General features: G+C 42.7%; 80 protein-coding genes and 1 pseudogene (2 of these 81 only partly in view). 9 read left to right on the top strand and 72 right to left on the bottom strand.

Translation table 11 applies throughout. From position 1 onward, the window contains the following. The 42 genes and pseudogenes from A6049_RS07805 to A6049_RS34545 form a co-directional block, all read right to left on the bottom strand. A protein-coding gene (locus tag A6049_RS07805) for a GNAT family N-acetyltransferase (protein ID WP_063564112.1) crosses the window boundary here: on the bottom strand, positions 1–175 show its start. 392 nt of this gene lie to the left of the window's left edge; the window shows 175 of its 567 coding nt (coding positions 1–175); the start codon lies at positions 173–175; its stop codon lies off the left edge, out of view. Between the two features lie 257 nt (positions 176–432). Then, entirely contained in the window at positions 433–855 is a 423-nt protein-coding gene (locus A6049_RS07800; RefSeq protein ID WP_145921908.1) for a hypothetical protein, read from the bottom strand. A gap of 202 nt (positions 856–1,057) precedes the next feature. Further along, the gene (locus A6049_RS07795) at positions 1,058–1,834 is read right to left on the bottom strand and encodes a hypothetical protein (RefSeq protein ID WP_063564110.1); all 777 of its coding nucleotides are present in this window, start codon (positions 1,832–1,834) and stop codon (positions 1,058–1,060) included. A gap of 109 nt (positions 1,835–1,943) precedes the next feature. Further along, a complete protein-coding gene (locus A6049_RS33590) occupies positions 1,944–2,099 on the bottom strand; it encodes a hypothetical protein (RefSeq protein ID WP_162842428.1) in 156 nt (51 codons plus the stop codon). A gap of 224 nt (positions 2,100–2,323) precedes the next feature. Further along, entirely contained in the window at positions 2,324–2,656 is a 333-nt protein-coding gene (locus A6049_RS07790; RefSeq protein ID WP_063564109.1) for an HIT domain-containing protein, read from the bottom strand. A 20-nt stretch (positions 2,657–2,676) separates the two neighbouring features. Then, the gene (locus tag A6049_RS07785) at positions 2,677–3,126 is read right to left on the bottom strand and encodes an NUDIX hydrolase (RefSeq protein WP_063564108.1); all 450 of its coding nucleotides are present in this window, start codon (positions 3,124–3,126) and stop codon (positions 2,677–2,679) included. 46 nt (positions 3,127–3,172) lie between these two features. After that, positions 3,173–3,769 carry an HD domain-containing protein gene (locus A6049_RS07780; protein WP_063564107.1) on the bottom strand — a complete coding sequence of 199 codons (597 nt, stop codon included), beginning with the start codon at positions 3,767–3,769 and terminating at the stop codon, positions 3,173–3,175. Between the two features lie 35 nt (positions 3,770–3,804). Then, on the bottom strand, positions 3,805–4,656 hold the full coding sequence (locus A6049_RS07775; protein WP_063564106.1) for a GNAT family N-acetyltransferase: 852 nt from the start codon (positions 4,654–4,656) through the stop codon (positions 3,805–3,807). Further along, positions 4,656–5,453, bottom strand: coding sequence for an inositol monophosphatase family protein (locus tag A6049_RS07770; protein ID WP_063564320.1), 798 nt, complete (start codon positions 5,451–5,453; stop codon positions 4,656–4,658). The genes A6049_RS07775 and A6049_RS07770 overlap by 1 nt, the downstream gene beginning before the upstream one ends. 64 nt (positions 5,454–5,517) lie before the next feature. After that, positions 5,518–5,973: a GNAT family N-acetyltransferase gene (locus tag A6049_RS07765; RefSeq protein ID WP_063564105.1), complete on the bottom strand. Its 456-nt coding sequence runs from the start codon at positions 5,971–5,973 to the stop codon at positions 5,518–5,520. Between the two features lie 15 nt (positions 5,974–5,988). Then, positions 5,989–6,426 carry a cytidine deaminase gene (locus A6049_RS07760; protein WP_063564104.1) on the bottom strand — a complete coding sequence of 146 codons (438 nt, stop codon included), beginning with the start codon at positions 6,424–6,426 and terminating at the stop codon, positions 5,989–5,991. A gap of 86 nt (positions 6,427–6,512) precedes the next feature. Continuing rightward, positions 6,513–7,304, bottom strand: coding sequence for an aminoglycoside adenylyltransferase domain-containing protein (locus A6049_RS07755; protein ID WP_063564103.1), 792 nt, complete (start codon positions 7,302–7,304; stop codon positions 6,513–6,515). Between the two features lie 26 nt (positions 7,305–7,330). Then, positions 7,331–8,224, bottom strand: coding sequence for a PhzF family phenazine biosynthesis protein (locus A6049_RS07750; protein ID WP_063564102.1), 894 nt, complete (start codon positions 8,222–8,224; stop codon positions 7,331–7,333). An 18-nt stretch (positions 8,225–8,242) separates the two neighbouring features. After that, the gene (locus A6049_RS07745; protein WP_063564101.1) at positions 8,243–8,881 is read right to left on the bottom strand and encodes a Type 1 glutamine amidotransferase-like domain-containing protein; all 639 of its coding nucleotides are present in this window, start codon (positions 8,879–8,881) and stop codon (positions 8,243–8,245) included. Positions 8,882–8,914: 33 nt separating this feature from the next. Beyond that, complete coding sequence (locus A6049_RS07740) at positions 8,915–9,292, bottom strand: MerR family transcriptional regulator (protein ID WP_063564100.1); 378 nt, start codon at positions 9,290–9,292, stop codon at positions 8,915–8,917. Then, complete coding sequence (locus A6049_RS07735; protein ID WP_063564099.1) at positions 9,289–9,801, bottom strand: nucleoside deaminase; 513 nt, start codon at positions 9,799–9,801, stop codon at positions 9,289–9,291. Before A6049_RS07735 ends, A6049_RS07740 begins: the two co-directional genes overlap by 4 nt. A gap of 104 nt (positions 9,802–9,905) precedes the next feature. Beyond that, complete coding sequence (locus A6049_RS07730) at positions 9,906–10,472, bottom strand: histidine phosphatase family protein (RefSeq protein WP_063564098.1); 567 nt, start codon at positions 10,470–10,472, stop codon at positions 9,906–9,908. A 103-nt stretch (positions 10,473–10,575) separates the two neighbouring features. Continuing rightward, entirely contained in the window at positions 10,576–10,761 is a 186-nt protein-coding gene (locus A6049_RS07725) for a hypothetical protein (RefSeq protein ID WP_063564097.1), read from the bottom strand. 15 nt (positions 10,762–10,776) lie between these two features. Beyond that, the gene (locus A6049_RS33970; RefSeq protein WP_240321347.1) at positions 10,777–10,971 is read right to left on the bottom strand and encodes a hypothetical protein; all 195 of its coding nucleotides are present in this window, start codon (positions 10,969–10,971) and stop codon (positions 10,777–10,779) included. A gap of 93 nt (positions 10,972–11,064) precedes the next feature. Continuing rightward, the gene (locus A6049_RS07720) at positions 11,065–11,676 is read right to left on the bottom strand and encodes an adenylyl-sulfate kinase (protein WP_240321346.1); all 612 of its coding nucleotides are present in this window, start codon (positions 11,674–11,676) and stop codon (positions 11,065–11,067) included. A gap of 38 nt (positions 11,677–11,714) precedes the next feature. Continuing rightward, positions 11,715–12,227 (bottom strand): hypothetical protein, encoded by a 513-nt coding sequence (locus tag A6049_RS07715; protein WP_063564096.1) that lies wholly within the window; start codon positions 12,225–12,227, stop codon positions 11,715–11,717. Continuing rightward, positions 12,224–12,907 carry an HAD family hydrolase gene (locus A6049_RS07710; protein ID WP_063564095.1) on the bottom strand — a complete coding sequence of 228 codons (684 nt, stop codon included), beginning with the start codon at positions 12,905–12,907 and terminating at the stop codon, positions 12,224–12,226. The genes A6049_RS07715 and A6049_RS07710 overlap by 4 nt, the downstream gene beginning before the upstream one ends. Positions 12,908–13,151: 244 nt before the next feature. Continuing rightward, positions 13,152–13,487: a hypothetical protein gene (locus tag A6049_RS07705; RefSeq protein ID WP_063564094.1), complete on the bottom strand. Its 336-nt coding sequence runs from the start codon at positions 13,485–13,487 to the stop codon at positions 13,152–13,154. Further along, positions 13,477–13,887: a hypothetical protein gene (locus A6049_RS07700; protein ID WP_063564093.1), complete on the bottom strand. Its 411-nt coding sequence runs from the start codon at positions 13,885–13,887 to the stop codon at positions 13,477–13,479. Before A6049_RS07700 ends, A6049_RS07705 begins: the two co-directional genes overlap by 11 nt. A 47-nt stretch (positions 13,888–13,934) precedes the next feature. Then, positions 13,935–14,291, bottom strand: a complete 357-nt coding sequence (locus tag A6049_RS07695) for an immunity protein Imm33 domain-containing protein (RefSeq protein ID WP_240321345.1) — start codon at positions 14,289–14,291, stop codon at positions 13,935–13,937. A 32-nt stretch (positions 14,292–14,323) separates the two neighbouring features. Then, a complete protein-coding gene (locus tag A6049_RS07690; RefSeq protein ID WP_063564091.1) occupies positions 14,324–14,725 on the bottom strand; it encodes a hypothetical protein in 402 nt (133 codons plus the stop codon). Between the two features lie 227 nt (positions 14,726–14,952). Beyond that, a complete protein-coding gene (locus A6049_RS07685) occupies positions 14,953–15,336 on the bottom strand; it encodes a hypothetical protein (RefSeq protein ID WP_063564090.1) in 384 nt (127 codons plus the stop codon). A 32-nt stretch (positions 15,337–15,368) separates the two neighbouring features. Next, a complete protein-coding gene (locus tag A6049_RS07680; RefSeq protein WP_063564089.1) occupies positions 15,369–15,881 on the bottom strand; it encodes a hypothetical protein in 513 nt (170 codons plus the stop codon). 56 nt (positions 15,882–15,937) lie between these two features. After that, the gene (locus A6049_RS07675) at positions 15,938–16,441 is read right to left on the bottom strand and encodes a DUF4188 domain-containing protein (RefSeq protein WP_063564088.1); all 504 of its coding nucleotides are present in this window, start codon (positions 16,439–16,441) and stop codon (positions 15,938–15,940) included. Between the two features lie 40 nt (positions 16,442–16,481). Next, complete coding sequence (locus tag A6049_RS07670; protein WP_063564087.1) at positions 16,482–16,964, bottom strand: GNAT family N-acetyltransferase; 483 nt, start codon at positions 16,962–16,964, stop codon at positions 16,482–16,484. Further along, positions 16,965–17,579 carry a zinc dependent phospholipase C family protein gene (locus A6049_RS07665; protein ID WP_063564086.1) on the bottom strand — a complete coding sequence of 205 codons (615 nt, stop codon included), beginning with the start codon at positions 17,577–17,579 and terminating at the stop codon, positions 16,965–16,967. A 38-nt stretch (positions 17,580–17,617) separates the two neighbouring features. Next, positions 17,618–18,142, bottom strand: a complete 525-nt coding sequence (locus A6049_RS07660) for a hypothetical protein (protein WP_063564085.1) — start codon at positions 18,140–18,142, stop codon at positions 17,618–17,620. 82 nt (positions 18,143–18,224) lie between these two features. Next, entirely contained in the window at positions 18,225–18,530 is a 306-nt protein-coding gene (locus A6049_RS07655; RefSeq protein ID WP_063564084.1) for a hypothetical protein, read from the bottom strand. A gap of 88 nt (positions 18,531–18,618) precedes the next feature. Then, complete coding sequence (locus A6049_RS07650) at positions 18,619–19,101, bottom strand: hypothetical protein (protein WP_063564083.1); 483 nt, start codon at positions 19,099–19,101, stop codon at positions 18,619–18,621. A gap of 210 nt (positions 19,102–19,311) precedes the next feature. Next, complete coding sequence (locus A6049_RS07645; RefSeq protein WP_063564082.1) at positions 19,312–19,827, bottom strand: GNAT family N-acetyltransferase; 516 nt, start codon at positions 19,825–19,827, stop codon at positions 19,312–19,314. Positions 19,828–20,031: 204 nt separating this feature from the next. Continuing rightward, positions 20,032–20,520 carry a cysteine hydrolase family protein gene (locus A6049_RS07640; protein WP_063564081.1) on the bottom strand — a complete coding sequence of 163 codons (489 nt, stop codon included), beginning with the start codon at positions 20,518–20,520 and terminating at the stop codon, positions 20,032–20,034. After that, positions 20,517–21,002, bottom strand: a complete 486-nt coding sequence (locus A6049_RS07635; protein WP_063564080.1) for a DinB family protein — start codon at positions 21,000–21,002, stop codon at positions 20,517–20,519. The genes A6049_RS07640 and A6049_RS07635 overlap by 4 nt, the downstream gene beginning before the upstream one ends. Beyond that, positions 20,999–22,003: a translation factor GTPase family protein gene (locus A6049_RS07630; protein ID WP_063564079.1), complete on the bottom strand. Its 1,005-nt coding sequence runs from the start codon at positions 22,001–22,003 to the stop codon at positions 20,999–21,001. Before A6049_RS07630 ends, A6049_RS07635 begins: the two co-directional genes overlap by 4 nt. Before the next feature lie 16 nt (positions 22,004–22,019). Next, positions 22,020–22,733 carry an AAA family ATPase gene (locus A6049_RS07625; protein WP_063564078.1) on the bottom strand — a complete coding sequence of 238 codons (714 nt, stop codon included), beginning with the start codon at positions 22,731–22,733 and terminating at the stop codon, positions 22,020–22,022. 39 nt (positions 22,734–22,772) lie between these two features. Then, a complete protein-coding gene (locus A6049_RS07620) occupies positions 22,773–23,099 on the bottom strand; it encodes a DUF962 domain-containing protein (RefSeq protein WP_063564077.1) in 327 nt (108 codons plus the stop codon). A gap of 20 nt (positions 23,100–23,119) precedes the next feature. Then, positions 23,120–23,548, bottom strand: coding sequence for a VOC family protein (locus A6049_RS07615; RefSeq protein ID WP_063564076.1), 429 nt, complete (start codon positions 23,546–23,548; stop codon positions 23,120–23,122). 116 nt (positions 23,549–23,664) lie between these two features. Then, positions 23,665–23,820: pseudogene (locus A6049_RS34545) on the bottom strand (IS1380 family transposase); the annotation flags it as partial. 278 nt (positions 23,821–24,098) lie between these two features. On the opposite strand from A6049_RS34545, the gene A6049_RS07610 reads away from it, so the two are divergent. From A6049_RS07610 to A6049_RS07600, 3 genes are read left to right on the top strand one after another with little or no spacing between them, the layout of a single operon-like run. Then, entirely contained in the window at positions 24,099–24,983 is an 885-nt protein-coding gene (locus A6049_RS07610; protein WP_240321344.1) for a PRD domain-containing protein, read from the top strand. Further along, positions 24,980–25,486, top strand: coding sequence for a PTS sugar transporter subunit IIA (locus A6049_RS07605; RefSeq protein WP_063564075.1), 507 nt, complete (start codon positions 24,980–24,982; stop codon positions 25,484–25,486). The genes A6049_RS07610 and A6049_RS07605 overlap by 4 nt, the downstream gene beginning before the upstream one ends. 30 nt (positions 25,487–25,516) lie before the next feature. Next, on the top strand, positions 25,517–26,974 hold the full coding sequence (locus A6049_RS07600; RefSeq protein ID WP_063564074.1) for a PTS transporter subunit EIIC: 1,458 nt from the start codon (positions 25,517–25,519) through the stop codon (positions 26,972–26,974). 142 nt (positions 26,975–27,116) lie between these two features. Here A6049_RS07600 and A6049_RS33965 read toward each other — a convergent pair whose 3' ends face one another. The 8 genes from A6049_RS33965 to A6049_RS07565 all read right to left on the bottom strand — a co-directional run bounded on the left by A6049_RS33965 (position 27,117) and on the right by A6049_RS07565 (position 32,702). After that, positions 27,117–27,605, bottom strand: coding sequence for a GtrA family protein (locus A6049_RS33965; RefSeq protein WP_240321343.1), 489 nt, complete (start codon positions 27,603–27,605; stop codon positions 27,117–27,119). Between the two features lie 12 nt (positions 27,606–27,617). Further along, positions 27,618–28,130, bottom strand: coding sequence for a glycosyltransferase family 2 protein (locus tag A6049_RS33960; RefSeq protein ID WP_240321342.1), 513 nt, complete (start codon positions 28,128–28,130; stop codon positions 27,618–27,620). Positions 28,131–28,132: 2 nt separating this feature from the next. Next, positions 28,133–29,119 (bottom strand): phosphodiester glycosidase family protein, encoded by a 987-nt coding sequence (locus A6049_RS07590; protein WP_063564073.1) that lies wholly within the window; start codon positions 29,117–29,119, stop codon positions 28,133–28,135. Positions 29,120–29,323: 204 nt separating this feature from the next. Next, complete coding sequence (locus A6049_RS07585; RefSeq protein ID WP_063564072.1) at positions 29,324–30,292, bottom strand: radical SAM protein; 969 nt, start codon at positions 30,290–30,292, stop codon at positions 29,324–29,326. A 126-nt stretch (positions 30,293–30,418) separates the two neighbouring features. Further along, positions 30,419–31,048 carry a hypothetical protein gene (locus tag A6049_RS07580; protein ID WP_063564071.1) on the bottom strand — a complete coding sequence of 210 codons (630 nt, stop codon included), beginning with the start codon at positions 31,046–31,048 and terminating at the stop codon, positions 30,419–30,421. Positions 31,049–31,077: 29 nt separating this feature from the next. After that, the gene (locus A6049_RS07575) at positions 31,078–31,647 is read right to left on the bottom strand and encodes a GNAT family N-acetyltransferase (RefSeq protein ID WP_063564070.1); all 570 of its coding nucleotides are present in this window, start codon (positions 31,645–31,647) and stop codon (positions 31,078–31,080) included. 68 nt (positions 31,648–31,715) lie between these two features. After that, the gene (locus A6049_RS07570; RefSeq protein WP_063564069.1) at positions 31,716–32,024 is read right to left on the bottom strand and encodes a hypothetical protein; all 309 of its coding nucleotides are present in this window, start codon (positions 32,022–32,024) and stop codon (positions 31,716–31,718) included. Between the two features lie 21 nt (positions 32,025–32,045). Continuing rightward, positions 32,046–32,702: a pyridoxine/pyridoxamine 5'-phosphate oxidase gene (locus A6049_RS07565; RefSeq protein ID WP_063564068.1), complete on the bottom strand. Its 657-nt coding sequence runs from the start codon at positions 32,700–32,702 to the stop codon at positions 32,046–32,048. 279 nt (positions 32,703–32,981) lie between these two features. Here A6049_RS07565 and A6049_RS07560 point away from each other — a divergent pair, with 279 nt between their 5' ends. Continuing rightward, positions 32,982–33,428 (top strand): GNAT family N-acetyltransferase, encoded by a 447-nt coding sequence (locus tag A6049_RS07560; RefSeq protein ID WP_095206008.1) that lies wholly within the window; start codon positions 32,982–32,984, stop codon positions 33,426–33,428. 100 nt (positions 33,429–33,528) lie between these two features. Here A6049_RS07560 and A6049_RS07555 read toward each other — a convergent pair whose 3' ends face one another. The 13 genes from A6049_RS07555 to A6049_RS07495 all read right to left on the bottom strand — a co-directional run bounded on the left by A6049_RS07555 (position 33,529) and on the right by A6049_RS07495 (position 43,706). Then, positions 33,529–34,143: a histidine phosphatase family protein gene (locus tag A6049_RS07555; RefSeq protein WP_063564067.1), complete on the bottom strand. Its 615-nt coding sequence runs from the start codon at positions 34,141–34,143 to the stop codon at positions 33,529–33,531. A gap of 79 nt (positions 34,144–34,222) precedes the next feature. Further along, positions 34,223–34,729, bottom strand: a complete 507-nt coding sequence (locus tag A6049_RS07550) for a DUF2569 domain-containing protein (RefSeq protein WP_063564066.1) — start codon at positions 34,727–34,729, stop codon at positions 34,223–34,225. A 148-nt stretch (positions 34,730–34,877) separates the two neighbouring features. Next, positions 34,878–35,171: an RNA polymerase alpha subunit C-terminal domain-containing protein gene (locus A6049_RS07545; RefSeq protein WP_063564065.1), complete on the bottom strand. Its 294-nt coding sequence runs from the start codon at positions 35,169–35,171 to the stop codon at positions 34,878–34,880. Positions 35,172–35,213: 42 nt separating this feature from the next. Beyond that, a complete protein-coding gene (locus A6049_RS07540) occupies positions 35,214–36,221 on the bottom strand; it encodes an aminoglycoside phosphotransferase family protein (RefSeq protein ID WP_063564064.1) in 1,008 nt (335 codons plus the stop codon). 82 nt (positions 36,222–36,303) lie between these two features. Continuing rightward, a complete protein-coding gene (locus A6049_RS07535; protein WP_095206006.1) occupies positions 36,304–36,822 on the bottom strand; it encodes a GNAT family N-acetyltransferase in 519 nt (172 codons plus the stop codon). Positions 36,823–36,877: 55 nt separating this feature from the next. Then, complete coding sequence (locus tag A6049_RS07530; RefSeq protein WP_063564063.1) at positions 36,878–37,381, bottom strand: GNAT family N-acetyltransferase; 504 nt, start codon at positions 37,379–37,381, stop codon at positions 36,878–36,880. A gap of 17 nt (positions 37,382–37,398) precedes the next feature. Next, on the bottom strand, positions 37,399–38,433 hold the full coding sequence (locus A6049_RS07525) for an alpha/beta fold hydrolase (RefSeq protein WP_063564062.1): 1,035 nt from the start codon (positions 38,431–38,433) through the stop codon (positions 37,399–37,401). An 81-nt stretch (positions 38,434–38,514) separates the two neighbouring features. Then, on the bottom strand, positions 38,515–39,021 hold the full coding sequence (locus tag A6049_RS07520) for a DUF4275 family protein (protein WP_240321341.1): 507 nt from the start codon (positions 39,019–39,021) through the stop codon (positions 38,515–38,517). 58 nt (positions 39,022–39,079) lie between these two features. Continuing rightward, on the bottom strand, positions 39,080–39,622 hold the full coding sequence (locus tag A6049_RS07515; RefSeq protein ID WP_063564061.1) for an NUDIX hydrolase: 543 nt from the start codon (positions 39,620–39,622) through the stop codon (positions 39,080–39,082). Positions 39,623–39,790: 168 nt separating this feature from the next. After that, on the bottom strand, positions 39,791–40,468 hold the full coding sequence (locus A6049_RS07510) for an ABC transporter ATP-binding protein (RefSeq protein ID WP_063564060.1): 678 nt from the start codon (positions 40,466–40,468) through the stop codon (positions 39,791–39,793). Beyond that, positions 40,465–41,589: an ABC transporter permease gene (locus A6049_RS07505; protein WP_063564059.1), complete on the bottom strand. Its 1,125-nt coding sequence runs from the start codon at positions 41,587–41,589 to the stop codon at positions 40,465–40,467. The genes A6049_RS07510 and A6049_RS07505 overlap by 4 nt, the downstream gene beginning before the upstream one ends. Positions 41,590–41,655: 66 nt before the next feature. Further along, complete coding sequence (locus tag A6049_RS07500) at positions 41,656–43,032, bottom strand: sensor histidine kinase (protein WP_063564058.1); 1,377 nt, start codon at positions 43,030–43,032, stop codon at positions 41,656–41,658. Continuing rightward, positions 43,029–43,706: a response regulator transcription factor gene (locus tag A6049_RS07495; protein ID WP_063564057.1), complete on the bottom strand. Its 678-nt coding sequence runs from the start codon at positions 43,704–43,706 to the stop codon at positions 43,029–43,031. Before A6049_RS07495 ends, A6049_RS07500 begins: the two co-directional genes overlap by 4 nt. A 304-nt stretch (positions 43,707–44,010) precedes the next feature. Here A6049_RS07495 and A6049_RS07490 point away from each other — a divergent pair, with 304 nt between their 5' ends. After that, positions 44,011–44,979, top strand: a complete 969-nt coding sequence (locus A6049_RS07490) for a cation diffusion facilitator family transporter (protein WP_063564056.1) — start codon at positions 44,011–44,013, stop codon at positions 44,977–44,979. 303 nt (positions 44,980–45,282) lie between these two features. Here the strand turns inward: A6049_RS07490 and A6049_RS07485 are convergent, their stop codons facing one another. Together A6049_RS07485 and A6049_RS07480 are read right to left on the bottom strand one after the other, a co-directional pair. After that, positions 45,283–45,699 (bottom strand): hypothetical protein, encoded by a 417-nt coding sequence (locus tag A6049_RS07485; RefSeq protein WP_063564055.1) that lies wholly within the window; start codon positions 45,697–45,699, stop codon positions 45,283–45,285. A gap of 66 nt (positions 45,700–45,765) precedes the next feature. Beyond that, on the bottom strand, positions 45,766–45,978 hold the full coding sequence (locus A6049_RS07480; RefSeq protein WP_063564054.1) for a hypothetical protein: 213 nt from the start codon (positions 45,976–45,978) through the stop codon (positions 45,766–45,768). 143 nt (positions 45,979–46,121) lie between these two features. Here A6049_RS07480 and A6049_RS07475 point away from each other — a divergent pair, with 143 nt between their 5' ends. Continuing rightward, positions 46,122–46,550, top strand: a complete 429-nt coding sequence (locus A6049_RS07475; RefSeq protein ID WP_063564053.1) for a hypothetical protein — start codon at positions 46,122–46,124, stop codon at positions 46,548–46,550. Between the two features lie 112 nt (positions 46,551–46,662). Here the strand turns inward: A6049_RS07475 and A6049_RS07470 are convergent, their stop codons facing one another. The 4 genes from A6049_RS07470 to A6049_RS07450 form a co-directional block, all read right to left on the bottom strand. After that, entirely contained in the window at positions 46,663–46,950 is a 288-nt protein-coding gene (locus tag A6049_RS07470) for an SHOCT domain-containing protein (protein ID WP_063564052.1), read from the bottom strand. A 12-nt stretch (positions 46,951–46,962) separates the two neighbouring features. Next, positions 46,963–47,340: a hypothetical protein gene (locus A6049_RS07465; protein WP_063564051.1), complete on the bottom strand. Its 378-nt coding sequence runs from the start codon at positions 47,338–47,340 to the stop codon at positions 46,963–46,965. Between the two features lie 42 nt (positions 47,341–47,382). Continuing rightward, positions 47,383–48,246, bottom strand: a complete 864-nt coding sequence (locus tag A6049_RS07460; RefSeq protein ID WP_063564050.1) for an imm11 family protein — start codon at positions 48,244–48,246, stop codon at positions 47,383–47,385. A gap of 355 nt (positions 48,247–48,601) precedes the next feature. Beyond that, positions 48,602–49,012 (bottom strand): NUDIX domain-containing protein, encoded by a 411-nt coding sequence (locus A6049_RS07450; RefSeq protein WP_063564048.1) that lies wholly within the window; start codon positions 49,010–49,012, stop codon positions 48,602–48,604. A 224-nt stretch (positions 49,013–49,236) separates the two neighbouring features. Here A6049_RS07450 and A6049_RS07445 point away from each other — a divergent pair, with 224 nt between their 5' ends. Both A6049_RS07445 and A6049_RS07440 read left to right on the top strand, forming a co-directional pair. Beyond that, positions 49,237–49,746, top strand: coding sequence for an RNA polymerase sigma factor (locus A6049_RS07445; RefSeq protein WP_063564047.1), 510 nt, complete (start codon positions 49,237–49,239; stop codon positions 49,744–49,746). A gap of 2 nt (positions 49,747–49,748) precedes the next feature. Continuing rightward, positions 49,749–50,801, top strand: a complete 1,053-nt coding sequence (locus tag A6049_RS07440; protein WP_090808398.1) for an anti sigma factor C-terminal domain-containing protein — start codon at positions 49,749–49,751, stop codon at positions 50,799–50,801. A gap of 165 nt (positions 50,802–50,966) precedes the next feature. Here the strand turns inward: A6049_RS07440 and A6049_RS07435 are convergent, their stop codons facing one another. Then, positions 50,967–51,830, bottom strand: a complete 864-nt coding sequence (locus tag A6049_RS07435; protein WP_063564046.1) for a DUF4085 family protein — start codon at positions 51,828–51,830, stop codon at positions 50,967–50,969. Positions 51,831–52,476: 646 nt separating this feature from the next. Continuing rightward, positions 52,477–52,794: a winged helix-turn-helix transcriptional regulator gene (locus A6049_RS07425; protein WP_176854745.1), complete on the bottom strand. Its 318-nt coding sequence runs from the start codon at positions 52,792–52,794 to the stop codon at positions 52,477–52,479. A gap of 316 nt (positions 52,795–53,110) precedes the next feature. On the opposite strand from A6049_RS07425, the gene A6049_RS07420 reads away from it, so the two are divergent. Next, positions 53,111–53,698: an NAD(P)H oxidoreductase gene (locus tag A6049_RS07420; RefSeq protein ID WP_063564043.1), complete on the top strand. Its 588-nt coding sequence runs from the start codon at positions 53,111–53,113 to the stop codon at positions 53,696–53,698. A 293-nt stretch (positions 53,699–53,991) separates the two neighbouring features. On the opposite strand, the gene A6049_RS07415 is transcribed toward A6049_RS07420, so the two are convergent. Beyond that, on the bottom strand, positions 53,992–54,181 hold the 3' end of the coding sequence (locus tag A6049_RS07415) for a hypothetical protein (RefSeq protein ID WP_063564042.1). The gene runs 392 nt beyond the window's last position; 190 of the gene's 582 nt are visible here — the last part of the coding sequence; its start codon lies off the right edge, out of view — the gene reads right to left on this strand; the stop codon is at positions 53,992–53,994.

Below are 54,181 nucleotides of genomic sequence, written 5' to 3'. Positions count from 1 at the left end.
GATGCAAAGCGAAGTGAAGCATCGCTTTTTTGTGTTCAATTTCATCACGTATGTCTTCGTGTAGGGAACCCAGCCCTTCCTGTGTGAATGCATTCGTTATGGATGTCTCAAATACCCGCCAGGCACTCTCCATATCCGATGATGTTAAAGGTTGAATGGTAATCAGGTGACTCATATGACCGTCTCTCCGTTTCAATAGATATATAAATTAAACCAAAGAATATTTACACTTGCCACTCCGATGACAGAACAACCTTCCGATCGCTGTTATCCCCAGATTTTTTTGATTCCTATTTTCAAAGGGTAAAATCCGGGGAGAAAGGCGAAGCTGATGCTTCTTTAGGTTTTTTCTGTCCTCTCCGTTATCGTGTAATTTTTTGTTGAATTTATATAGTAAACTGACTTACCGAAGGTAACCTGTAATCTTCTGTGTCAGTCCGTATGACTCTGGATCAGTTTCCTCACTCGGTTTGCATCCTCTATGGGTACGCTGTATCCTACGTGAGTATCCTCATGGTTAACCAGAAGGGCTGACTGCTTGGGATCTTTGCCTATGGAAAAATCATACTTCGTTAAGGACCCATCTGCATCTGTTAAGATCATCTTGTACTCCGCGCTATAATCAAGACTTCCCGATATACGCTCCGCTTTGTTTATAGCCTCGATTACGATTCCAATCTCAACAGGATCTTCAATTTTGACATCCTCGCACGCTTCAGTTATGAAGTTTGGGTTGCATGTTAATGTAATGAGCGAAGGTAGAGCTTCTTTCGGATTAGAATTAGTTCCAATTGGATGGTTGCACCCTGCAAGGAGCACCGCGAAGAGAACTAAGAGAATCCCTGCTTTTTTCATTAGCATATATACCTCCCGGCTAAACTAAACACATAGTACTCACTCTCTAAGCAATCATCTGTATCTAGCTCTAGATGCTTATGCTGACATGCTGCAGCTCGGTGTCCCATCCTTGGAGCAGGACTTTTAAACGCTGTGCAGTATCGGCCACGAAAGCACTTATCTTTACGTCCGTAATGAATTTGGGAACTATACCCGGTGTTCAACCCTGCACTCGCTCTGTTTGTATCCTCACAAATAACTGCTCCAAATCCGTATGAAGATCCGGCTGTTCGTTAACGAGCAGGCTTATGTATTCCGACCCGCATTCATAGAAAACAAGACGATTAAACGGGGCTGAGTCCCCCATATGATTGATTTCCAGTCCAAATTTCTCCCGTATTCGATTCTCCAGATAGCGCGCGTAACCTTCGTTCCATTCCAGCCAGTTGAAGTACTCCCCTTGTTCTTCACTCAAAGAGCTGAACAGGGCCACTCTCGCCTCTTTCACTTGCAAGAGATCCTTACTCTTCAAGGCTGACAGCAACGAAGTGATCCGCTGGACAACCATCTCATTGTCATAAGGAAACTCATAATCCAGTTCCCATGTTACACGTTTGATTTGCTCCATCTTACGTTTGATCTCAAGACGGTTACCCATGTCGGTATACTGCTCATATACGTAACAATGGACAAACTCATGAAAGAGATAGACTTTCTGCTCAAAATTTTGGAACGCCGCATCCGTCACCACTGCGCACATCCGCCCACCCATGTGGTGCACCGGAAATGCTGCAAGGCATCCTTCGGGAATGTTCAGGTCATCTGGGACGGTTTTCACCCATTCATATTGCTGCGTCTTGGACGAATAATCATAGATATATAATAAAGTTTCAAATGCCACAACCACGGGATAATAGTCTGCGAATAAAGGATGTATACTGACCAAATCTTTTTGAAGCTCCTGCAATTCGTTGATTTGCTCTAAAAAAGTATCCATGTCATTTACCCTCTCTTTAGTTGAATGATGAGTTAATCATATCAATAGAGCAACAATAAAACACTGAGAGAAAAATGATAATTCTATTGTTGAGTGAGATTTCTACAGCTTAGAACCGTTCTCCTCGTTTCTCATATAGATAAATGTCCAACGCCTGAATCCCGAGTTTAGCAAGTTTGATAAATAAAATGAGGGCATATACACCCAAACCGAATAACACCAAGTTAAATAAAACTGCGAATGTTGAAATGAATGAAAAGCTCATCACAATTCCTCCTTTTTTATCAACGTACTGAATTCATAATTCATATGATCATCATGATTGATAAATAGTTCAATTTATTAATTCACCAAACTATTTTAGCATATTTTACCTCCATTTACTTTCTCCAATCAAATTCCTCATTCTTGATAGAGTGAATTCTAATCATTAAATTCAAAAAGTCTTCCCCCGAACATCCGGCAGGAAGACTCTACTTAAGACTTATTTTATTGGATACGTTCACCGCTTACCACATGCCAGTGTTGATGCTTCGAATCCTGGTAAGTGCCCAGGTTGGTTACGATTTTGGAAGAACCCGTCTGGACAACCATGTCCGCAGCAACCTTTTTGATAACCCGCATGATCTCCAGTAATAGTTCATCATTATTAGCTTCTTCCTGTGAAATGAACGATTGGATATGGATCTTTGGAATAACAACAATATGATGCTTGTAGTATGGTCGGGTATGATGATAAGCCAGCACCTTGTCTGTTTCCATGACGATATTTACTTTGATATTACCACTAAGCACTTCATCACAATAAAAATCCTGTGTCATATACGATCTCCTTTCACTACTTAGTTAATATATCCCGCTTTTTTCAGCACATATTCCGTGAACGGATTAATCTCTAGGATGGGCATACTCAGATCAAAATAACGCAGTTCCAGTCCTTCATCATCCATGACCGTTGGTTCGCCCTGAATTTCTGTAGCTTCATAGACTGCCATGACATTATACACTTCATCTCCATGCGGATACTTGTAATACATGTCCTGACCAGAGAAAACGGTAATGAGTTTATATGCACCCGCTCTCAGTCCGGCTTCCTCATATAATTCACGGGCAGCAGCTTCCTCCAAAGATTCTCCCGGTTCCAATGATCCGCCAAGGGTTCCCCAATCCAGGCTATCTGTACGTCTTTGCAACAGCAGATGGCCCTGCTCATTGAAGACCAACACACATGAACCAGCCATGATTAGAGGGCGTGAACCCACCAGCTTTCTCAACTCCATGATATATCCCATAAAGATTTTCCCCCGTCTGTAATCAGATAAGTTCAACAACGTGTCTCTAAGACTTGGATTTAGTCAAGATTCCCTTGTCTACGGAATTTTGGATAATCTGCTGTGCGTACGTCCACAATGTTTTGGAACCGTCCTCAATCTCACGATTTCTATTTAACACCTGTTCACTTGTAATATTGTATTTCTGCCACGTATCTCCCTCATTCTGATGATTGTGGATCAACGGCTGCAACCGATCCATCGACGAGGCAAACTGCGCTTCGTTGGTCTCCTTTGCCTCAAACTCCAGCCATAGGTTCAACAGTTCTTGGGCCTGTTCCTCAGGTAAAATCCCAAATAGTCGATGCGCAGCCTTGATCTCTCGGTCATATTTATCCGCATGTCCTACCGTATCGTAGGCAAATGTATCTCCGGCATCGATCTCAACGAGGTCATGAACGAGAAGCATCTTAATGACTTTGAGAATATCCACCTCCTTGTTGGAGTGACTCTGCAAAATCAGGGCCATCATTGCCAGTTGCCAGGAATGCTCCGCATCATTTTCAAGTCTGTCGCCATGGATGATTCTCGTTTTTCGTTCAATCGTTTTCAGCTTATCAATCTCAATAAGAAATTGAATCTGACTCTGTAATGATTCGTTCATTTAAGTCTCCTTTCAGCATTTTTTTCCAAACCCTATCAAGAGAGATTGTACCAGTAAACTCTGTAATCAAAGTTCAGAGACATACCCACACCCTCTGCCAAACGTATTGAACCTGCATTATCTGGGGAACAGTCCCAATACGGATGAATACCTTTAATCCTGCATTCTTCTACAAATGCTCGCGCTACCCGTGCACCGTAATTCCTTCTCTTGTAGGCTTCGATAGTTTCAATATCAATTGCATGCCACTGATCTGATATAAACGCCGAAAAGCAAACACTCGCGATATCCTCGCCTTGTACTGCAATGTATCCAAAGCCATGTTCCAAGAACTCATCCATGTTATCCCAAAAGCGTGAGACTTTGTCCTTCAGAAAAGATAGATTGTTGAACTTCCCAGCTTTCAGTAATGCCTCGTCTAATTCAAGAAGCCTGACCACCTCATTCTGAGAAGCATACCCTTCATGACTACCCGGATGACGTAGATGTTCAGTCATTCCTTGGTCTGAATCCAATGTGAATACATGCTGAATATCGCTATAGAGCTCTTTATTCGCGGCCATATGATGAAGCACATCTTCCCAGCTTTCATCCGCCACACCTACCTCGACTGTGTGGATATTTAATCTTAATAACTCAGGTTCTATGTGTTCTTTCATGAACTCTTCCAATTCGTTCAGGAAGGATTCACTTCGAGCGTCTCCGATCAACTGAAAACCGTTTTGTCCCTTCACCCAAATTAACGCTGCTGTGATATTCGATGCATCATCAACGTAGATTCGGCCAGGATTCAACCCAGTTACCACGGCCTTCACCTCAATATTGCTGTTCAAGTCCGCGAAGTGCCTTACCTTATAGAATTCATGCTTATTAAGCTCGCTAATCATCAGTTCATTCCCTCCCGAACGACACTCAGGAAATACTCACGATGATCCGGATGACAGGCAATCAGATATGGCTCTGAATTCATGCCTTCAAAGGGAACCCCTTCAAAATCCATAACAATGGCACCTGCTTCTTTCGCCATTAATATACCTGAATACAGATCGTCTCCTTCCGAATTGTAGAGCACAATACCGTCAATATCCCCCTTAGCTAACATGCACCACTGTAAGGTTGGAGCCCATAATCGCATCATTCGTTTGAAACGAACATCGAGATGTTGACGTAGCCGTACAGCCTTCTCCTCATTTTGCACCTGATGCCCCTGAATCCAGCCAATGGTCCCTTTATGAATATGCTCTTTCTTTTGGACTTTCATGGGGTTTAGATTACAACTTGCCCCATTCCCACGTGATGCCACAAACAAACGATCCACCAGAGGTTCGTAAATAACCCCGAAAACGGGTTCTGAACGATACATTAAAGTAATGGAAACGGAAAATATCGGTAGGCCAATGGCAAAGTTGTTTGTTCCGTCTAATGGATCAATCATCCACAGCCAGTCACTCTTCTGTCCGTTATGCCCCCGCTCTTCACTATGGATCTCATGATCGGGAAAACTTATACTAATTTCATCACATATTATCCGCTCTGCTTCATGATCTACTTCAGTAACTACGTCGCCAAAGTTGCCCTTCTCCTCTGCGCAGGTAATCTTATCAAAATGATCTTTGGCAACTTTTCCGGCTCTTCGAATGACTCTCTCCGCAATCTCTTGGGCTAAATGAATGGTTTGTTCGATGACCATCACTCCGTTCGGTTACTGGATCCGTATTTCCCTTTTTCTTTGTTATTAAAACTTTCCTTTATATGCATATTTCATAGATCCGAGTCTCTTCATCATCGAGCAAATATCCTTTACCTAGATACGCCCAGTTATTTTTTTCATAATAGTCCGTCAAATCCGTACATAAATACAGCTTGTCGTAGCCCTTCGTCTTTACCTCGTTAATCGCATGATTCTGTAGTTGCCCACCCAGGTTCTTGCCTCGGTATTCTGGATCAACATGAAGGCACGCAAACCAAGGGAACAGATCCTGCCGGCTATTCAAATCACTTCGTAACAGAGCATATCCTCCAACAATCCTGTCGCCATCCAACAGTACATAAAATCGGGGCACATCACTCTCGGTTTCCACGGAACGCTCTATGCAATCCCGGTAAAAATGATAGCTCGATTCCGAGCCCCACTGCTTCCAAAAATATTGTACAGCTGCCTGCAGCATGTCCGGCTTTTGCCGAATATCAACTATCTCAAACATCACAATCTACCTCCCTTATTGTGTTCTTGTATATTTTTGTGGTAATAGCTGCCCAATCGTTGTTTTAGAATAACCCTCTTCTCCCTGCAAAATGACCTGTGTGTCCTTCCCATAATCACTAATCAGTTCTCTGCAAATACCACAAGGAGATACCACATCTAACTGGATTTCCGTGCCGTTCGGTGCATCATTGGGATCAACTTCGGGATGTCTTACGGCCACGATCGTTTCGAATTCATGTTCCCCTTCCGAAATGGCTTTACCAATGGCAATGGCTTCCGCACATACCGAGGCACGACCGATATAGGCTTCCAGATGTACCGCCGTAAATATTTTTCCAGATCGAGTTCGTACTGCTGCCCCAACGTGATGCTTGCCCTCCTGATACAAACGCGAAATTACGTTCTTTGCTGCTTCAATCAGTTCCAGATCCTCTGTCGTTATGGTCATCATGATGTCTCCTTTTATTAATAGATCCTTTATTGTGCGGTATCGCACCTACCTTTTAAGCTTTGCTTTGCTCTGCTCAAACCTGTCCTTCATCGCTTTCCACGTCCATGCTCCAAACCAGACTCCGCCAAACCTTTTATTTCATCCAACATGTACTTCGCATAATCCAGAAGTAAATCATCACTTAGATTCACGCTCTCCAGCTCTCCGTTATATTTTGCTAGACATTGTGAGATGACTTCTTTGTACTTCGGTAAAATATGAATGAGTGCCCACTCGCCTGCTTCTCGCTTGGAGTATATAACCGACTCTTTCACATACAATAGAACCCGTGATAGGTTCAAAACATAGTAGACAGGATTCTCCGTTATTTCTTCCATAGCTGAACCAACATCAGATGTAATAGAGGCCAACATATATTCACGTTTTACGGGCTGGAATAACTCCTTAATCGGTTTGCCGACAAGCACAATTCCACGGTCAACAATAACGGCCAGGTGTGCTACCAGATCTGGATCTTCGTATCCACCGCAAAGATATTGATCATCATTTCTATACTTTTCCCGGTGATACCCCGAGTAATGAAACTCAAATGGAGTCGGAAACGTCAGTTTAGCAACCGTAGACTCCAAAACAATACTAAGTTCAAATCCTGTGACAATGTGCATTTCATCTTCGGTGTGCATCAATCTCTTCGCAATCCTTCGATAGGTATCAGCAGACAGCTGCTCCCGGCATACCACCAGAATATCGATATCGCTTTGATTAGGAAGAAAGCACCCCATAGCCATGGACCCGTGCAAATAAATTCCTACCAAAGAGTCCGAACATTCTTCTTGTAACAAATGAGAAACTGTATGTAATACCGCCTGTTCATCCACCTAAACCCTCTCCTTCATTTACGTTGTTACGTATTCAACTCCACTTTCATTTCTTCCACAAAAACAGCCGTGCCTCGTATTCTGACATCCATGTCCTGTCCATTTCTGACCACACTGACATGAACTTTCCCATCTCTGCCAATCTCATGCCCTTGCTCCACAACAAAATGAGTCTGATCCATTCCAGAATTCATATACTCCAAATAATAGGCACCCATCACACCGGAAGCTGTTCCCGTAACCGGATCCTCCGTAGTTCCCGAAAAGGGCGAGGAAAAATGTCTGGCATGCATTAGCGCATCTGAATCGCGGGTTTCCAAAGCAAATGGATGCAGAGAAGCTTTCGGATTTTCATCTAATATCTCAGGAAATAGAGAAGAATCCGGTTTCATTTGTTGGAAAGAAGTCTGTTTGCGAATCGGTATCAACAAAGTCCAGGTGCCTGTACTTCCATAAACTATAGGTGTGGATAGATCAATATCATCCGTGGTTAGATTAATGGATTTTGCCAGCTTCTCTATGTCACCTTGGAATGGCATGAAACGGGGTTGATCCTGCTTCATCTCAATGTTGATCGTATCGCCATCCTGCTGGAACTGAATCGGCAATATGCCTACATTAGTCTCAATGGTAATCGACTGCTTATCCTCCAGTAGCCCTCTAGTCTTTAACCCATACATGGATGCCATTGTTGCATGCCCACACAGATTAATCTCATGACCCGGTGTGAAATATCGTAATCTAACGTCTGCTACCTCGGAACTTATCACGAAGACCGTTTCATTAAAGCCAACTTTATGCGCAATCTGTTGCATCACTTCCTCACTGAGCGAATCGGCATGAAAGACGACTCCAGCCGGATTTCCTTTACCAGGAACCGTCGAAAAAGCATCATAATGATATACAGTGATTTCATTCATTGTAAACCCACCTTATTTTCAGTTTATACAACGTACATCGCCATAGGACTCTACCACTTCACCATCGATAACGATCCCGCCACCATCTTTGCAAGCATAGATTGTTGTAGAGTTGTCTCGCGCGTAATCTCTTAATGAATCCAAAGCTTCTTCCGTTCCATCCCAGTGCGGTGAAAATTCAAAATCAACGAGCGCCAGAGCCTGCTTGTCCATTAATCCAACATGGTTCTCGTCTGCATGTTTACCATATCCGGCCATTTCAATCGTTGGTGTAGTTAGAATACTACCCGCGCTAACTCCAATCAGAATGCCGCCCTTGTTCACATAGGAACGCAACAATCCCATTGCATTTCTCTTCTGCAATAAACTTAGAAAATAAAATGTATTCCCTCCAGATAAATGAATCGCGTCGGTTTCAAAAATCGTATTAAATCTGTTTTCCTCGTATTCTAGGTCTAGATCATAATAATCAATTGATTTGATACCCAGTTCATTATAGTAACGTCTCGTATGCTCGAAATATTTCCGTTCCGGGTCGGAACACGAAGGTACATAACCAATGGAAGGCTGGTCAGAGTTGAACAAGCTCAATATCCTCTGATTTAGTTCGTGGTTAGATTCGAAATATAAGTCACTTAACAAGACCAACTTGGTCATTTGAATTTCTCCCTTTCTTAATCTCCAGATTACTTAATACATCTGTCCATTAATATATCTTCTATGACTTGAAGATGCGTCCTGAGCCCACAATTCCAACTCGATTCTACTAACCAAAAATTGATCTTGAACCTTGATGAAAGGAAACATTTTTCCTTCAAAGAAACCGGATGCCGAGAAACTTCCTTGTTCGGCCTTAATAATGTCCATCACCTGTTCTTTAGTCATACTCAGATACTCCGCCGTTTCTTGGATCGTCATTAATGTTTTATTATTGTTAGGCACATCCTGTTCAACTGCCTGAGTCGATTCACTAGCTCTCCCCTGATTTGATAGCAACAGGCAGCCAACTATGAACGATATTCCCAAAATGACACTGGCTAGTAAAATGGAGATCGGAATGGATTTCATTGTTTGGGAGTCTCCCACTCTGTATTAAGCATACCTCTACCAATATTCCATTGGGCAAACAATGCTCGCTGTCTATTTTCCAAATCAAGATATGGTGCTGCAATACAGGAAAGTGTGTCGAACTGATGGATAAAATGAGGGCCCTCCTTAAAACGTCTAAGCCCGCCATACCCTTCATCATCCGCAGCCCATACGATCTTTTTGATCCCCGACATTAATATAGTGCCTGAACACATGGGACAAGGTTCACAGGTGGAGTAGAGGGTCAGGTCATTCTTCGTGTATCGCTTCTTACTTACATCCAGCAAATGTTGCCCTGCCTGACGGATAGCATCGACTTCAGCGTGTGCGGTGGGATCACATTCAGAGAAGACTCGGTTTCTTCCTTTACTCACGACATCCCCATCCGCATCCACAATTATCGCTCCAATCGGATAGGTTCCTTCTATTAGCGCCTGATCTGCCTCTTCCAGAGCCAAAACTAAATATTCATAATCCGATAATCTCACGGAAAATCCCCCTTAGTGTAGTTATTGACCGCTTACAAAATAAAGTCTTGGTTCTTCAAACTATTCCGAGAAAAGGGTTCATGTCCAATGTCCCCTCTTCTCTATTACAGATCTCTAATCGTGTAATGACCCGACTCACCGAGAAAATCACTTCGGGTTAACCCCTGCTCTCCAAGAAAAGCTCTATAATTTGTTATCGTACCATCATGTGAAATGATAAAAGTTCTTCCGCTCTGCTCTCTGCACCATTGAATTAGCTGTCCAGCATAAGCCTCAAATAGATGTTCTTCCGTTCGATTAATCCCATCCAACCAGCAATCAAGTTCAAAATCAAGAATTCGCAGCCCCGTATACTGAGCATTTAATTCGTCTTTCGAATAGATTTGATCACAGCGCAGAACGGGGAACTCCGGATTTTGAGGAAACATTCTAGGGCCAACGAGAGGACAGACTGTCAGTTTATCGCTTGAGGTTAAGAGGAATGCCGTTTCTATCGTTCGTTTCGTAGGACTCACCAAAACGAGGTCTTCCGGTAAAATTTTAATCTGCTTTCGCAATTCAGTTGCCTGCCTCTTTCCTTGTTCAGTAAGTCCCGGATGCAACTGGTTTAGCTGATAAGGATAATGAAGCAAATGTTTAGCGTGACCATGACGAATAAATATGAGATCCATAAGCTCCTCCAATTTCTGAACGTAATGCTTAAGACTATCTATGTCACGCTGAGTACTCCAGATCCTTTTTTAAAGCACCGGATAGACCCGCCTTATCTTAGGTTTATTTTGCCGACCAGCCAGAGGACAACCCCTCCACAAATCCATTAACAAACGATGGAATAAAAAGTACAATCAACAAAGTTAAACTCACTATGCCCCATCTGATCAATGGTTTGCGTTTGCTCCTTACACCTACGATGAATAATATAGCGGTGATGACGATTAGTGTTGCCTCCAGAAATAACATAAAAATAAACCTCCGTTATGTATTGTATTGCCGTGCTAAGAAATCTTGTACTTGTACTTTAGTATCCCAAAGTGAAACTTTCAGGATCTTCTCCAGTTCCTCCTGACAAGCAGCGCGGTTATATTCCGAATTGTCCAGCCAGTGTTTGTCCATCTTCAGTAACTGATAAATTTCGGTCTCCAACTCTTTTCTTGCCTGAAGAACCTTCACCGTGCCTTCAACACCATGATATCCTTTCGCGAGTCCCCATCCTTGATTTGTGTAGTATTGTATGAATCCTTCTGACCATTCCTTGGGTCTTTCCTAGATTGCCTTGTCAAAGGTATGTGCAAGATCCTGCTGATGTACATAAATTAATAGCGGATTTAATGGTTGAACGATGCGCTCCAATTCCAAAACATATTGCACGTTTTCTTCTCTGGATTGATTGTATTTCACCATACCTATGGTCAGTGGATTTTGAATGAAACAACATTCGAATATGGTGATGGAATCATCATCCGCACTTATCACGCTTTCGGTAAAACTCCGCCATTTTTCGGTGATCAGCTTCACATTTTGTTCAAAAGGTAGTTCGTAAATATCTTTGCTAAATATCTCCTGCACCACATGATCGGGGAAATCCACTCCGAATTCCTCTTTCATTTTGCGATACGGAATCAGGAAACCATCCTGATAGGCTGTTGCTCTGCTCTCCAATATATGTTTACACGTCTCCTGAGCATCCACCAAAGATCTGAACTCTTCCGCAGAATAAAAGGCCACACCATCATAATCAGCAGGGTGATCCAGATTCCCTTCCTGGATGAGTTGCACCTTTTTGCCTTGCTCAGTCAGAATCTCGGAAACCATCTTGGCAATCGTCGACTTTCCTGAACCCGGTAATCCCTCAATAAGTATCAATTGTTTTGTCATGATTTCATCACCCTTAACTTCTTTTCATTCAGTCGTTGTTAATCGATGTCTGCAAAGATCCACTTCGCAGCATCGCCATCCGCTTTCTTTTTCCAAAACACCATGCTAGGGCCGAACTCTTCCCCGTTCTCTCTTAATTCAGTAACCATCACAAGTGCCTCATAGAGCTTCTTTTGCTCTCGAATCTTGATCTTGCTCATAGAGATCACCTTGCGAACTTTTGAAACTGGCATGCCTGAGACTGGCGATTGTGGATCAAAAAGGCTCATATAGCCCTCCTCATCCTCTTCCCATATATAACGCATGCGCACGTTCATCAGTTTGACGATTTCCAGTTCATCACCTGTATACTTCGTTTCATCTAGGTAAACAGGAGGGATGCCTTTGTCTTTTTTGGGTGCTTCTGCTTCATCGTCCTTCTGCTCGATTGCTTCATCAGTAACGCTTTCCGTCACTGAAATCGTTGGTTTCTGCACAGCTTCATGGGTTGTTTTATCCTGACAGGCGATTAAGAACAGAAATAATAACGACAACACGGTTAACTTTTTCATATCCAAGCCTCCAACATATGCACATGCACAACTTCGCCAAGATCTTTGCACTCATAATCCGGTGTAATCTGTTGCGGTTTGAGTTTTCCTTTTCGATTCAACCAGATAGCCTTAATTCCTGCATTTTGCGCTCCTTGTACATCACTTACCAGAGAATCGCCTATATGGATCACCTCATCTCGCTGCAAACCATACCTGTTGATCGCTTCATCAAACATCTCTGACCTTGGTTTATAAGATCGAACATCCTCACTGGTAATCACTCCGGCCACTTCAATGTTATGTGCCTTCATTGCAGCTTTCACGTCATCCGTATCGATATTGGACAGGATATATACTGGAATTTTAAGAGAATGAAAGAAGGGAATTGAATCAGCAAATATGCCAGGGTTACGCCAATGTGCCAACTGTTCCTGATTAAGCGACTCAGCTTGCAGATCCGATTTGAAATGGAGAAGCGTTTCTGCCAGAGATTGCACATTCAGCATTCTTTGCGTGGTAAACTGGCTGCCGTGGCTTGCATAAAACAATGTTGAAAAAGCCTTCCACCAGTAAGCACCGATCTCATCCGTTGTACATTCCACCTGCGCTGTCGCTTGAACTTGTTTATAAATCACAGGAAGAATGTCATCATCTTCATGAACAACTGTCCCATAGAAATCAAGGAAAATGGCTTTCATTCTATTCCTCCCACTGGAATAATCTCAATTCCCAAAAAACTTCCTATGTATGTTAAATTTTCTCTGTAGGTACATCATAACCCATAATGTGGAATTTGCGAATGAACCAAATAACGTAATCCGCCCCCTCCTTACGAATTCTGCTCAACACAAAAACCACGCTGCTCTGCATGCTTGCACCATACAAAAGCGTGGTATATCGATAAATTCTTTACAACTTCCAACATCATAGAACTTAAACCAACTATCTTTCAAAGAACATGTTCATTACACCAATGGCTTTAATGTTGATCTCATTACCCTCAGCATCCATAAAAGTCTCATTATACGTAGTAAAGATTCCCACATGCTGTATATGTCCGCTTCTGAAATTAAGACTTCTTTCCTGGCCATTCGTGATCTGTGTATACGTCGTTTCATTGATGTCGTAGGAGACATGTATACCATGCTCGCTTTCCAGCCATGTATAGAAATCTGTTCTGGATGGATTGGTAATAATCATAATGACAACTAAAATGACAAGACTCATAACTAGTATTTTACGGATCATGTTGGGTTTATAACCAAATCTATTCTTCAACTTTCTCATTCCCCATCTTTGTTATCAATTCAACCTTTTTAGCCAATACCCATCCACTTAATCCATATAATGATGTAATGACAAAGTACAGATATTCCCCCTCGAGCAACTTGGTTTCCAGTTCTTCATCAGTTTCATACATGATAGGCCAGCCCTGACCTTTCCCTTTCTTCAACAAATCGCGATTGTAACTAATAAAATAATCCAAACCAATGTCGTCAATATCGAAGATAATGCTGCCTTGCAACGGTGTATCAAATGAATGTGCCATTACATCCGAGAAAAGGATATCCGTATCATCATGCAATTCAGGATAATGCGAACGGGTACGCATCCTAATCTTCTCATTCTCCAAATCGACTTCGTAACTTAATATGATGTTATCATGCACACTTGGCATTGTATGACTCCTTTCAAAGTTCCATTTTAACTCATTGGTTGCTCTGCTTATGATCTGTTAAGCAACTGTTCGTCAAACCATACATCCTCATAATCTTCTGCAATCACAAACCGCCATCCCGGCGCAAGTCCGAGGTACTTCTTAATTTTTGGGTCCCAGTCATCGATGTGTGTTACATGTAAAGGTACAAAAAAATCATCTGTATCCGAGTATTTTTCTGCCCCAATATACCAACCGGTTGTATCTCCCTCGGGCTGAATACGCATTCCGTGGATCGGTTCCAACTTCTCTTTGACGTTCCAGGCGATTCCAATCTTATGGTGCAGTTCGCTGGTTACATAGTCTGCGCTATATTTCTGGCACATCTGAATCTGTTCCTGGATGGAAGCAGCATTTGTCATCATTGATCATCTCATTTCTCACATGTTGTATATGACTAAGGTAGTTCATAATATTTTTTATAGGTAGAGACCCACTCCTCTTTGGAAAAATCAACAAAATCATATGGCTCACACTGTCTAAGATAATTCAACTGCTCTCCCGCTGAGTCCTCGAGATTCTGCTCCAGATAAGTCACTGTCTTCTCATAACCGGCACCACACAGAAGCTGCACATCAATATAACTGCCCGTATCCTGATTCTTGCGTTTTGCCTGCCAGATCAGCCCAGTGTCCTCTACACTTCCTATGCAGAATAACATAATACATAAGGTTTTGAGATACTCATGATCCACTGCTTCTTGATTCTCAATCTCTTGCTGCAACAACTCTCTGATTTGCTCCCTATGTCTGGTATCTGGATCTAAACCGTACAACTCCAAGATCTCTTCTTCGTTCATTTTAGTACCCCTTGCCTACTTCAGAATATTGTTTAATTCTTCCGCTTTTTTCCTGCTATCCATTCTAGCATAGAAATAGAATTGAATTGTGTGAAGTACTTGTTATGTTAGAAGAATTTCGAATTAACACAGACTAGTTTCGCCTTCAAAAAGTATGAAAAAAGAACTACTCCATGAAGAGTAGCTCTCCTATTGACCTTTACCCATACCTGCTGCTAAAGATCAAATCATCGATCCGTTATCAGCCATGTCTTTGCCTCTTCAGGATCAGCATAAAATGATACAGATTGCCCCAACTCCAGGCTCTTCAATCTTCTTTTCAATTTCCAACGATCCATCCCTGATAGTCCTACAAATGAGAGCTTATCCACATGATCTTTGAGATTATTTATGTTGCAGATTAACTGATCCAAGACTCCTTTGGTAATCTTCGTCTCATACATATCCACCCAAACCTTGAGCTTTTTATTGATCCCTAAGATGAAAGCCTCTTCTTGTCTCATCACATCGAAAAGCTTATCTTGGTCCTTATGCTTGCTGCCATATTTCAGACAATGGATTTCTCCACCTTTATAATAATAAGGAAAAATAGATCCACCTGGAGATTTCATGAAATGATCACTCCTTATATTTTGAGATTACTTTAGGCGTTGATCTCCGTAATCTCCAGATACATCTCCTGATTTTGCCGAATTATTTCATTCATGTGTAAAATAGCTTCCTGAGCCGCGGCTCGATATTTAACGTATAGTTCTTCCGTTCTTTGCAGCAGGATCGGGTCTTTTTCCAAATCCGTGGGCAGAACCTCACGCCACGTGTCTCCATCTTTATTTTCATCTGTAATCAAACGCTCAATGTCGTCCAGGAGAGTTACCATTTCATTTTGGTTAAAATAGCGCATCCCGTTTTTAATTCCATTCCAGCTCTTCATGTCGATAATGTTGTACGCCGAAAACCAATAAAACTCCGCCAAGCTCTTGGTATGGTTATGATAGGAATAGAACAAAAATATCGCTTGTTGTCCTTCATGTAATTGCCGATATACCTCTACCTTTGCTGCAACATCTTTACCACGAACGGAGATCAACATCGGTTGGACACATAGCCAGCTAAGCTGCTCAGAACCCAAATCTTCTAGTTTGACATTAACTTTCAATAACATGCTCCTCTCTACTTGCGATGATTGTACATTCGAACTTCACTAATCATATGTTAAGGATTCTTTGGTGTTTCTACTGCCGGATCACTCTCTCCACCCATTCTACGTCTGGACGTTTCTTTCCTGCCTGTCGCCGGAACATGGTTAGACACTTTAGCCAATCCGAATTTGGGCATATTTGCATATATGGTCTCATATGAACCGGATTGAGCTTTGTACGTTTCATGATAAATCCCCACGCTTCCATCCGATCCAACGGAACTGTTAAATCGTTTCCAAGCCTCCAAGTGCAGGCCACCGCGTGCGTATTTCTCCAATTCATCATAAGATCTCCAATATTGCAGCAGAGTCACTCCACGCCAGCTCATAAAAAATTCCGTCCCCAGAAACCCGGTATCTGGGTTCATATACAGTTCTTTGATCATCGGGCCCATGGATTTAAAAACAGGTAACCACTTATGTATGGCCCACAAGCGATTAACTCTCATTCCAATAATAAAAACAACAAACTCGCCTTCGATCTCAGCTGAATATCTTCCCTTGTGTATGTTTGCCACATTACTCCTCCTTTTCATCCTGTTTGCCGTACTTCATCCCCTACACCATTCTATATTGCAAAATTAGTTGAAGACCATTGATGCCCATTTTCCGCTCGCCCATATCCAGAAAACCTGCTTTTAGATACAGCTTTTGTGCTGCAATATTCCCCTCGTTCACAGCTAAAATAATTTCATCGACCTTCGGATCAAGCTGCTTAACCAGTGTAGGAAGTTCCCTCATCGCAGCCAGTGCATACCCGTTCCCCTGATGTTCCAACGTAATGGATAAAGCACGTACCAGTATTGTACGGGAAGTATCTCTTTCCTCTACGTATTCAGAATTTTTATGTAATATGAAGAAACCAACTGTAGTCTCATCATTTAAAATCACTACCGGATATTTGTTCGGATTATGGAAGGCTTCCTCAATTACATTCACAGGCATTGCAGTAAATTGAACCTGTTCATCACTTAATGAAAAATTAGCCAAGTCTTGATCGTACTTTTCATTATATGGGGTGAGTCTAATCCGTTTTTTCATTTAGAATACCTCCCACTTTGCAAACAATTGTCTAAGTCTTTGGGCCGTTGTTTGTATAAACTCTTCTATAGCTTCCATAGATAAAATGTTCAAATCATCTAAGGGCTCATTTTCAAAGTTATTCAAAAAGTCTACTTTTTCTTTTCTATACTGATACACCTCTTGCTCCAGCAATCCACCTAAGTCAAACGCTTGACCTGCTTCCAGCTTATTCAATAAATCCTGGCCATCAGACCCTCTTCTCAAAATCATAAATTCCAGCTTCGTAACATCCTGCGTATAAATACTTCGTCCACTCGGATGAACTTCATATGCAGGATAAATCTCGAAAGTCCATACACGATCCGTATATACATGGGCGATGTACCCGAACAAATATTGCATGAACTTAGGCTCACTCTGCGCACGTTTCTTGTTTGAATTGAAAAATGCCCTGAGCTCTTCGTCTGTTGCGAAACGTCCTGCCTCTGGCATGAGATGAGTTTTTGCCTTTTCGGCTCTTTCATTCGTTCTAACATGAATGGAGTCAGGGGCAAGACTTCCCACTATAAATTCAGGGGTTGGATCAGATAATAATTCCGATGCGATTGCAAAATGAACCATAGGCCAAGGCATAATAATCCTCCTAAATATAATAAACTCAGGGATTTACATTATAAAGAATTGCAGATGATACATCCAAAACATGATAAATACACCGAATGCTGATTACACATTGGATAGCCCTCTGGGATCGTTGGCACCTCGTCACCTTCATAAGGTGTTATCCATTCGAGGTAATTTTGAGAATTTACATGTTTTTGCTCAAAACTTTCAATCATTTGATAGAAATGCTGAAATGTGATGTTGCTCCATTTCACACTGGGCTCATAATTCAAAACAGCCCATCCCGTTTTATGTATCGCCCCTTCGACTGTCTTTAACAAGAATTGTTTCATAGGATAAAAATCTTCTTCTGTCCATGGCATTTCATCCATATTAAACCCAACGTTCCCACGGCCTACACAATTTTGGTCGTGTTGCGCAAGCCAAATGATAAATTCTTTTTCTCGATCAATTGTTGCAGTCTGCGACCCACTTAGAACTAAAAGTTCGAAAAAAATTTGAGTGGAGGTGTTTGTCATTCTTAATGATTCTACAGAATCCGCAATCGAATCAGGCACTGAAAACTGGTTCATAGGACTCTCCTTTACTCTTCCATATGCCAAAGATGATGGGTTACTACTGCAACTTAAATGTATGACTTAAGGGATTCATATTTTAATCATCTGAATTTTGAATCAACTGATTAAATATTTCTTTATACTGTGTCGACTCAGGAAATTTCTCATTAATAAACTTTATTCTACTCCAGAAGTCATCTTCATAAATTGAATTTGTACCCTCAGCAATTGATAATGCAAGATTGTGAAAAGCGTTTGTCATATAAAATATGAGCAAACCATTTCTTTTGGTATCCTCGACATCTTCAATTGAGGAATATGCTAACTTGGATGCAATCACACGTATATCTAAAAACGCTTGGTATATTAATGTTTGGTATGCTGAAATTTTGTTCTGTTCCATTTCTCCCCTCTTTACTCGTCTCTTTTCAAATGGTTCACTTCTCCTTATAGTCAGAAGCTATGTTCCATATGAAAACCACTTTAATGGATCAAATACCAAAATGCAAAATGCATTTCCCATTTACCTCAGCATCTTTTGCCATATTCGCAAGCTTATTTAATTCGTTTATCAATTCAACTCTGTTATACATGAGTTTCTCATAATAGCCCCTCTGTTCATTTCCATCAAAACAATAATCTCCTGTAAGATTGATCTGATCAGGAGCAAGGTTGAATACATCAATCCATGCGCGAATTAGTTGATGAAACTTCGACAAAGCATCTTTTTCTTCAATAACCGTTATCCCATAGTTGTTCAGTCCACTACATCTTTTACAGGTAGATGGGTTCCATGTATTCAGCCAGTTAAGAGAATCATGAATGTATGCAATGAACTCATCTTCCAAGTCAGCATGTTCCTCTGCCATTAGTCCACTTTTATGTATAACTCCATGAGCATCCCATGAGTAGGAGGTGTAGATAGATTCATTGATTTCCGACTTATTTTCAATAACAAAATTATGAATAGGCATGCTTCCGAACCCCCGTTTTCTCTCGTGGTCCCCTTTTCATTCATCATAACCCATGTATTGGTAAATACGAAGTTATTATATAAGCTCAGAATGATCTACTTTCAACTCCTTTTGGGCTAGACAAAACATAAAAAAGATCCTGTCAGACTCCCAAAGTAGGGAGGAGACAGAACCTTCTTGAACATGGAAAGAGTTAGATTGAAATAGTGACTACTCCGTTCTTGCACGTACAAAGGTTTGAGACAGAATCCGATGGCTGCCAGCGATGTTTTCAATTTCAATGCTATACTCAGACTCTACATATTCAATGTGATGTTGTTCATAATATTTTCTCCAGAATGAAACAGCCGATTGGTTATTAGCCAATTGCTCCACTTTGAATCTGCCCTGAAATTGTGCAAACACCAGATCAACCGCTTGAGCCGCCAATCCTTGTCCACGATACTTTTTGACCAGAAACAGTTCTTGAACTGTAAAGTCGATATCCTCATCTACATAAGGAGGAGAGCAAACCAGCAAAAATCCGATTACCATTCCATCATAATGGATAAAAAACGGATGTAATTCCGCCCGTTCCAGATAGAGATAGGTATTCGTTGGATCGAATTTCCCCTCTTCTAGCAAATCCTCCCCCGAGAATTCGGAAAGATCATACAGATAAAGGTTGTATAAGTTTAAAAATAATTCTTTCTGACTTTTATCGATTCTGGTGATCTGTACATTCATGTCATTACACCTCACTTATTAATAAACCGCAATTCCCCATCTTTAGTTGCATAACACGCCCCTGCTTACCACTTAAATGTATCGCTTCAACTCCAGTAAATATAGGTAAAGTTTAATTTAAACGATGAAGAATCCTTCCCATCATAAAAGGATATGTTCAACCAAAAACGGACACGACATCGTCGCGTCCATGAGTAATCTCACTTATTTGATTAGATAATTAACTACAGGATAAGAAATCACATTCCGGTCTCTATAGGTTGAAATCACCGCTTCGGAATGCGTACTTAGAATCCCATTTTGCAACATGACCGGTCTAAATCCTCGCTCCATCGCGCCATTATAGGTAAACAAAACACATTCTTCGGCGGCAAATCCCGAAATGATCAACAGCTCAACACCGTGACTCTTCAGAATCTGCTCCAAGTCTGTTTGCCAGAATGCATTGGAACTCTCCTTCGTCACTGTCAGATCCTTCTCAGTCACATCAACCTCAGAAATAATACGATACGCCTCAGAATTTGAATTCTCCATCCCTTCCACGTCTTGTACATGAACGACCACATGACCGCTCGAACGAAGCACGTCTGCAACATGATTGATATATTCACAAGCGCGGTCTATAGCTTTTTGATCTAACTTATCTCGTACAATACTCTCTTGCATATCCACGATCAGTAAACCTATTTTCATATCATCTCTCCTCTTACTTTCTTTCTCAGCATCATGATCTGTCCAATATGATACGCATTATGAATACACAGATTGGATATGACATTCCACCATGGGGCATTGAAGTACGATGGGATGGTCATCCCTAATTTTGCATCATCACATTCCTCTACAGCCTGTATCCAGCGACTAAATGTTGCACCAACGTGTGCAATGCTTTTCTGCCAATCTTCTTCACTTACCTGGGATGGGTTAATAATGAACGTCTCATCATTATCTATGCTATTGTCCATAACCACTTCACCCTTAATGAACCGATCCAACCAAGTTTCATTCCAGAAAGTCAGATGATTCACCAACCTCCAGATGGATTGCCCCTCATCATTCAGCGATAAGGCCTGCGTAGCGGTTACATCACGTAACATCTCATCCAGCGGGACAAACCAGCTCTTGTCATGATGACAGGCAGCGAGTTGGTCCAACAGCACCAATTTTGTACTCATATTCGACTCCCCTCCTCCCAAAATGTCTCTACGAAATCGTTCAAATACCTTTCCTCGTTTTCCTTGCCCCACTTCTCCCAGCCAAACAAATCGGTATAGTACGCATCTTCTAGGTTTGATTCTTGGATTATTGTTTCGTAAAGATGCACTGGAACTACGTCGTAATATCCAAACTCGATTGAATAATGATCATTTGTTACAGGTAATTCATGACATTGCTCATGGAAACTCAACCATTCTTTTAAAGGAATATCTGCCGTGATTATGCTCTTCCCATTTTCAGAATCAAAGTTTATGTTTCGTGCTCTAAGTGAAGGTAACACTTCCAAGTAAACTGGAATTTGGCTTTTCATAGTAGTCATGGATACCTTCATTACAGGTTCAAGAAGTACGGGGTTGGCTCGTTTAAAACCATCACGGAATGCCAAGGATGCAGCAATTTTAAACGACATTACTTTCGAATCGAATGAATGAAACGATCCATCGAACAGCGTTACTTTTACATCTACCACTGGAAAATGGCCGAATATACCTCTGATCATCATTTCTTCGATTCCGCTTCTGACCGGGGGAATATATTCATCAGGTATGACATAATCATCGATAATTTTATTTATAAACTCAAAACCGCTATCCCTTGATTTGGGTTCAAGCTCGATCCAACAGTGACCGTACTGATGTATCCCTCCCGTCTGTCTAACATATCTTCCTTCGGATTGAACTGTTTCTTGTATCGATGTCTTATAGAGAACCTGCGGTTTCAGAGCATCTATCTCCAAACCAAACTCATCTCTTAGACGTCCGATTGTTCCATGCAATTGCTGTTCCCCTTGTCCCGCAATAATGATCTGCTTCCGAGTATCCTGGGTATATACCACGAAATCTGAATCTTCTTCTGCACACTTTTTTAATCCTAGCAATATTTTCTTAACCTCTTCTTTGGTCTTCGGCTGCTGAATGATAACTGTCATATATGGATCAGAGAGATTAATTGTACGCACATGAGTCACTCCTTCACTAATCCTTGAACAACTCATTCAGCATCCGGTTGCGATTTTCCAGGAAACTGCGGGTGATCTGATAATGTTCTGTATCTTCATACTCTACGTCCTGAATACCACCATCGTCAAAACTCAAAATGCGTGCACCCGGATAACCCAATAGAATCGGCGAATGCGTCGCGATAATGAATTGGGAAGTGCCTGATAGATCATGAAGAATGCGCAATAAGGAGAGTTGACGGGCTGGCGATAAGGCGGCTTCGGGCTCATCGAGCAGATAAATGCCTTTGGAATTGAATCGGTTCACGAACAGATTGAGAAAAGACTCCCCGTGGGATTGTTCATGCAACGAACGCCCACCATAATACTTGAGCGACTCCGGCCCCAATTCATCTACATGCGATGCAAATTGATAAAAGGACTCCGAGCGCATGAAGAAACCATTCGTGATTTTGGGCAACCAGGATAGCCGCAAATAGTCACCTAATGATGATTCAGCAGCATCAATCTCAAATGCATTATTTTTCCCGCCCCCTGCTGTGTTAAATCCACATTGATGAGCGATACCTTCGAGCAGTGTGGACTTACCCGATCCATTCTCACCAACAAAGAAAGTAATGTTATTGTTGAATTCCAATCGCTCCAGAGACTGTATGGACGGTATGTGAAACGGATATTGATCCGGATTCTCGACTTTAGCAGACAGTAACTCCACACTTCGAAGATACATAGACACACTCCTATTTTATAAAGTTCGACTCCTGTGGTTTCAGTCCTGTTTATTGATCCACGGATGGATGATTTCTTTGCGGGTGATGATCTCAATGGTCCTGATAAAAAACCAGGTGAACCCGGCATAAAAACCGATATGCGGATATCGGAATGCCGCCGGTTTGTTGCCTTCGAAATAGAAGTGCCCAATCCAGGAAAGGGCGTAATGGATAAGTGCCAGAACCAGCATGACTTTAAAATTTATAAACAAGAAAATCCAAGCCGCAAACGCCGATAAAAATGCGAAATAATGCAAGATGAGGTTGTTCCGATCCTGATGTTCCTGAAGATAATAACGCAAATCTTTGCGAACACGATTCAACATCCGGTCACACTCATTTCACCCTAAAATGTGATCATGGCTCCTTTTTCATCAAATACGGCGGTTGGATTCCAAGTGACTTCCCAGCAGTTATTCTCCGGGTCCAGGAAATAAGCGATTCTCCCGCCCCAGGCAGCGTCATATGGCTCTCTGATTACATTGCCTCCGGCAGCGCGGATATTCACAATGGTATCGTCAACGTCTTCCGCTTGATCCACATTGATGGCCAGCAGCGTTCCTTTCAACCCATCAGATACACTGAATATCATCCCCGTATCTTTCTCCAGCTCCTGAATGGGATATAACGATAGCAATACACCTGTTGTTTCAAAAACACTGTATTGATCTGAACTGATTGCGGTCTCACTCCACCCAAGCTTCTGATAGAACGAACGCAGCTCAGGCAGATGCATTGCACCAATGGTGACCAGACTCACTCGTTGTGGAACCATAAATTATTCCTCCCATATCTTTTTAACATGAATTCGGAATGTGGATGAGTTCTCCCGTTCCTGCCACACCTTGTACCAAGGACGACCTTGATAGCGGGGATTGAGGCCGTTCGTCACGTGCTTTCGTCCGGGAATCGCTTGATTTCGTTGACCCTCTGATAGTCTGGATCGGATTGCAAAGCGTTCATATGCTAAAAGCGGGTGTGCCCGAGAAGCGCGCAGTCCGTCAGATAATCCATGAGCATCGAAGCCGAATAGACGCAGTTGCTTCCCCGCATCAGTCTTTCATGGCGAAGGTAGCTTTTCATTTACACATCCCCTATATTAAACGACGAACAAACGGATGACAAAATTATGGTTGACGGCGGCAGATCAGCTTCTATATTATGTAGGAAGAACGTTCTGCATAAAAACATAAAATGAATTGGCGTGTTACCACCCCAGAGGGCATGAGCCAAGAAGCGAACATGAGACTATACTCGCTTCTTGGCTCTTTTTGCGTTCCGGAGACCTGGAAGCGTTAACTTTAGAAACGAGGAGGCGGTGAACCGTGAGTAAAGGAATGATGCTGCAGGTGGAGCGGGTCGTCGGCAGCAATATTGTTCTGGCCCGGTCGCACCAGAATACCAAGGAGTACGTACTGATCGGCAAAGGGTTGGGATTTGCGTTCAAGGTGGAAAGCACCATTCAGTCCAATGATCCGCGGATTGAGAAAAGGTTCCGGCTGGAGGACCGGGAGGAGTGGGGGCAGGCGCAGGAGTTGATGAAGGACTTGGACCCCAATGTCATCGACATCTCTGATCAGATTATCCGTCTCATCGCTGATCAGTTTCCTGGCAAGCTGAATGACAAGATCTACCTTGCTCTTCCAAGTCATATTCAGTTCACCTTATATCGTATCCGCAACGGGATGGAGATTCTGAATCCTTTCCTCACGGAGACAAAGCTCAGTTTTCCGAAAGAATTCGAAATCGCCTCGGAAGCGGCGGCCATGATCGGAGAGGCATTTGGCGTAGAGGTACCGGAGGATGAGGCCGGGTTCCTGACATACCATGTGTACTCCTCCGTGAATCACGTCCCTGTCGGACAGTTGGTTAAGGTATCCAATGTGATCAGCAAGCTTCAGTCCATTATTGAAGAGCAGGGTGGCGTTCGCTTTGAGCAGGGCAGCCTTAGCCAGGCAAGACTCCTGATACACCTGCGCTTCTCCATGGAACGCCTGTATCAGCAGCCGATGACGGCCCCCACCTTCGCACAATATGTGAAAAATGAATATCCGTCCGAATACCAGCTGGCCAGAAAGCTAAGTGCTGTAATGGCCGAGGATTTGGGTACAGAGGTACCCGAGGAAGAAACGGCTTTTCTCGCCATGCATTTATACCGGCTTTTTCAAACCCAAGCCAAAACCAACAACAGAGAGGATAACACACAATGATCTGGAAATGGAAAAACAATAAATCTGCCAAAACATCTGAGACAATATCCGTCGTCTCCCCACTCACCGGAACCTGCGTCAGTTTGGAAGAAGTGCCTGACGAAGCGTTCGCGCAAGGACTAATGGGTCCAGGAGTTGCAGTGATTCCCCAGGAGGGCAGGCTGGTCGCACCTATCGACGGCACTGTGGTGCACCTGATTAAATCGCATCATGCCGTAATGATTGAGCATGCTTCTGGGCTACAGCTGCTGCTGCATATCGGTATGAATACTGTCAGTCTGAAAGGACAGGGCTTCACACCCCAAGTGCAGACCGGGGATCAGGTCGCTGTCGGTCAGACCCTGATCGAATTTGACCTGAATGCTATCGTTTCGGCTGGTTATCCGGTCATCACCCCTGTCATCGTTGCGAATGCGGCAGAACAGCCGTGGGAGTCACACCCGACGTATGGCAACGTAGAAGCGGGCTTGGGAACTATCATGAAAGTCAGCTTGCCCAAATAACATGAATCTAAAAAAGAAAGGAAGAACAATATGCTGAAAGCATTGCAAAAGCTAGGGAAATCCCTGATGCTTCCTGTAGCAACCCTGCCTGCAGCAGGTATTCTTCAAGGCTTGGGTCTTCTTAATTATGAAAAGGACATTCCGCTTGGACCCGTGATAGGGGGATTTCTCAATCAGTATGTAGTTCCATTCATGAATGAGGGAGCGGGGGCGATCTTCGGCAACCTTGCGCTCATCTTCGCCATCGGGGTGGCAATCGGACTTGCGGGGGATGCGGTCGCCGCTCTTTCCGCCCTGATCGCTTATATGGTGCTGATACGGATTCTGGGAGCCGTTCCAGGTGTATTCGGTTATATTCCTGACGATGTCAAGCTGGATACGGGCGTTTTGGGCGGGATATTTGCCGGACTGCTTGCAGCCTATATGTATAATAAATACCACAATATCAAGCTTCCTGACTGGCTCGGCTTCTTCTCCGGCAAACGCTTTGTGCCGATGGTCACCGCCGGCTCCATGCTGGTGTTGGCCATCCTGATCGGCATGATCTGGAGCCCGATTCAGGATGCCATCGGCGCTTTCGGCGCCTGGATTGTAGGCTTTGGCGGCTTTGGCTCCATGGTGTTCATGATCGCCAACCGCCTGCTCATCCCGCTCGGTCTGCATCATGTTCTGAACTCCATCGCCTGGTTCCAGATCGGGGATTATACCAATGCAGCCGGGGAAGTCGTGCACGGGGACCTAACCCGCTTCTTCAACGGAGACCCTACGGCAGGCATGTTCATGTCTGGATTCTTCCCGATTATGATGTTCGCTCTTCCGGCGGCGGCGCTTGCCTTGATTCATACAGCCAGGCCTGAAAAGCGCAAAATGGTCGCTTCGATCTTTATCGGCGCAGCGGTGGCTTCGTTCTTAACGGGTATTACCGAACCGCTCGAGTTCTCCTTCATGTTCGCGGCGCCTCTGCTGTATGTGGTGCACGCTATTCTTACCGGTGTAGCGGCACTGATCATGTACCTGCTGGATGTTAAGCTGGGCTTCGCCTTCTCCGCAGGTCTGATTGATTACCTCGTGAACATGAAGCTATCGACCAATCCGCTGCTCATGATTCCAGTCGGAATCGCATTTGCGGTCGTCTATTATTTCCTGTTCCGGTTCATGATTCTCAAGTTCAACCTGAAAACGCCGGGACGCGAGGATGACGCTTATGATGCCGATGGCCACACTCATGCTTCCGCCGTGGCAGCGGCGTCTGGCGACACCAAGGCTGGCAAAGTGCTCGCCGAGATCGGTGGAACAGATAATATCGAGAGCATCGATGCTTGCATCACTCGCCTCCGTCTTGTTGTTAAAGACGACAAAGCCATCAACGACCAGGCCCTCAAACAGCTTGGCGCTTCCGGCATCATGAGGCTTGGTGGCGGAGCTGTACAGGTCATCTTCGGCACCCAGTCCGAAATTCTGAAGGATGAGATTAAGAAACTGATGTAACGCTCGTCCTCCTTTGAGTTCAAAAGGTCGAGAACAGGGGTATGCTTTACCCTGTTCTCGACCTTTTTTATTACCAAGAAGCGCATGATATTCTTTTGAGTGGCCGTGTCTTCTTTTGGTCTATGAGTTTTAATATACAAAGTTAATATACAAATCTGCGCTGCGCCCAATAGCTGAACACAAAGATCGATACCTCTGTTAACAGCTTGGCTGCAATCAGCGGGATAATCAATTTTTCATTGTAGAAGTACAACAATCCGTAATTTAAAAACAGCACCAGAATGACCAGTGAGAAGTACTTCGGTAAAGACTGACGGACTCTGGACGTTTTCCCAGCTGAAAATACATATTTCCGATTGATCGTATAGTTGAAGATGGAGCTGCACAGTCTCGCTGCAACGACCGATAGGAACAGATTATGCGTGAAATACTGGATCACGAACAGTAAGCCAAAATCGATCAAGGCCGATAACACCGAAGACGTACTGAACATCAGAATCGGCATATAAATGCGGAATGAATCTACCAATGGGCGAAAATGAGAAGATTTGTTATGATCCAGATAGACCGTATCAATAAACTCCTCTGTAATCTCATACCCTTCTTTATGTGCTGTTAGCAGCATGTTCATTTCATATTCAAATCATTCCCCCGGTATCTGGCACAGCCAGTCCAGCATCGAGTACGGAAAACCTCGCAGGCCTGTCTGTGTATCGTATACTTTCGTACCTGTCGTGAGAGAAAAGACACCTCGTGTGACCGTGTTGCCAAAACGACTGCGCGCTGGAATGGTTCCACTGAACCGACGGCTTCCCAGTACAATCCCCGGGTTCGTTTGCTCCAATAGTACATCAAAGATGCGTTTGATATCATGCGGCAGATGTTGGCCGTCACTGTCTGCGCACACAATACCGCCCTGTGGGCCATGTTCCTTAATATGTTGAAATCCTGTCTTGAGTGCACGTCCCTTGCCCAGATTAACCGTATGTGTCAGGACTGTACACCCATAGGCTTCTGCCGTCTCGAAAATCCCCCTGTAACCTGGTCCGCTACCATCATCTACAATGACAATGGGTCCTAACTGAAACGTCTGCAACTGCAACACGAGATTCAATAAACGAACATCCGGTTCGTATGATGGAATTAATATGGTCATGATCATTGTCCCTCTTTCAGATAAAGGATGTCACTTACGCCGCGTTCCTGGTTTCTCCCCAGCGGATTATTAACAACCCGACCCATGAAATACATTGTGGATGAACCGCCGCCGTCCAGATTGTAGGCTTCCGTTGCTCCAAGACCTTTCATGACATCGGCAAGCTCTGCCAGCGTCATGCCACGGCTGTCATCCTGCCGGCCGTCAACCACAACAAATACATAATGATTCGGGGCGATCATGCCGATTGCAGTTCTCGGATTGGCATCCTGGATCGACCGGTTACCAAAGTTGTTATCGATTTTCACACTGCTGAAGTCACTTACAATCTCACCGTCCTGAATCAGAATTGGTCCAAAAGATAGCGTATTGGTCGCACCTTCCGCCAGCAGTTCCGATGAGGATACTTCCGTCTCGTTATATGTCTTCATCGTGCCATCACTGAACAATGCCATCGCATCACGCACCGGATCATCCCGATATACCGTACCATTGCGAATAATTACGCCATCATCACGGAAGCCGTAATAGTCACCATTGATCGCAAAGATGGCATTGTTGGCCAATGCTATCTCTGAGGTGTTTTCGGTAATATTCGTGCCAAAGCTGTTATCTGCCAGAGCCGAGCGCAGGCTGCTCGCATCTGTCAGCTGTACATCTGCGACGTAATACGTAATCTGATCTGAGCCGGACCCCGTCTGCACCTTGTCGATTTTGACCTGTATATCATTGCTGGAATAGTTCCAGTCATCTGACGTTGCATTCACTTCAGTCGCCGGGGTTGAAGTATCGCTGGAGGTGCTGGTTGCTGATGTATTGTCATCCGCTACAACAACCTGTACATGCCGGATTAAGTAGCGATCTGCCAGGCTGTATATCACGGTACCAAGGCCTAGAACAATAACAAGGGTGATCATCAGCCATTTGCGCCTTGGTTTTGCATTTTTATATGGGTCGTTCTCGTTGGTTTTTGGATAGATCTTCATCATGTGAAGTTCACCTCTTCATCTAAGTTCTTAAGGCTCATCATAGGCGGGCTAGCTTAAATGAATCTGAAACAGGCTGAACGCAAAAAAAGAAGGTCATCCTTTCCCCCGAGAGGAAATCAGACAACCTTCCATATAAGTGATAATGATGGATCTCAATCTATATATGTACCCCAAATAGGGACAAGTACGATGCTAAACAACTTTCTATAAACGGGACTGTTCACCAGCAAAAAGAGCATCGTATGCAGGGCAGGGCTGCTTTTCTAGATAATCCATTAACGCTTGTGGCTGCTTGGTATAAATATCCTTCAAAGACGTACCCTCGTAGATATTGCCGATCACGACTGGGTGGCATAACTCACAGATGAGAATATCCCCATTACCGTGTAAATGCAGCTGCTTCGTCCCATCCACACAATTGGAGAAATACACACCCGGTTGTTCTCGTAACCCCAATTGCTCCGCGAAACGATCCATACAGGTAAAATATAATGTCGTATCTTCTTTCTTGTGCTTGATCAGATCATTTACGGACTGGATGAGGGACTCCTTGGAGGCAATCTTGCTCCATTTACTGTGTGGCATCACGATGCTGTTCTGAAACTCATGGATGCGCACACCCAGTTCATAGACTTTATCGCTAATAGCTTGCATGTTCGCTTGGGTTCCTTCGAATATCAGCGTTTCAAGCACAGTTTCCAGCCCCGCTTCAGTACAAAGACGAATGTTATGCTCCAATCGCTCATACATGCGCGGATGTACACGATAATATGCTGCATATGCATCCCGATCTGTATAGTTAAAAGATATATGAATATTGGACAAGCCTACATCCCGCAAAGCATGAATTCGTTCTTCCGTTAGCAGGCTGGCATTGGTATTTAATTGCGTGTCGATGCCATGTTCCCCACAATACGTCACAATCTCCAGGCAATCCTGATATTTCAGAGTCACCTCTCCCCCGGACAAACGCACCCGCTTGAGCCGCGGAAGCTCACGAATGATTCGGATGACCTCTTGACCACTTATGCATTGCCCATCGTCCCGATTGTAGGCGCAGCAATAGTCGCATTTGTAATTGCAATTGGAGGTCACGCCGACCTCCAGTCCTTCCAGTTCATATACGCCGGGTGTTTCAAGCTCAAGTGATTTATATCTGTTTTTCGTTGTCAATTCAATGTACCTCCCGATTCCTTATCCATGTTTTTTCAACTTGGAGATTATAGCGGATCTCGGTAGATGCACGATATGACATTGTGTACGTTGGGATGTAAAAAAACAGAGTAACCCCCAGCCATTTTATTGAGTTTCAGTCCATCTATGCTCAGGATGATATGCAAATTCATAGTCTGCGATCATCAAGAACGACACACGACTTTGCTGATCGAGTACCATGGATAAAATCATCAAATTTTCATAGCCACCTTCAAGTACGAATTTATCAAATGACGTTATTACACTGTAGTTTCCTTGTTTATCTCTCTCCATGAGATACGTAATTGAGCGTACTTTTCTTTGATTAGAATCAATAAAGGCTTTCTTTCCGTATTGCTGGATTACTTCTTGAATTGTACTTCCATAACCTATGCCACTTGGCGTTTTATATTTTTTTGATTTTGCTGCCGCATCATCGATCACGATTCCATCCACAATTCCTTCTTTGTAATGAATCCACATCCCTTTATACTGGTAAACATTCGTATGATAATAATAATCCACGTGTTTCCCCAACTGCTGCTCAACCTCTGCTCGAGTATCTCCGATTTTAACGGTGATATTCTTTGCTTTATTCTGAACTTTAAATTCTTCTTCTGTAAATATCGTAGGCGCATGAGACAGATTAGAGACTTCGGACAGACTATCGGATACTTCAGAGGTACTTAAAAGAGTCATAAAAAGGACAACAAATAGTATTCCTTTGGTCAACATTAACATTCCTCTCAAACATGTTCAGCAGGTTATAACGATTGAAAATCTTCTCTGGTCATCGCATACATTTTCAAATCCTGCATTTCGTTTTTAATTTTCATAAACTTGCGTAAAATCCCTTCGAATTTCATCCCTGTCTTTTCCATGACCTTTGCGGAGCCGATGTTACCCACCAGACATTTAGCCTGAATTCGTTCCAACCCGATGTCTTCAAATCCAAATTGAACGATTCGGCTAACCGCTTCCGTCATAATTCCTCGATCCCAGTACTCATTGGATAACACATAACCTAATTCCACCCTCATACTGTTGCTGTCGCACCCCAGATAATTGCAGCTGCCAATCAACTTTTTCGTTTGTTTATACTCAATCCCCCATGGCCCCAGCTTATCCACCTCATATCGACTCATGACAAAATCAATAAAGGCTTTGGTATCCTCCTTGCTCTGATGTGCGTCCCAAGTTGTGTACTCCGATACAGCAGGAACCGCACAATAACGGTACATCTCATCCAGATCAGCATAGGTAATGGGCCTAAGGAGCAAGCGTTCAGTTTCCACTATCGGAAATGGGTCAAAATAACTTTCAATGGACTTCATATGTATGCCTCCCCGGCTTATACAAATTAATTTAGCAACTGTTGCTGATAAGGAATCACACTATCCAGTTAATCTGTTTTGTTCTGGCTTCCCGCTTCTTGATCTACAGATTCATAACTCACAAAACGCTTGAGACTTTCTTTGGTTTTGGAGCTGGTTGCTTCATATTCCGCCCATACTAAATAGAACAAACCCAGGATTAAAGCAGCTATACTCCAATTTCGCGGAGCTGTTCCAACATAATTCAGCATCTCCTGAAACAATTCCGAATTCCACGAAGCCACACCAGAACCAAAAATGGCAGCACTCAAATATCGAACACTGTACAGAAATGCCGCTATGACCAGCAGCAGTGTCCCTGTAGTTCTACGACTCACACAATTCCCCCCTTTATAAAATCACGGCCATAACTTCTGATGCTTCCATTGCCCTTGATGCAGAATATATTGAATTCGCACATGCTTTCGTTCCGAGTCTCCCTGCCAGAACTCAACTTCCTTTGCGTTTACGGCGTACAGTCTCCAATTCGGTGTACTGACATCAGAATCCCGGCTGATCCGCTCTTTCTGAGCGGCAATGGCGCGTTCCAATTCTTCCTCACTCTCCAGCTCCTGACTCTGTCGTCCTGTCATCGCAACTGCGCGCGCACCTGCCGATCTTTTCCGAAAATCCGCTGCACCTGCTTCCTCGCCCATATCCACGGCTTCTCCCCTTATGCGGATCTGTCTGCCCAATGCAGGCCAGTAAAAGGTCAGTGCCACATACGGATTGTTCTCCAGCTGCTGTCCTTTTCGACTCTCCGAGCCAGATGCAAAATAAAAAGCTTCGTCAACTACGTCTTTCATTATCAATACTCGTGCATCTGGAAAACCATTCGAATCCACTGTCGAAATCGTCATCGCATGAGGTTCTTTCACCCCGTAATCTATAGCCAGTCTCAGCCATTCCAGAAAAAGATCCCCTGGTCGATCCGGTAAAAGCTCGGTATTCCAAGCTGGAAAAGGTCCAGACAAGGACTTCAACCCACGCAACAATTCACTTGGTTTATTAATCATATCTGCAACCTCCTTATACTTCCATTTCATTCCATTGTAGCGTAGTAGGCCATTTTCTCAACTATTTGTTTTGAAATGATTGATATGTTCAATCTATTTTCACTGATAAAAGAAGGATATATTAAACAAAATAGCAAATAACCTACATTAGAGTTTTTTCATTTCGAAAGGAGTGATGTGGTATGAAGAATAACCATGTTGCAATGATTTTTAGGAAGGATCCGAAGTAAGTGCAGAGGATAAATTCCTCTGCAAAGTAAAATTTGGGAGGAACTCCGAATGGTAGTTGTATTAAAGCCAGTGTCTAATGAAAATTGGTATGAATGTACCCAGCTTAAAGTTAAGCCAGAACAGCTTCATATCTTTCCTGCACCTGTCGTTTATTGGATTGCTGAATCTAAATATGTTAATGATTTTGAATTACGTGCTATTTACTCGGAAGAGGTTTTAGTCGGTTTTCTCGTATTCTGTGCGAACCCAGACAAGGATGATAACTACTGGATTCCTGCCATAATGATTGACGAGAAGCATCAAGGAAAAGGTTATGGCAAGGCAGCGATGAAAACTTTGATTCAGCTTATGCGTATTTCAAATTGCAGAAGAATCATGATTGGACACCGACCAGACAATCTAATTGCAGAAAAGTTGTATGAATCTTTAGGGTTTATAAAAACTAGTGAAGAAGTAATAGATGGTGAAATAGTGCGTCTGCTTCAGATAAACTAAATAATATATATAAAGACTGACGGCACCTGTCGGCAGTCTTTATTATGACTGAAAAAGAATTAATTGTTGTGAAAATTGCTGCTTTTATATACTCCCTTTTCTAACCTAGATGACTCATCATATTCATGCTGCTAAACTCCCAACCATTTACTCCTTTTTCAAGCGTATGAACACTGGTATTCCCAATAGAATGAAACACCGATGTATTGGTCCAATTTTGGTTTCCTAAGAGATAATAAAGGATGTTGATTACTCCGCCGTGCGTGACCAGTAGAACATTCGATTTGATCTGTTGCTCCTCTATACTTCGGCATAAATCCCGAAAGGATGTACATATTCTGTTATAAAAATTTCGAGGACTCTCTCCTCCTGGAAACGGGGTATCCATGCCAAGAGTGTTAAAATAAACTCCTGCATATTTCAATTCTGCTTCCTGATTTGGCATTCCAGCCAAATCTCCGTTGTTCATTTCTCTCCAGTCTTTCAGATAAAGCCCCTTTATGTACAGTCTTTTTTCAAGCTCTTTGGCAGTCTGTACTGCGCGCGGAAGATCACTGCTAATCACTGTGTTTATCTTATATTGCTCTGAATGATGGTACAGGTAATCTCCGAGCCTCGCCGATTGAGTAACACCTTCTTCAATGAGCCCTCGCTGACTCCAACCACCTCTGTAGCCCTCCTCATCCATCCCATGCCTTACCAAGAAAATCTTCAAGATATCTCCTCCTCTATTTGAATCCTCTTATAACAAACCCCGGCCTTAGATCTTCCATCTTAGGTCGGGGCTTATGTTTTTATCTGACAAACGTATTGTGAACTCGAACTGATTTTATAAAATAAGGAATCCATACGGCACAGGTGAGTACCGTCCTACCTATCCCTTTTAACGAACTTCCATCCTCAAGTTCTACCGCCATAGGAATCTGAAGTAACAACAGATAATCAATGATGCCCACGGCTAGACTCACACTGTAAAACATAATCATAAGACGAGGGAATATCGATTTCTTTCTATAAAACATAATCAGCGTATATACGCCAAATACTAAAAATAGCACATTATATACCGTTTCAAAAATGAGAACCGGGCCCCACCATGCGTGATAATAGTCAGATTGTTTGGAAGTTAAGAGCTCCCAAGTCTCTCTCGTCATTGAAGGTACAAGGTATTGAAATAATTGCACAACAAGCATAATGATGGTGAGATAAAGTCCAATATGGACAAGAATCAACCATCCCCCAAGTCCTGATATACCCAAAGGTCGATAATCAACCTTCTTTTCTTCAATTTGTGGTTCCACTAAATAACACCTCCTATTCTGTTTTGTTATTCTGAGATGACTCCTCTTTCTCGTGTAAACTTTTACACAACTGTATTATTATACAATGCGAGGAAGAGATACGATACCAATTTCTCCAATTAAAGCCATTGACCAAAAAAAAAGAGGGTTACTCTTTAAAAGATAATCCCTCTTCTTCAAGTGCTTGTCGAAGTTTTGGCATCGCAGAAGGCCCGATCCCGTGCAGCTTCAAAATCTCTTTTTCTGTGTATTGCGAGAGTAGCTGTAATGTCGTAATTCCCTGATTCTCCAGCGCACGTCTAGCGGGTGCAGACAGCAATGAAAGAAATCCTTCTTTCGGTTTCCGTTCCTTCTCACATACCGGACAGGTTGGACAATCGCTACTTTTGTAATAGGAATGCCCTTGTTCGCCTGTTCTTAGTGTTCCTTTAGTGTTTGCCATGTTAGTCACCCCTTCCTGTATCGGATAACAATTATCTCGGATTTAGCTACTCAACCAGTTCTCAACATCGGAGATCATATCCTCGTATTTTTTTAAAGCCTTTATAGTCCATGTGACTTGTGATGTTCCCAACTGTTGCTCTTCATCGTCTGTGCATTCAATCCACAAAGAGCGTTTCAGACTGTATTCGAGCCAATCCAATTTCCCGGAAAAACCATTTTCAAGAACCCTTCTCCAATTGGCGTTTAAATTCCCCACTCGAGACCGATATCCATTTATAAAAGCCAAGAACCTTTCTTTGCCCACGTTTCCGGTCTGATCCACAGACCAATACATCGCTGTTTCCGCCAGATCATGCATCGGATTGATATAACCCGCTGATTCCCAATCAATAATGATGGGGTTTTCCTGCTGCCACATCACGTTCTTAGGCTCAAGATCTCTATGGCTAATAACTGTATTTGAGGCCAGTATTACTGATGCTTTTTTTGCCTGAGCACTCCACTCATAGAGCTTTTGAATGTTATCAGCTAATAAGATCGTCCAATCCGAATTTTCTTTCTGCCCTTTGGTTAAATAATCATTCCAATCGATTTCTTTGGAATGATCCAACTGAAGGTCAAGAATATGAAGCTGTGAAAAATCAGTTTTATGAATATCCGCAAGAATCATGCCCATATGCTCACAATGGGTTTCGGTTACTTCATGAAGCTCCAGACTTTTTCCATCGATCCAGTCAAATATAAGATAACATTGATGATCTAAGATCTGCATCGAAGAACTATTTATTACTTTGGCAGGTTGAGCATCGATAAAATTTGCTGCCACGTTTGCTATTTTTTCGGATTGAATATAATTTTGCATAGCTGTAGGTCTACTCATAATTTGAGGATTCAGTGCTTTCACAGCATATTTGGCATGTGTAGTTTCAATGGCATACATGCGATGTAAAAGCCCACCCGAGATTGCCTTGGGTGTACTGATCAACTCACCAAGTTCTAATTCAGCGACGAGTTTTTCGAATTTTAGATTATATTGAACATTATTCATACGTTATAACACCTTTCGGAAACTACCAATATCCAATCTGCGATCAAATTTATATCCCACGCCTTTAAACATCGCACATTGCTCATACCCATGCTTTCCGAACAGAGTAGCAGGGCATTTCCATTTTCATACTGATAAATAACATGTCCTCGTCATGCACTTTGCTATAAAACTCCTTATCTCTTTTAAAGCCTGTCCGCTCATATACTTTAATTGCTCGTTCGTTGAATGTGGCAACAACCAGCCGAAACTGAGAACTTTTGAAATGGTTTTGCAAGAATACTAAACTTTGTTTAAGGAACACAGACCCTATCTTTTGTCCTGTTAGATCTGGATCTAATCCAAGACCTATATCCAGATATCCTTCTTCTTGATACAGTCCGATTGAGGTTCCTCCCGGTACACGTGCTGATTCCCCACAACAAATAAATCCTACTAACCTCTCCAGCTCATCCAGGACTGAAAAGTACTCCCCATTCATCAATTCTTGAATATCTTCATTGGATTCAGAGAAACTGTACATCGCGTATTCCTCTTCATACTTCCAGGTAACGATTTTTCCTGCATCAGCTATTTTCATTGGATGATAGGATAAAAGCATAAATAATCCCCCTTTTTATACACTTACGAGCTTAATGAAGTCGATAGAGACACCATCATTGTTTTTCATACAGACTGGCGCTCCAGTTCCCCTGTTTCATTCTGCGGATGTATTGGAATCCATAGTCCTTATAGTATTGATTAAGTCTCAGGTTATCTGCCATGCAATCCAGCCTGATTAAGGTTTTACCTTTTTGCCTAATGTTCTCTTCTGCTGATTTTAGAAGGAGCAGGCCTATATTTTGCCCTTTAAAATCTCTATTCACTGCAAATCGGTGTATGTATCCGGAATTAGTGTTGTCGAGTTCTTCCCAAATCAGGGGATCTGACCACGTTAAGGTATATGTCCCTACGATTTCGTGATTTATTTCAGCAAGATATACGTCAGATCCATCCGTCATGAATTCATTTACTTGTTCCAAATTGAAATACTCAGGACGCCATTGATATATCTCTTTGGAGTTCAGCCATCGGGCAGACTCCTGCCATAGGTTCAACACAATGGAAGCTTCCTCCGGTAATGCAAGTCTAGTTATGAGTTTAGTATTAAGTTGCTCCATCAAGATCCCTCCCTTATTCAAAAGTTAAATACCCCCATCAACCACGCTGCAAATCGTTCTTTCTCCTCAAACTGTGGGTAATGAGCGGACTCTTCAAATACAACAAAATCTTTTTCGGGTGCTCCAAGCTCATCAAAATAATCCCTTGCCGCATCCACAGACGTCATATAATCATACTTTCCCATAACAAAATAAGTCGGTATTTCCAGCTGATCTACAATGTCTGGCAAATGGTTGCTGGACCCCTCCTTCAGGAGGATTTCCTGTGTAGCCTGCACTCCCCTGGAATACCGAATCACATCCAACGCATTATATTCAGTTCCCAGAAGAAAGCCGAGTGTATAATCTCTGTTGTCATCAATAAGTCTGGCTGCACCGCCGTATTTGCGAACCAACTTTCTTGGTGTATACTGCTCGCCTCGCTCAATCGGACCACGAAGACGTTCCAGACTTTCCGCATCCGCTGTGTTGTCGGCTTGTTTCGCTTGTGCGATCGTATATTCCAAACCATCCAACTCGCTCCGCACAGTATCAGCCATTTGCCCAATACCTATATAAGCAATGAATTTTTCTGGTGCTTTGGCCGCCGCTTTTGTCCCTATGTATGTACCAAATGAATGACCGACCAGCGTAACCTTTCTTTGCCCCAGTTCGGCAGTGACGTAATCCGTTAAAGCCAGTAAATCATCTACAAGCATATCTGAAGTCACATCCGAATAATCCTCCATGAAATGATATGACTTTCCGCTTCCACGTTGATCATAATGCACAATGGTAAAATGCTGTTCAAGCTCCTGCTGATACTTCCTTACATAAGGAATCTCGGAGCAACCAGGGCCACCATGTACATAAAGAAGGATAGGATTGTTCCGATCTACCCCGCGAATCATAACCTCATGACCAAAACCATTGATCTCGACCTGTCCTAACGTGCTGATACTATTCTCTCCCTTGATCCCAGGGGTCCAAGTGGGAAAGATCAGAGCAATTATTACGAGTAAAAGAATACTAAGCATGGCGCGTCTGAATATTTTAATCGACCTCTTACGCATCAGATGGCTCCTCCGGCAGGTATTCGTGTGTTTATTAAGTGGACTCCAAACTTCTCACTTGTTACTCCTTACTGCTCCTTGTTACTTCACTTTATAAAAATACGGTCCGCACATGGATTCATGGGTATGTACATACGTCCACGTGAACGCTTGGTCAAAAATATAAATATCCTGTTCCGAATCAAAATCTTCTGCGATGACCTTATTCGCATTCTGAAATACCTGTATGAATGGTGTATGTTGATACATGACATACAATTCGTTTTTATTTTCGGCATTAAAAGCATCTCGTGCTGCATCGTCTGTTAGGCAATCCTGTTTCTCATAACTGAACATATGCCACTTGTACTGGCTATAATAGATAGCCTCTTTTACCTCTTCACTGATGCTCTTGGCAAATGTGTTATCCCATTTCTGTATAATTCCTTCGGATTCCTCGCACAATTCAGTCACAAGGACCCCCTTGTCCTCCAAATTTTTGTTATACATATATTTGCGATGCACAAGCTCAATTCGTGAGTACACCACATTCAGCTCATGGTCCGGTAGAGCATCCAGCAACTCATTAATTTCATCTCTAATCATCATAACCTCCGAAGTTTGTAGGATTTAAGATTTAAGATTTAAGAATAAACTAGCATTCCAGTTACTCACCGTTTGCTTCTTCTCGCAGCAAATAGGCCAATCGGTACATTTCCGCGATGTCATATCTATTCTGTTCTTCAAATCTCCTGATCGCTTCACCGATCTCCACAACCTCTACAGCAATTACCTGTTCCCCATCCACCGGATTCAGCGGTTGGCCCACGAGTTCAACCTCTCCGTAGCCAATAATTCTTACAAAATGAGGATGAGGAATATGCGGTCTATACGGCTCAGGTGCACTCGACATGCAATGAAATTGTCCAAACACCCGATACGTGACCAACTTGGCTCCGAGCTCCTCCATCACTTCACGTTGCAGACCATCCATATACTTCTCTCCTACCTCCAACGTTCCTCCGGGCAGCTCCCATTTTCCGTTATCGATCTGAAAAACAACCACTCGTTCCCCCACAAACGGGATAATGCTCACATTGCTTACCAGCGTTTCATCCACGATGTCATTCAATCTAAACTCCGCTTTAACAATTCCCCAATGAATCGATGTGCTGAGCGCCGGGAACTGTTCCCGATCCAAAGTCTTCATTTTTCTATCCGATCCTCTCTATGTAAAATAAATCTTCCATTATAAGTTCTATCTCTCATTATAGATCAAAAAAGAAAAAAGAAGGCCACTTTTCCCATCGGGAATTCATGGACCTTCTAATGTTATTTCAGTTGATCTAAAGAAAGTTTACACTTTCCACTCTGACCACTAATGGTGTACCAGTTTCCCGTTTTCCAAAAAGAGAACCCGATCACATAGCGGCAAAATCCGCTCATCATGCGTAACCATGACTGCACTCTTGCCCTGCTCCTTCACGAGCCGTGCAATCATGCTCACAATATCCAGTCCACGTTCCGCATCCAGACTGGCTGTCGGTTCATCCGCCAGCAGGACGGCCGGATCATTCATCAAGGCTCTGGCAATGGCAACCCGCTGGCGTTCTCCGCCAGAAAGCTTCTCGGAATATGCCTTACGTCGATGCGATAAGCCTACCGTATCCAGCAGCTCATCGACCCGCTTCTCAGCCTTGTTTTTGTCCGTTCCAGCGAGCTTGGCGACCACCATCAGTTGTTCTTCCACTTTCAGATACGGAATGAGGTTGGCGCTTTGAAAAATAAACCCGAGCTGCTGGAGCCGTACATCGGATATGTCCTGTTTGTTTTTGCCCATAATCGATGCGCCATCCAGCATAACCTGTCCCTCCGTCGGTTCAAGCAGTGCACCTGCGATGGACAGAAATGTACTTTTGCCTGAGCCGGAAGGCCCCATGACCGCGACGAGTTCTCCTTCGGCCACCTTAAGATCCAACTTATTCAATATCGTCCGTTTGACTCCACCATCTTCAAAAGTCTGTGTAATTCCCTGCAATACCAGTCGGTTTCTCATGCTGCTGTCCTCCCAATCGCATCAAGCGCATCAATTTTGGTAACCTTCCACACCGAGAATAGCGAACCCGCCATAGACATCACCACGAATAACACACAGGTTAGTGCCAGGGTGGACAAGCTTAATTGAAACGGCATTGAAGCTGGCAAGATCGATTCAAATAGCTGAACCAACAGCACACTGATCACCAGACTGCCGATGGACAGAAGCAATACTTGCAATGAAACACTGCCCGCCAGATATGAATTTCGCGTTCCAATGGCTTTCAAAATACCAAATTGACTCGTTTTCTGAATCGTGATGACGTAGAAGAATACCGCAAGCACAAACGCCGAGATGACAAATAAAAAGGCAATCATCATGAGCAGTGAGCCCTGCTCTTCCTTGTACCCAGGAATAGCGGATACCGCATCGGACTTCGTAATCACTTCCGTATTCGGCAAAGCGGAACTGAGGCTGTCTACCTTCTCACCTGCATCTTTAACGGCAATCGCATTGTATACCGGAGCATTAGAGTTTGCTGTTCCTTGCGAAGTACGAGAACCTTCTTGAATAGCGAGCCATTCCTGCTCGTTTAAGAACACAACCGGTGAGTGACTGAAGGACTCATTTTCCACAAATCCACCTACGGTCCACTTCGTTCCCGAGGCTTGATCGACCAGTTCCGTTCCAATCGTCACGCCAGATTCAGACAGTTTTTGATCCACTACAACCTGCCCGTCTTTCAGATCCGTGATTGGAGAGCCTTCCGTTACGGTTGGACCCAGCCAGCCTTCCGGGTTCACCATGAATAGCGTTACATCAATCTTCTTTGTGTCGCCAGCTGGACTGACTGTTGTCATTTTCACACCCAGCGGTTCAGCATTCTCTTGCCCCACAACAGTGCGTGTCTGCTCCAGCTGGTCCTGATTCACCTGGGAGCGGGTAAACCGATGATTCGAATCCTGCTCCAGAACAAAATGGGTTGCTGCCATATTTTTGATGGATGCCGCGTTATCATACGCGAGCCCCTGTGCCAGACCTGTGACAAACAAAACCAGAAATGATACAAGCACCATAATTGTAGCAATTAATGCATATCGCCCTTTGGCAAACCTCATCTCTCTAATAGCCAAGTACATATTCTCTGACCTCCTCTTGATAACCCAAGTATAGGAGGCGAAAATGAACGGCAAATGAATAACAGATTACATCTGCGGGAGCGTCACGGTAAAGACCGTTCCTTCAGACGAACTAGAGACCTCGATCGTACCGTCATGGATGCGGATAATTTTCTGCACAATGGCAAGCCCAAGCCCGGTTCGGCCGGAAGAACGTTCTCTCGCACGGTCTACTCGGTAGAAACGATCAAACAGGAAAGGCAAATGCTCTGCCGCAATCCCATCTCCTGTATCCCGAATATAGATTACGCACTGGGCATTGGTCTCTTCTGCACGAATCTCGATGCTTCTCCCCTGTGGAAGATGATTCACGGCATTACCCAGCAGATTCATCCATACTTGCATGAGCAGCACTTCATTGCCATATAACTGGATGGATTCGGGTACCGAGATCCTTAGCAACAGTTCTTTTTCTTCCAACTGCCATTGCAGCACCTGAACCGATTGGCGGAATTGATCTCGTAGAGAGAATCTCACTTTGGTCAAATCCTCATTTCCTTGTTCCAGAGAGGACAACAGCAGCAATTGTTTACTGAGCAATGAGAGATGGCGGCTCTCCTCTTCAATAATGGAAGCATAGTGCTCCCGTTCTTGTTCAGGCAGATCTCGATCCGCTACCAGTTGGGCAAAACCCTGAATCGAGGTCAGCGGTGATTGAATCTCATGGGATACGTTCGATACAAACTGCTGCCGGGCCTGATCCACACGCTCCAACTCACGACTCATGGTCATGAAATGCTGGGCCAACTGTCCAATCTCATCACGCCTAGTCGTGGACAATTTCAGATTATAGTTTCCTTGGGCAATGCGCTTGGTCGCCTCGGACAGACGTTCAATCGGATTCACCAGATAGCGGGTACTGATTAAAAAGAGCAGAATACTAATGCCCACCGTAAACGCTCCAATCAACGCAAAAAAGATACGCAGCTCACCGAACTGCAAAATAACATCAGGGCGCATAAACAACGCATAACTTGCATTGCCCATCTGTAGATGAACACCAACGGTATTACTCAATTGATTATCGAAGAAACCCGTAATGAAGGGTTTGCTGGGAAACTCGGCAACGCCGTGGTATATCTCACCACCTAATACCCGATCTACAGCCTGCTTGTCCAGATCTTTCTGGCGGAATTCGCGGCCATAGAATTGGTCATTCCCTTTTCCATCTGTCACATAAATTTCGTAACCGAGCGCTGCGGCATTGTCCAGGTAATGCTCTACCGTAGCGGGTTCCTGCTCCACAAACTGCTTCATTTGCGTCGCGATGCCAACTAACTTCTCGTCATTGAAAGACTTCAGCTTCGCATGATAATAAATATTGGATAAAAGAAAACCCAGCATGGCGCTGACCAGAATCACCGCGATTGTAATCATAAACACCCGAAAGTACAGTGATCTCAATGCGCTTTCACCTCAATCTTATAACCAATCCCCCGTACCGTCTGAATGACAAAATCATCCCCATAATCGGCAAAACGATCACGCAGCCGCTTGATATGTACATCCACGGTGCGGTCATCGCCTTCATAATCCGCTCCCCAGACCAACCGAATTAGTTCATCACGCGAGAATAATCGCCCCGGAAACTGAGCAAGTTGAGAGAGTAGCTCGAACTCCTTCATTGGCAAAAAGAGAATCGATTGCCCATCGGAGACCTCGACATTATTCCGGTCAATCACGATGCGATTCATACGAATGATATCACTGGACGTACGATGGTACCGACGAAATAATGCTTTAACCCGGTAGACCAGTTCCTCGGGTTCAAATGGCTTCGTCACATATTCATCTGTGCCTCTCAAGTACCCATCCCGCTTGTCGGATAGTTGATCCCGTGCTGTCAGCAGCATAATCGGTATGTCATAATGTTGCCGAATGAAATCACATAACTCCAGTCCGTCCATACCTGGCATCATCACATCCAGAATCGCCAGATCGATTGGTGTTGCTTGCATAACCTTGACTGCTTCCACTCCATCCTGTGCTTCATGTACCCGATACCCTTCCTTGGTCATGACATGCCGGAGGAGTGCTCTAATATTGGCGTCGTCGTCCGCCAGAAGCAGATTCTTCATATTGTTGTCCGCCCCTTTTCTGTAAGTTGAAATAATATAGGTTCCGCGACATTGATCCTGCACAGATGGTAGCACAAAAGCAACGTAAATCGCCAGCGAACAAGTAAGAGAGCCCTGCGGGCATGTTTATATTTTCTCAAATCTGGTTGACACTATTATTAGGCGCACCTATAATAAAACCATAACATATGAATAACTGCTCATATGTTCATGTATTATCACTTTATCATTTCCGAAGATCACTTGTAGTCACAAAAGAAATCAATTACATAACGGAGCACGGCTCCAAAGGAGAGGATCTCATATGTCCGGACATCATCACAACCACGACCATGGACACAATCATGGTAGTACCAATAACAAGAAAGTACTGTTATTTTCCTTCATTATTATTACCGTTTATATGATTGTTGAAGCCGTTGGCGGATTCATGACGAACAGCTTAGCCCTCATCTCCGATGCAGGTCATATGTTATCTGATTCCATAGCTTTGGGGATCGCCTTGCTGGCGTTCACCTTTGGCGAAAAAGCGGTGAATACAGGTAAAACGTACGGGTACAGACGCTTTGAGATTTTGGCAGCCACGTTAAATGGGGTCACCTTAATCGCCATCTCACTTTACATCTTTTACGAAGCAATTGGTCGCTTCATCAACCCACCAGAAGTCGCAACAGTCGGCATGCTGATCATCAGTATCATTGGACTGCTCATTAATATCCTGGTGGCATGGATCATGATGCGCGGTAGCGATACGGAGAATAACCTGAATATGCGCGGTGCTTATCTCCATGTCATTAGTGACATGTTGGGATCGGTTGGGGCTATTGCGGCGGCACTGCTCATGATGTTCTTCGGCTGGGGTTGGGCAGATCCACTCGCGAGTGTCATTGTTGCTGTACTGGTTCTGCGCAGTGGATTCTTTGTCACCAAATCATCCCTGCATATCTTGATGGAGGGAACGCCAGCGAATGTGGATGTAAATGACCTTGTTCAGACCATCAAACAAGTCGATGGCGTCAAAGGCGTGCACGACGTGCATGTCTGGTCCATCACCAGCAACCTGAATGCACTGACCGCACATATCGTGGTGGACGGAACGATGGATGTCTACGCATCAGAGGTGCTTGTTCAGAAGATTGAGCATCTGTTGGAGCATAAAGAAATCAAACATGTGACACTGCAAGTCGAGTCTGAGAAGCATCTTCACGACACCTCGGTATTATGCACCGTCAAAGGCGACGCACCGGATGCTCATGCGCATCATCATCATTGAGATTAATAGTTGTAAATAGAAACAGGACTTAATTCCCGTTAGAGGAATAGTCCTGTTTTCATTTTGCACGTAACTTTAATTCCATTCAGGCGTTCTGTAATACAAATGGCATTATCAAATTAATTTGTTGTACACCGTAATTTACTTAATATAACGAGGAGGTTATATCTACCATGGGGAAATTCCAAAAGTTCATGTCAGTGATTCTTGTACTGATAACGCTGCTCCTATTTCTTAACTACCTGGAGCTAAGAGAAAACAATAGACTACAAAACATCATCATAGATGGTATATATAATTAGCTTATCCATTTAAGTGGATAGCCTGGATATGTTCTCGATCAAAATCAATAATCATAATGTGACCTTGTAACACATTGTCTCCGCAGGCTATCGTTGCTCCGTAGTCCTCTTTACTATTAAATGTGATATCTACTTGATAAACTTCAATTTCATTAAACCAATCCTTATGTACTTGTTCGTGAAGTTCGTTCTCATAGTAATTTCGAAATACGGCCTCACACTCCGTAAACCAATGAAGATATGAATCTATTACATCAGCAATTGCATCTAGCTGAATAGTCGTCGATATATAGATTCGGACATCCTTTAAATCTTCATCCTTTATGGATTGCTTAAATATTTGGACTGTATTTTTCAAAACATAACATTTGTACCTCTCATCACTCTCTTCCACGAGCTCAATAAAATCACTTCGCACCTTAACCCTCCTTCCATAAAACGACCTGTATGATGCAAGGTATTGCTTCTTGAATAGGCACCTATACTATACTTTCTCGTCAATAATATATTTATTATCGCCTTGTTTATTGTTATTTTGTTTTTTAATTTCAGTTCTCAAATAGTGTACTTCTTTTATTAGATCCTCAAGTCTTTTCGATGTTTTTGATGAATCTATCGCATAACGTATAACTGCAGCAACGATAAGAAACACAATAAAACATAGGATCAACGCTATAAAAGCTCCAAAGAGTTCCATCCTGATTTACAACTCCTTACTTATATTAAACTGTAATTGATTAACTGTTATGTTTACATGCATATAACGTATTGTCAAACCAAGTGCGAGGGAATTACTCTGGAGGATTTGTGAATACCACTATATAGAAAGAGGTAATCATCATGACAAATATAGCATTTTTCCCGATTCTTCTGCTCTTCCTTCTTCTCACAGCCTGCGCTTCAGATGCTCCTACTGAAAATCATGACACTGAAGTTGTCCTAAGAAATGAAGCTCTGCCCATAATTACGAATGTTGAGACTAACTTTCCCCAAAAAGAAGGTTGGATTATAGTTCCTATAGATAGCACAGAGTTAAATGTCACAGTTGAGGCGACCAACGCGGAAACACTTCTGTTCTGGGCCGTTCCAACAGGAACTGAGACTTGGGGAGAACGAGAACTTATTGGGTATGATACTAACGAGGACGATGGGTGGAAGATAACGTGGGATATTGCGGGTAAGTCTGTGCATCACCATGTGATTGTTCAGGCATTGGGGAGTGATGGTAAGACCATTACCGATGAAACGTTAAATATTACGAACGAGTAAGGTCGATTTAGATCATTTAATTTACGAAGATATTATTAATAATGGAGGCCTCCCCCGATAACTATTATCTTAGGCGGGCCTCCATTATTTTTGTATGTAGTTGTTTTCTCAACTATTTGATCTTGGAAAGCAACTTCTCTTTCTTTTGATCAAATTCATATTCGGAAATGATATTTTTTTCTTTTAACTCACCTAGCTGCAAAAGTTGTTCATGGACATTTACAGGTTGTTTTTTCCTCCGAGAAGATACAACCAAAGCAATAATTGAGAAGGGTATGGCATACAGCATGCTTAAAAGTCCCAAGATTGCTGCGCTATCGGAATCTTCTGGCACTAGCCCGAATATCATTAAAAACGTTAATGTGAATAACACGATACCGATAATTGACAATACTTTCAATTATAATTCCCCCTATATATTAACTTCATCCCAATTCATAATGACATATGCAAGTTGAAATAAAAACATAACTAGATAACTTATATTTACAACGAAACTGAATTTATGATTTTTGGCTAATTTCATATACTCTTCTTTACCTATCCCCCCAGTGTCCAATCTGGATTTAAGTTTCTTGTTCGATATCAATAATAAATACAACTCAATAATCCCAAACAATCCCCATACTAAAGTGAAAAACAATGAGACGGCATTGGCAACCGACAAAAGCATAAGGGAACCTTCATCCAATCCCCTTCCATAATGAAAAATAAGATTTATGGCCAAAGTCATAATAATTAATCCTAAACCAATGAAACTTAAATACGGTGTAAACCTGGAGCTTCTCATGAGCCTTCCTCCTTCCAGGTAATTCATAGCTAAATATTTTTGTTACTTAAACCCTATACTCTCTTTCAAACGACTAAACATCGTTTTACTTCTTTCTGGAATTCCCCACTGAAGTTCCAACAAAATGGGAGGATAGTAGATGGGGTTGATCCATGAGTAGCTCCCATCCAATTGAAGGTTCCCTAACCAAATTTGCTTATCCTTATCTGCCTTGATCGCCCACTCACCGGAGTACACCATATGGCCTTTATTTTTACGAGCGAACTTCTTGGCTTTATCAAAATCAAACACTTCTAGCAAGGAGCTATCAATTTCCTGACCCATCCGCTCATGCTTTTCTTCTTTGGCTTTCCAGGAAAATTCCGAATCCCAGATCTCCACCAATTGATAACCCACGATGGAATGACTTAATATCTCTTGCAAAAAATCTGAAACATATATGTAAGATAACTCTCTATCCTCGCTTGGTAGTTTAATTCTGAATATGTGTTGTCCTTGTAAAGCTTTATGATCTAAAACGAGTGAATACTCATCGAATTGAGGAACGTCGTCATAATAAGTCCTTACTTTAGAGTTTACCGTGTCTATACAATCGATAACACTCATCACGTGTAAAATATAGTATTCCTCTTCAGTAGCCGTTGAAAGTGGCAAGAACTCGATATGTTCAATGTGATTCTGTTCCAATAGTTCTTTCACTTTCCTACTAATGACAAGCGCTCCTGTGTATCTGTTTAAAATATCGGCTGGTTTGCCCACATCATTAAATTCTACGTTAGGTGCAGACCATTCCTGAATAATCGGCTTATCACTGCCTAATGCCTCATAAACCTGATCTGATTCCTCCGAATCGCTAAACTCAATCGTATTATTCGGTGGATAGTAATCTAACAACCATGCTTTCATTCATTTCACTCCTGCTTATAAGATGCGTACTATTGCTAAACAAACCAAAAACGATAAAACTCTTCCGAAAACCAAAACCATATGATTCCTAATATCACCATGATGCAGCCTAATGCTTTTAATATCACTTCTATCAATTTTGGAATATCTCTGTTGGGCGGGTTGTCCTCAAATTCCCTATTTGGTTTGATTCCCCTATATCTCATCAGAACAAAGCATCTATATAAAATATCAGGAAAGAAATAAAACACAATCCCCAAGACAAACACCGGAATGGATAAATAACCAAATGTGCTGGTTGTCCATTCAATATCAATACCATTTGGTTTCTTCCCATATAGATTCATAGAATTATTTAATGAAAATGTGCCCTTTCTACTTGGTTAGAACTAAAAATATAGTCCGGATACTTGTTTGCAATAGGTGGAAGCTCATGCTCGGGGAAAAATTGCAGATCTTTCATCTCTTTATTATCGGATGCCAGTTGTCCAGACTTGATACTGCATTCAAATACGATCGTTAAATATTCAACCTGGTGACCATTACTGTATGTAAACCGCTGCTCTTCACCACCATAGATCCCTATCACTTTCTCCGGTTCTATGATAAGTCCTGTCTCTTCCCATGCTTCTCTTATCATCGCTTGAGCAGGTGTCTCACCGAGCTCGATTGCCCCAGCAATTAAGCCCCAGTTGGTTTCATTATGTTTACGACCGAACAAGATCTCTCCTTGTTCATTTCGGATAACCCCAGCCACACCTGGCATTCCAAGAGAATTTTAAGTTGTTAAGCTACACTATATCTTTCGGGCCCAATTTATAAGTTTTTTTCTAAACTTTCTCATTAATGATATGTTTTTTGTTCTCTTACTTATGGTTACTCCTTTTTCTTATTTCAGTTTTCTAAAGAAACCTCCTAAAATTTTTCAATTTTACTGTAACATTATTTGACTTGACCCGTTGTCTAAAGAGAAGGAGGAGGAAACTTGAAATGAGGAGTGATCTATATGCCGAACTATTCAAGCAGTACCAATCCTCCCTGCATCTCTATCTATACCGTATGTGTGGATCTCAGGAGACAGCTGAGGAGTTAGTTCAAGAAACCTTTTACAGAGCCATGGTATCCATGAAAGCCGAGCATGCAAATTACGCCAGAGCCTGGCTATACAAAGTAGCTCGGCATTTATTTATTGATTGGTATCGTAAATATCGTGGAGAAATTCAAATGAATCGAGAGATGGAGCAACAAGCGACAGAAAATACATATCGTTCCCCTGAGGAAGTGCTCACAGCTCGTGAACGTACCCTTCGTATTCAACAAGTGATGAAGAAACTTCCCGAACAGTATAGGACCATTTTGGTGCTACGAGAAATGAACGAGTTATCTTATAAAGAACTTTGCGAGATTCTGGATATGAACATGAACAAGGTTAAGGTCACTCTTTTTCGCGCCAGAGAACGATTCAAAGCAGAGATGCTTCAAATGAAAGGAGACGTTTGAGAATGTCTAAAACACCACATGATGAGGAACGTGTATTTCAGGAAGAGGATTTTGAGTATCAGCGTCCTGAATGGGGTCATAAGCAGTTTAAACGAATGGTTTGGAAAACGAGATGGAAGTTTTTCCTAAATGCAGGAGGAGCTCTTTTTCTAGTATTTATGGTATATCACATCTATGTATCGTCACTCCATATCTATTTTGATCAATCAGCGGTACGTAACAATTTCATGCGGTCCATTATATCTGTTGTTGAAATGCATGGTGACGGACTTCGTGTAGAAAAAAAAATAAATGTTCAACCTTTTGAAGTAACCCCGTTTTTAACTCAAAAAGCTAATTTGAAAATATATCGACACGTAGGTTCATGGGAGGTAATCACAGGTGAAATTCAAGCTGAACTCAGTATAACCGGTAAATTCACCTATACGATTACTAATACAGGAGCGTATATGAATGGCAATAACCCAGGCCCTTTCTATCTCCCTTATTCACTAGTGGGTGGCAAATCTGATCATAATGATTCTGAGGAAAATAGTAGCCTTAAGCGGCTAGGTAAAATTGATGATGGACATGTCGCAGAGATGTCATTATCCTTGAAAAATCTAGCGTCTCCCGACCAACTGATGCAGCTTCTCTCAGATTACGATGTTGCGGTGACCGCCATGCCGATCTATTCAGGCGAATTCACCGAGCCTGGTGTTTCCTATTCACGCGCAGGAATATTCGACTATAATATTCCTCATCTTAGCCTTAAGCCTCTTTATGAATTCAATGACAATGGTGCAAGATGGTTTAATTACTTTGTATCTGACGATGCAGGACAGATGAAAGAACAGGTTCAAGCCATGATGTCTGATCTAGAATGGATGTCAAACCATATTGAGTACAGTGGTGCTGAACTGGATAAACAACGTCTTGCCTATTTAAAAAAGAATGGCGTTCAAGTATATGGCGCGGTTGTTACTGGTCCCGTACGAGAGTTAGAGAAACTTACAAAGGTCCCGGAATTCCAACATTTCCATTTGAATCGAGTAGAGATATGGAATTGGGATTAATTAAAATAACTTATCCAGTATCGACATTACGTTTCATATAAAAAAGAGATGATACCTGTTTAATCAGTGGTATTATCTCTTTTTTCTGATTTCTTTTAACATAAAATTACCTTGTGTAACGTTATTGTTGCGAGAAGCTTTAGTTTCTCTACCGCCGCCTCTGTCTCACTCTTCCTCTACAATAATGTCAGCACAGCGAACGATCAGTTCAGGCATATTTTCTCCATAAAATAAAACATGAAGTTCATATCCGTTATCAATCCGGTACAATTCCTGATACAGCCAGTAACTGCCTACAATCTCTCCTTCTTGCTTGATAATTTCGGGTGCAATCAGCGTAAGTTTATTCATATTAGTGAAGCCTCCACTGGTATCAAAACGAATGACAACTTCCTCTCCCGTTAGCAGTTCCGTCACTGTACAATCATGAAATTGAACCCGGCTACGAATTTCATCCGAAATATCCTGCGCTAAAATGGCCTCCCTGTATTCTTTCGATACGCGGTCCATCTCTCTCGTATTTTCCGCACTCTGTTTCTTTAACTGAAGCAATATTTCTCTTGTGCAATACCCAAGCGTAAACAAACGGATATCCGCAATTTGCTCAACGATGTTTTGGGGTAAACGCTCTTTCTGGCTTTGGACACTCCATTCCATCATTTCTTTATACTCTTCTTTGCATTTTCCCTCGTCAAAAGGTGGGCGGACATCATACTCCGCTATAAGCTTCTCAATATGCGCTCTTTGTTCTGGCGGCATATGATAAATCATCTTATCCTCTTCAGCTACCGCTTCCTCACTAAAAAACTGGTCAGCACGTACAAGAACCGTACCATCATGCTTCAGCATAGAACGAGGATCGATGTTATATATCTCACGTTCCACATTTACATGCGCTTTTTCTTTTCTTTTGTACAGCCTCAGAAAAAGTGCTTCGTCCAATTCGTAAGCCCCTCTATGTACCCTCATCCCAAAATGAAGTCCAGTACGCTGACACGTCTCATACCATTCTTTTGTTCGATATTTCATGAGTGATCTCTCCTATCTCGACGAATCCTTCTAGATGCTCTAACCAACGTAGAAGACTACATTAATGTTTGAAAGAACTTCTGTTTCACTTGTTTTTTATTATGTTCTGCCCAATCATTTAAGTGCTTTAAACCCTCTATCTCTTGGCTACTATCAAAGTAAAAACATAAATCCATAGGAACTAATCGCCGACCATGAAGTTTGAAACCAATCCGCTTGTAATTCATATAGATGCAGTCAACTTGAGTTGCTTCATATTTCTGGTTTTTCGTAGATATCACATAATCGCTTCCCAGAGTAATGCTTGGTTTGGTGAAAAATAAACGTTTGATAAGGATGATGATATAGATGAAAGTATAGATCATCAAAAATATTATTATGAACCTGGAAATACCGCCTTGACTAACGGAATAATTCCTGAAAAAAAAACATTCAAGAATCAGCATAACGATTAAATTCCACTTGGACCGTGGATATGTAGTCATATATTTGATAAGCTATCCCTCCTATTTCTACTTGTGAATATGATGGAATTTATATGATGAAGCTAAGCCTCTCGTTAATCATATTGCTCCACATCTCCATTAATCACCAACATTTGCGCTTAAGCGATGGTCCTTTACTTAACTCGACCAGGTTCGCCTCTTCAACACTCTGGAGAGTCAAACTCCTCCAACACCTTGAACTTATCCCCGTGAACCTTCTCAAGGTGCTCCTCCCCCCAATAGCACAAAAAGTCCAAAGCAGGTTTGAGTCCCCAACCGTAACTCGTTAACTCATATTCCACTTTTGGAGGAACCTCCGAATACACCTTTCGCTGCACGATCTCGTCCTTTTCCAAACCTCTGAGCTGCGTTGTCAGCACTTTCTGCGTGATGTCCGGTATCAACCGACGCAGCTCCGATGTACGTTTTCGCCCTGTCATCAAATGATAAATAATCAACGGCTTCCACTTTCCGCCCATCACTTCCAAGGCCGCCTCCACACCGACTTTATATTTCTTTGGAGTGCTCGTTTTTCCATGTTCCGTCAACTTTTAACCCTCCTTCATCAAGCTGTTGCCGAGGTAAAATCATAACCTTCATATTTCTCTTCGTTTCGTTATTTGAACTCCATTTCGAGGCAGTGATTCAGGGTACTTTGATGTTCCTATGGCACCTCATTCTTCCTATAGTACATCAAAGTGCGTACTTCCAGATGTTTTCATACCTGTTTATAATAGCATCAGCCAGCGATTCATGGCTACAAGACAGCAATGCAGAAAGGTAGTGAAAGATAAGATGAATGTATTAGTCGTTGTGTCGCATTCGAGAAAAGATTCCCTGACCTTCCAGGTTACCGAGCATTTCGTGCAGGGCCTTGCCGAGGCTGGTCACGATTTTGAGATATTGGATTTGCATGGCATTGGCTTCAACCCTGTTCTCCAAGGCATAGATGAACCTGACTTTACCAAGGAACATCAGGTTTTCTCCCCTGAGATAGAAGCGGAGATCGAGCGATTGAAGAAGCACGATGCTGTCGCTTTTGTGTTTCCTCTCTGGTGGTGGCATCTGCCAGCCATGCTGAAAGGGTATGTGGATCGTGTAATGAACAACGGGTTTGCCTACGGCTCGAACAAGCTTCATCATCAGCAGATGTTATGGATTGCTCTAGCAGGCGTGACGGAAGAACAGATGCAGAAGCGAAACTATGATGAATCGATCACCAATTTGCTTAATGTGGGTATTGCCAATTACTGCGGCGTGCCTCAGTCGAGCGTTGAATTTTTATATGAAACGCTGGATGCGCAGCCTGAGCATTATGAGGCACTTCTGAAACTGGCGTATCAGTTAGGATTGAATTATGCCAACGATAATCCGACTCTATGACGGTATTACGACCCCTATATAGGGTCTGAAGTTTTGTTGTAAGTTCGGTGGCTTGAAGCCTTTTTTGTGCAAATAAATCACGTTAACCATCACGCTAATCTCTCGAGTTTAAGAACAACTACTTTTTAACACGGCAAAAAGGTCGCTCCGAAGAGCGACCCTACCTTTGTGTCATTCATTATTTTACTGTCGAGAGAAGAAACTTCTCCAGCATGGTGATATCGGTGATATTATGGTTACTCAGATAGGTTGTATATGTGTAATCCATCAACTCCAGAGTTATGTTTACGTTCTTAATATCGTTCTGTAAACCTACTCATCCACCAATCCCTCTTCATTAAATATTCAACTTTGATTGGCATAATAATGTATTCTTCCGTTACTTCAATCAGCTCATTGGGACCGTTATAGATTAAATCCACATTTAAGTGAAACGGTTTAATTTTTCTACCCACTTCATCTTCAAATTCTTGAACATAACGT

Origin of the sequence: Paenibacillus sp. O199, assembly GCF_001636635.1 — a bacterium.
GTDB classification, from domain to species: Bacteria; Bacillota; Bacilli; order Paenibacillales; family Paenibacillaceae; genus Paenibacillus; species Paenibacillus marchantiae.
This window is presented reverse-complemented; position numbering and strand designations above follow the sequence as displayed.

What these genes read in the sequence shown, in the direction of transcription:
- A6049_RS07800 (WP_145921908.1), bottom strand. Translation starts at nt 855, where the DNA reads ATGAAAAAAGCAGGGATTCTCTTAGTTCTCTTCGCGGTGCTCCTTGCA.
- A6049_RS07795 (WP_063564110.1), bottom strand. Translation starts at nt 1,834, where the DNA reads ATGGATACTTTTTTAGAGCAAATCAACGAATTGCAGGAGCTTCAAAAA.
- A6049_RS33590 (WP_162842428.1), bottom strand. Translation starts at nt 2,099, where the DNA reads ATGAGCTTTTCATTCATTTCAACATTCGCAGTTTTATTTAACTTGGTG.
- A6049_RS07790 (WP_063564109.1), bottom strand. Translation starts at nt 2,656, where the DNA reads ATGACACAGGATTTTTATTGTGATGAAGTGCTTAGTGGTAATATCAAA.
- A6049_RS07785 (WP_063564108.1), bottom strand. Translation starts at nt 3,126, where the DNA reads ATGGGATATATCATGGAGTTGAGAAAGCTGGTGGGTTCACGCCCTCTA.
- A6049_RS07780 (WP_063564107.1), bottom strand. Translation starts at nt 3,769, where the DNA reads ATGAACGAATCATTACAGAGTCAGATTCAATTTCTTATTGAGATTGAT.
- A6049_RS07775 (WP_063564106.1), bottom strand. Translation starts at nt 4,656, where the DNA reads ATGATTAGCGAGCTTAATAAGCATGAATTCTATAAGGTAAGGCACTTC.
- A6049_RS07765 (WP_063564105.1), bottom strand. Translation starts at nt 5,973, where the DNA reads ATGTTTGAGATAGTTGATATTCGGCAAAAGCCGGACATGCTGCAGGCA.
- A6049_RS07760 (WP_063564104.1), bottom strand. Translation starts at nt 6,426, where the DNA reads ATGATGACCATAACGACAGAGGATCTGGAACTGATTGAAGCAGCAAAG.
- A6049_RS07750 (WP_063564102.1), bottom strand. Translation starts at nt 8,224, where the DNA reads ATGAATGAAATCACTGTATATCATTATGATGCTTTTTCGACGGTTCCT.
- A6049_RS07745 (WP_063564101.1), bottom strand. Translation starts at nt 8,881, where the DNA reads ATGACCAAGTTGGTCTTGTTAAGTGACTTATATTTCGAATCTAACCAC.
- A6049_RS07740 (WP_063564100.1), bottom strand. Translation starts at nt 9,292, where the DNA reads ATGAAATCCATTCCGATCTCCATTTTACTAGCCAGTGTCATTTTGGGA.
- A6049_RS07730 (WP_063564098.1), bottom strand. Translation starts at nt 10,472, where the DNA reads ATGGATCTCATATTTATTCGTCATGGTCACGCTAAACATTTGCTTCAT.
- A6049_RS07725 (WP_063564097.1), bottom strand. Translation starts at nt 10,761, where the DNA reads ATGTTATTTCTGGAGGCAACACTAATCGTCATCACCGCTATATTATTC.
- A6049_RS07720 (WP_240321346.1), bottom strand. Translation starts at nt 11,676, where the DNA reads ATGACAAAACAATTGATACTTATTGAGGGATTACCGGGTTCAGGAAAG.
- A6049_RS07715 (WP_063564096.1), bottom strand. Translation starts at nt 12,227, where the DNA reads ATGAAAAAGTTAACCGTGTTGTCGTTATTATTTCTGTTCTTAATCGCC.
- A6049_RS07710 (WP_063564095.1), bottom strand. Translation starts at nt 12,907, where the DNA reads ATGAAAGCCATTTTCCTTGATTTCTATGGGACAGTTGTTCATGAAGAT.
- A6049_RS07700 (WP_063564093.1), bottom strand. Translation starts at nt 13,887, where the DNA reads ATGCCAAGTGTGCATGATAACATCATATTAAGTTACGAAGTCGATTTG.
- A6049_RS07695 (WP_240321345.1), bottom strand. Translation starts at nt 14,291, where the DNA reads ATGATGACAAATGCTGCTTCCATCCAGGAACAGATTCAGATGTGCCAG.
- A6049_RS07690 (WP_063564091.1), bottom strand. Translation starts at nt 14,725, where the DNA reads ATGAACGAAGAAGAGATCTTGGAGTTGTACGGTTTAGATCCAGATACC.
- A6049_RS07685 (WP_063564090.1), bottom strand. Translation starts at nt 15,336, where the DNA reads ATGAAATCTCCAGGTGGATCTATTTTTCCTTATTATTATAAAGGTGGA.
- A6049_RS07670 (WP_063564087.1), bottom strand. Translation starts at nt 16,964, where the DNA reads ATGAAAAAACGGATTAGACTCACCCCATATAATGAAAAGTACGATCAA.
- A6049_RS07665 (WP_063564086.1), bottom strand. Translation starts at nt 17,579, where the DNA reads ATGCCTTGGCCTATGGTTCATTTTGCAATCGCATCGGAATTATTATCT.
- A6049_RS07660 (WP_063564085.1), bottom strand. Translation starts at nt 18,142, where the DNA reads ATGAACCAGTTTTCAGTGCCTGATTCGATTGCGGATTCTGTAGAATCA.
- A6049_RS07655 (WP_063564084.1), bottom strand. Translation starts at nt 18,530, where the DNA reads ATGGAACAGAACAAAATTTCAGCATACCAAACATTAATATACCAAGCG.
- A6049_RS07650 (WP_063564083.1), bottom strand. Translation starts at nt 19,101, where the DNA reads ATGCCTATTCATAATTTTGTTATTGAAAATAAGTCGGAAATCAATGAA.
- A6049_RS07645 (WP_063564082.1), bottom strand. Translation starts at nt 19,827, where the DNA reads ATGAATGTACAGATCACCAGAATCGATAAAAGTCAGAAAGAATTATTT.
- A6049_RS07640 (WP_063564081.1), bottom strand. Translation starts at nt 20,520, where the DNA reads ATGAAAATAGGTTTACTGATCGTGGATATGCAAGAGAGTATTGTACGA.
- A6049_RS07635 (WP_063564080.1), bottom strand. Translation starts at nt 21,002, where the DNA reads ATGAGTACAAAATTGGTGCTGTTGGACCAACTCGCTGCCTGTCATCAT.
- A6049_RS07625 (WP_063564078.1), bottom strand. Translation starts at nt 22,733, where the DNA reads ATGTATCTTCGAAGTGTGGAGTTACTGTCTGCTAAAGTCGAGAATCCG.
- A6049_RS07620 (WP_063564077.1), bottom strand. Translation starts at nt 23,099, where the DNA reads ATGTTGAATCGTGTTCGCAAAGATTTGCGTTATTATCTTCAGGAACAT.
- A6049_RS07615 (WP_063564076.1), bottom strand. Translation starts at nt 23,548, where the DNA reads ATGGTTCCACAACGAGTGAGTCTGGTCACCATTGGTGCAATGCATCTG.
- A6049_RS07605 (WP_063564075.1), top strand. Translation starts at nt 24,980, where the DNA reads ATGATCTGGAAATGGAAAAACAATAAATCTGCCAAAACATCTGAGACA.
- A6049_RS07600 (WP_063564074.1), top strand. Translation starts at nt 25,517, where the DNA reads ATGCTGAAAGCATTGCAAAAGCTAGGGAAATCCCTGATGCTTCCTGTA.
- A6049_RS33965 (WP_240321343.1), bottom strand. Translation starts at nt 27,605, where the DNA reads ATGAACATGCTGCTAACAGCACATAAAGAAGGGTATGAGATTACAGAG.
- A6049_RS33960 (WP_240321342.1), bottom strand. Translation starts at nt 28,130, where the DNA reads ATGACCATATTAATTCCATCATACGAACCGGATGTTCGTTTATTGAAT.
- A6049_RS07590 (WP_063564073.1), bottom strand. Translation starts at nt 29,119, where the DNA reads ATGATGAAGATCTATCCAAAAACCAACGAGAACGACCCATATAAAAAT.
- A6049_RS07580 (WP_063564071.1), bottom strand. Translation starts at nt 31,048, where the DNA reads ATGTTGACCAAAGGAATACTATTTGTTGTCCTTTTTATGACTCTTTTA.
- A6049_RS07575 (WP_063564070.1), bottom strand. Translation starts at nt 31,647, where the DNA reads ATGAAGTCCATTGAAAGTTATTTTGACCCATTTCCGATAGTGGAAACT.
- A6049_RS07565 (WP_063564068.1), bottom strand. Translation starts at nt 32,702, where the DNA reads ATGATTAATAAACCAAGTGAATTGTTGCGTGGGTTGAAGTCCTTGTCT.
- A6049_RS07560 (WP_095206008.1), top strand. Translation starts at nt 32,982, where the DNA reads ATGGTAGTTGTATTAAAGCCAGTGTCTAATGAAAATTGGTATGAATGT.
- A6049_RS07545 (WP_063564065.1), bottom strand. Translation starts at nt 35,171, where the DNA reads ATGGCAAACACTAAAGGAACACTAAGAACAGGCGAACAAGGGCATTCC.
- A6049_RS07540 (WP_063564064.1), bottom strand. Translation starts at nt 36,221, where the DNA reads ATGAATAATGTTCAATATAATCTAAAATTCGAAAAACTCGTCGCTGAA.
- A6049_RS07535 (WP_095206006.1), bottom strand. Translation starts at nt 36,822, where the DNA reads ATGCTTTTATCCTATCATCCAATGAAAATAGCTGATGCAGGAAAAATC.
- A6049_RS07530 (WP_063564063.1), bottom strand. Translation starts at nt 37,381, where the DNA reads ATGGAGCAACTTAATACTAAACTCATAACTAGACTTGCATTACCGGAG.
- A6049_RS07525 (WP_063564062.1), bottom strand. Translation starts at nt 38,433, where the DNA reads ATGCGTAAGAGGTCGATTAAAATATTCAGACGCGCCATGCTTAGTATT.
- A6049_RS07520 (WP_240321341.1), bottom strand. Translation starts at nt 39,021, where the DNA reads ATGATGATTAGAGATGAAATTAATGAGTTGCTGGATGCTCTACCGGAC.
- A6049_RS07515 (WP_063564061.1), bottom strand. Translation starts at nt 39,622, where the DNA reads ATGAAGACTTTGGATCGGGAACAGTTCCCGGCGCTCAGCACATCGATT.
- A6049_RS07510 (WP_063564060.1), bottom strand. Translation starts at nt 40,468, where the DNA reads ATGAGAAACCGACTGGTATTGCAGGGAATTACACAGACTTTTGAAGAT.
- A6049_RS07505 (WP_063564059.1), bottom strand. Translation starts at nt 41,589, where the DNA reads ATGTACTTGGCTATTAGAGAGATGAGGTTTGCCAAAGGGCGATATGCA.
- A6049_RS07495 (WP_063564057.1), bottom strand. Translation starts at nt 43,706, where the DNA reads ATGAAGAATCTGCTTCTGGCGGACGACGACGCCAATATTAGAGCACTC.
- A6049_RS07490 (WP_063564056.1), top strand. Translation starts at nt 44,011, where the DNA reads ATGTCCGGACATCATCACAACCACGACCATGGACACAATCATGGTAGT.
- A6049_RS07480 (WP_063564054.1), bottom strand. Translation starts at nt 45,978, where the DNA reads ATGGAACTCTTTGGAGCTTTTATAGCGTTGATCCTATGTTTTATTGTG.
- A6049_RS07475 (WP_063564053.1), top strand. Translation starts at nt 46,122, where the DNA reads ATGACAAATATAGCATTTTTCCCGATTCTTCTGCTCTTCCTTCTTCTC.
- A6049_RS07465 (WP_063564051.1), bottom strand. Translation starts at nt 47,340, where the DNA reads ATGAGAAGCTCCAGGTTTACACCGTATTTAAGTTTCATTGGTTTAGGA.
- A6049_RS07460 (WP_063564050.1), bottom strand. Translation starts at nt 48,246, where the DNA reads ATGAAAGCATGGTTGTTAGATTACTATCCACCGAATAATACGATTGAG.
- A6049_RS07450 (WP_063564048.1), bottom strand. Translation starts at nt 49,012, where the DNA reads ATGCCAGGTGTGGCTGGGGTTATCCGAAATGAACAAGGAGAGATCTTG.
- A6049_RS07445 (WP_063564047.1), top strand. Translation starts at nt 49,237, where the DNA reads ATGAGGAGTGATCTATATGCCGAACTATTCAAGCAGTACCAATCCTCC.
- A6049_RS07440 (WP_090808398.1), top strand. Translation starts at nt 49,749, where the DNA reads ATGTCTAAAACACCACATGATGAGGAACGTGTATTTCAGGAAGAGGAT.
- A6049_RS07435 (WP_063564046.1), bottom strand. Translation starts at nt 51,830, where the DNA reads ATGAAATATCGAACAAAAGAATGGTATGAGACGTGTCAGCGTACTGGA.
- A6049_RS07425 (WP_176854745.1), bottom strand. Translation starts at nt 52,794, where the DNA reads ATGGGCGGAAAGTGGAAGCCGTTGATTATTTATCATTTGATGACAGGG.
- A6049_RS07420 (WP_063564043.1), top strand. Translation starts at nt 53,111, where the DNA reads ATGAATGTATTAGTCGTTGTGTCGCATTCGAGAAAAGATTCCCTGACC.